This is a genomic window from Variovorax paradoxus B4, from assembly GCF_000463015.1.
GTDB lineage: Bacteria > Pseudomonadota > Gammaproteobacteria > Burkholderiales > Burkholderiaceae_C > Variovorax > Variovorax paradoxus_E.
This window is the reverse complement of sequence record NC_022234.1, coordinates 671168-726852: the sequence shown is the minus strand read 5'-3', so window position 1 is coordinate 726852 and position 55685 is coordinate 671168. Positions and strand designations below refer to the sequence as shown.

General features: G+C 67.1%; 53 protein-coding genes and 3 pseudogenes (2 of these 56 running past the window's edge). 33 read left to right on the top strand and 23 right to left on the bottom strand.

The genetic code is table 11. The features are described from left to right. The 9 genes in view from VAPA_RS30525 to VAPA_RS30485 are tightly spaced (at most 57 nt apart) and all read left to right on the top strand, a layout consistent with a single transcriptional unit that may run on beyond the window. A protein-coding gene (locus tag VAPA_RS30525) for an FAD-dependent oxidoreductase (RefSeq protein WP_080666903.1) crosses the window boundary here: on the top strand, nucleotides 1-273 show its end. Its footprint begins 1539 nt before the window's first position; only the last 273 of its 1812 coding nucleotides appear in the window; its start codon lies beyond the left edge, outside the window; the stop codon is at nucleotides 271-273. Between the two features lie 29 nt (nucleotides 274-302). After that, entirely contained in the window at nucleotides 303-1079 is a 777-nt protein-coding gene (locus VAPA_RS30520) for an SDR family NAD(P)-dependent oxidoreductase (RefSeq protein ID WP_021004089.1), read from the top strand. 36 nt (nucleotides 1080-1115) lie between these two features. After that, nucleotides 1116-2315, top strand: a complete 1200-nt coding sequence (locus VAPA_RS30515; protein ID WP_021004088.1) for an ABC transporter substrate-binding protein — start codon at nucleotides 1116-1118, stop codon at nucleotides 2313-2315. Nucleotides 2316-2372: 57 nt separating this feature from the next. Then, complete coding sequence (locus VAPA_RS30510; protein ID WP_021004087.1) at nucleotides 2373-3296, top strand: branched-chain amino acid ABC transporter permease; 924 nt, start codon at nucleotides 2373-2375, stop codon at nucleotides 3294-3296. Then, the gene (locus tag VAPA_RS30505; protein WP_021004086.1) at nucleotides 3293-5086 is read left to right on the top strand and encodes a branched-chain amino acid ABC transporter ATP-binding protein/permease; all 1794 of its coding nucleotides are present in this window, start codon (nucleotides 3293-3295) and stop codon (nucleotides 5084-5086) included. Before VAPA_RS30510 ends, VAPA_RS30505 begins: the two co-directional genes overlap by 4 nt. Then, entirely contained in the window at nucleotides 5080-5790 is a 711-nt protein-coding gene (locus VAPA_RS30500; protein ID WP_021004085.1) for an ABC transporter ATP-binding protein, read from the top strand. Before VAPA_RS30505 ends, VAPA_RS30500 begins: the two co-directional genes overlap by 7 nt. 32 nt (nucleotides 5791-5822) lie before the next feature. Further along, a complete protein-coding gene (locus VAPA_RS30495; protein WP_021004084.1) occupies nucleotides 5823-6782 on the top strand; it encodes an MBL fold metallo-hydrolase in 960 nt (319 codons plus the stop codon). Between the two features lie 49 nt (nucleotides 6783-6831). After that, complete coding sequence (locus VAPA_RS30490; protein ID WP_021004083.1) at nucleotides 6832-8016, top strand: NADH:flavin oxidoreductase/NADH oxidase; 1185 nt, start codon at nucleotides 6832-6834, stop codon at nucleotides 8014-8016. 5 nt (nucleotides 8017-8021) lie between these two features. Beyond that, nucleotides 8022-8717 carry an EthD domain-containing protein gene (locus VAPA_RS30485; protein WP_021004082.1) on the top strand — a complete coding sequence of 232 codons (696 nt, stop codon included), beginning with the start codon at nucleotides 8022-8024 and terminating at the stop codon, nucleotides 8715-8717. Between the two features lie 72 nt (nucleotides 8718-8789). Here VAPA_RS30485 and VAPA_RS30480 read toward each other — a convergent pair whose 3' ends face one another. From VAPA_RS30480 to deoC, 9 genes are all read right to left on the bottom strand, one after another. Continuing rightward, nucleotides 8790-9080: a DUF1330 domain-containing protein gene (locus VAPA_RS30480; RefSeq protein ID WP_021004081.1), complete on the bottom strand. Its 291-nt coding sequence runs from the start codon at nucleotides 9078-9080 to the stop codon at nucleotides 8790-8792. An 84-nt stretch (nucleotides 9081-9164) separates the two neighbouring features. Beyond that, the gene (locus tag VAPA_RS30475; RefSeq protein ID WP_021004080.1) at nucleotides 9165-10208 is read right to left on the bottom strand and encodes an ABC transporter permease; all 1044 of its coding nucleotides are present in this window, start codon (nucleotides 10206-10208) and stop codon (nucleotides 9165-9167) included. Continuing rightward, nucleotides 10205-11791, bottom strand: a complete 1587-nt coding sequence (locus tag VAPA_RS30470) for a sugar ABC transporter ATP-binding protein (protein ID WP_021004079.1) — start codon at nucleotides 11789-11791, stop codon at nucleotides 10205-10207. Before VAPA_RS30470 ends, VAPA_RS30475 begins: the two co-directional genes overlap by 4 nt. An 11-nt stretch (nucleotides 11792-11802) precedes the next feature. Further along, the gene (locus tag VAPA_RS30465; RefSeq protein WP_021004078.1) at nucleotides 11803-12807 is read right to left on the bottom strand and encodes a substrate-binding domain-containing protein; all 1005 of its coding nucleotides are present in this window, start codon (nucleotides 12805-12807) and stop codon (nucleotides 11803-11805) included. Nucleotides 12808-12819: 12 nt separating this feature from the next. Then, nucleotides 12820-13872, bottom strand: a complete 1053-nt coding sequence (locus VAPA_RS30460; protein ID WP_021004077.1) for an ABC transporter permease — start codon at nucleotides 13870-13872, stop codon at nucleotides 12820-12822. 14 nt (nucleotides 13873-13886) lie between these two features. Further along, entirely contained in the window at nucleotides 13887-14831 is a 945-nt protein-coding gene (locus tag VAPA_RS30455) for a ribokinase (RefSeq protein WP_021004076.1), read from the bottom strand. Between the two features lie 4 nt (nucleotides 14832-14835). Beyond that, nucleotides 14836-15288 carry an RbsD/FucU family protein gene (locus VAPA_RS30450; RefSeq protein ID WP_021004075.1) on the bottom strand — a complete coding sequence of 151 codons (453 nt, stop codon included), beginning with the start codon at nucleotides 15286-15288 and terminating at the stop codon, nucleotides 14836-14838. A 123-nt stretch (nucleotides 15289-15411) separates the two neighbouring features. Next, the gene (locus VAPA_RS30445) at nucleotides 15412-17826 is read right to left on the bottom strand and encodes an aldehyde dehydrogenase family protein (protein WP_021004074.1); all 2415 of its coding nucleotides are present in this window, start codon (nucleotides 17824-17826) and stop codon (nucleotides 15412-15414) included. A gap of 4 nt (nucleotides 17827-17830) precedes the next feature. Beyond that, entirely contained in the window at nucleotides 17831-18928 is a 1098-nt protein-coding gene (gene deoC, locus VAPA_RS30440; protein ID WP_041946695.1) for a deoxyribose-phosphate aldolase, read from the bottom strand. Between the two features lie 213 nt (nucleotides 18929-19141). On the opposite strand from deoC, the gene VAPA_RS30435 reads away from it, so the two are divergent. Further along, entirely contained in the window at nucleotides 19142-19930 is a 789-nt protein-coding gene (locus tag VAPA_RS30435; protein WP_021004072.1) for a DeoR/GlpR family DNA-binding transcription regulator, read from the top strand. Between the two features lie 64 nt (nucleotides 19931-19994). Here VAPA_RS30435 and VAPA_RS30430 read toward each other — a convergent pair whose 3' ends face one another. Then, nucleotides 19995-20888 (bottom strand): LysR family transcriptional regulator, encoded by an 894-nt coding sequence (locus tag VAPA_RS30430; RefSeq protein WP_051255438.1) that lies wholly within the window; start codon nucleotides 20886-20888, stop codon nucleotides 19995-19997. Nucleotides 20889-20997: 109 nt separating this feature from the next. Between VAPA_RS30430 and VAPA_RS30425 the strand changes: the two genes are divergently transcribed. Both VAPA_RS30425 and VAPA_RS30420 read left to right on the top strand, forming a co-directional pair. After that, nucleotides 20998-21996 carry a Bug family tripartite tricarboxylate transporter substrate binding protein gene (locus VAPA_RS30425; RefSeq protein ID WP_051255468.1) on the top strand — a complete coding sequence of 333 codons (999 nt, stop codon included), beginning with the start codon at nucleotides 20998-21000 and terminating at the stop codon, nucleotides 21994-21996. Beyond that, on the top strand, nucleotides 21996-23309 hold the full coding sequence (locus tag VAPA_RS30420; RefSeq protein WP_041946694.1) for an FAD-dependent oxidoreductase: 1314 nt from the start codon (nucleotides 21996-21998) through the stop codon (nucleotides 23307-23309). The genes VAPA_RS30425 and VAPA_RS30420 overlap by 1 nt, the downstream gene beginning before the upstream one ends. Before the next feature lie 11 nt (nucleotides 23310-23320). Here VAPA_RS30420 and VAPA_RS30415 read toward each other — a convergent pair whose 3' ends face one another. From VAPA_RS30415 to VAPA_RS30395, 5 genes are all read right to left on the bottom strand, one after another. Continuing rightward, entirely contained in the window at nucleotides 23321-24115 is a 795-nt protein-coding gene (locus tag VAPA_RS30415) for an enoyl-CoA hydratase/isomerase family protein (RefSeq protein WP_021004068.1), read from the bottom strand. A 27-nt stretch (nucleotides 24116-24142) separates the two neighbouring features. After that, complete coding sequence (locus VAPA_RS30410; RefSeq protein WP_196232590.1) at nucleotides 24143-25084, bottom strand: Bug family tripartite tricarboxylate transporter substrate binding protein; 942 nt, start codon at nucleotides 25082-25084, stop codon at nucleotides 24143-24145. A gap of 103 nt (nucleotides 25085-25187) precedes the next feature. Then, nucleotides 25188-26729 (bottom strand): AMP-binding protein, encoded by a 1542-nt coding sequence (locus tag VAPA_RS30405; RefSeq protein ID WP_041946693.1) that lies wholly within the window; start codon nucleotides 26727-26729, stop codon nucleotides 25188-25190. A gap of 258 nt (nucleotides 26730-26987) precedes the next feature. After that, nucleotides 26988-27809, bottom strand: a complete 822-nt coding sequence (locus VAPA_RS33680) for an IclR family transcriptional regulator (protein ID WP_021004065.1) — start codon at nucleotides 27807-27809, stop codon at nucleotides 26988-26990. 128 nt (nucleotides 27810-27937) lie between these two features. Beyond that, complete coding sequence (locus VAPA_RS30395; protein ID WP_021004064.1) at nucleotides 27938-28753, bottom strand: IclR family transcriptional regulator; 816 nt, start codon at nucleotides 28751-28753, stop codon at nucleotides 27938-27940. 189 nt (nucleotides 28754-28942) lie between these two features. Here VAPA_RS30395 and VAPA_RS30390 point away from each other — a divergent pair, with 189 nt between their 5' ends. The 4 genes from VAPA_RS30390 to VAPA_RS30375 are packed head-to-tail and all read left to right on the top strand — an operon-like array spanning nucleotide 28943 to nucleotide 32811. Continuing rightward, nucleotides 28943-29902, top strand: a complete 960-nt coding sequence (locus VAPA_RS30390; RefSeq protein WP_021004063.1) for an MBL fold metallo-hydrolase — start codon at nucleotides 28943-28945, stop codon at nucleotides 29900-29902. 28 nt (nucleotides 29903-29930) lie between these two features. Continuing rightward, nucleotides 29931-31604 (top strand): FAD-dependent oxidoreductase, encoded by a 1674-nt coding sequence (locus VAPA_RS30385; protein WP_021004062.1) that lies wholly within the window; start codon nucleotides 29931-29933, stop codon nucleotides 31602-31604. Nucleotides 31605-31615: 11 nt separating this feature from the next. Next, nucleotides 31616-31822, top strand: coding sequence for a DUF2783 domain-containing protein (locus tag VAPA_RS30380; protein WP_021004061.1), 207 nt, complete (start codon nucleotides 31616-31618; stop codon nucleotides 31820-31822). 32 nt (nucleotides 31823-31854) lie between these two features. Then, nucleotides 31855-32811 (top strand): Bug family tripartite tricarboxylate transporter substrate binding protein, encoded by a 957-nt coding sequence (locus VAPA_RS30375; protein ID WP_021004060.1) that lies wholly within the window; start codon nucleotides 31855-31857, stop codon nucleotides 32809-32811. 2 nt (nucleotides 32812-32813) lie between these two features. On the opposite strand, the gene VAPA_RS30370 is transcribed toward VAPA_RS30375, so the two are convergent. Then, a complete protein-coding gene (locus VAPA_RS30370; RefSeq protein WP_021004059.1) occupies nucleotides 32814-33317 on the bottom strand; it encodes a FadR/GntR family transcriptional regulator in 504 nt (167 codons plus the stop codon). 99 nt (nucleotides 33318-33416) lie between these two features. Continuing rightward, nucleotides 33417-35030, bottom strand: coding sequence for a winged helix-turn-helix domain-containing tetratricopeptide repeat protein (locus VAPA_RS30365; protein WP_021004058.1), 1614 nt, complete (start codon nucleotides 35028-35030; stop codon nucleotides 33417-33419). 122 nt (nucleotides 35031-35152) lie between these two features. On the opposite strand from VAPA_RS30365, the gene VAPA_RS30360 reads away from it, so the two are divergent. Beyond that, nucleotides 35153-35572, top strand: a complete 420-nt coding sequence (locus VAPA_RS30360; RefSeq protein ID WP_021004057.1) for a cupin domain-containing protein — start codon at nucleotides 35153-35155, stop codon at nucleotides 35570-35572. Between the two features lie 19 nt (nucleotides 35573-35591). Beyond that, nucleotides 35592-36077, top strand: coding sequence for a RidA family protein (locus VAPA_RS30355; RefSeq protein WP_021004056.1), 486 nt, complete (start codon nucleotides 35592-35594; stop codon nucleotides 36075-36077). A gap of 14 nt (nucleotides 36078-36091) precedes the next feature. On the opposite strand, the gene VAPA_RS30350 is transcribed toward VAPA_RS30355, so the two are convergent. Next, on the bottom strand, nucleotides 36092-37372 hold the full coding sequence (locus tag VAPA_RS30350) for a DUF3422 family protein (RefSeq protein WP_021004055.1): 1281 nt from the start codon (nucleotides 37370-37372) through the stop codon (nucleotides 36092-36094). 169 nt (nucleotides 37373-37541) lie between these two features. Then, the gene (locus VAPA_RS30345) at nucleotides 37542-38255 is read right to left on the bottom strand and encodes a FadR/GntR family transcriptional regulator (RefSeq protein ID WP_021004054.1); all 714 of its coding nucleotides are present in this window, start codon (nucleotides 38253-38255) and stop codon (nucleotides 37542-37544) included. Between the two features lie 211 nt (nucleotides 38256-38466). Between VAPA_RS30345 and VAPA_RS30340 the strand changes: the two genes are divergently transcribed. Genes VAPA_RS30340 through VAPA_RS30330 form a run of 3 tightly spaced genes read left to right on the top strand, consistent with a single transcriptional unit; the run spans nucleotide 38467 to nucleotide 41921 of the window. Next, nucleotides 38467-39342 (top strand): amidohydrolase family protein, encoded by an 876-nt coding sequence (locus VAPA_RS30340; RefSeq protein ID WP_021004053.1) that lies wholly within the window; start codon nucleotides 38467-38469, stop codon nucleotides 39340-39342. 6 nt (nucleotides 39343-39348) lie between these two features. Then, the gene (locus VAPA_RS30335) at nucleotides 39349-40875 is read left to right on the top strand and encodes a sugar ABC transporter ATP-binding protein (protein ID WP_021004052.1); all 1527 of its coding nucleotides are present in this window, start codon (nucleotides 39349-39351) and stop codon (nucleotides 40873-40875) included. Between the two features lie 17 nt (nucleotides 40876-40892). Continuing rightward, the gene (locus tag VAPA_RS30330) at nucleotides 40893-41921 is read left to right on the top strand and encodes an ABC transporter permease (protein WP_021004051.1); all 1029 of its coding nucleotides are present in this window, start codon (nucleotides 40893-40895) and stop codon (nucleotides 41919-41921) included. A 75-nt stretch (nucleotides 41922-41996) separates the two neighbouring features. On the opposite strand, the gene ltrA is transcribed toward VAPA_RS30330, so the two are convergent. After that, nucleotides 41997-43505 (bottom strand): group II intron reverse transcriptase/maturase, encoded by a 1509-nt coding sequence (gene ltrA / locus VAPA_RS30325; protein WP_051255411.1) that lies wholly within the window; start codon nucleotides 43503-43505, stop codon nucleotides 41997-41999. Nucleotides 43506-43908: 403 nt separating this feature from the next. On the opposite strand from ltrA, the gene VAPA_RS30320 reads away from it, so the two are divergent. The 6 genes and pseudogenes from VAPA_RS30320 to VAPA_RS35315 form a co-directional block, all read left to right on the top strand. Next, a complete protein-coding gene (locus VAPA_RS30320; protein WP_021004050.1) occupies nucleotides 43909-44862 on the top strand; it encodes an ABC transporter substrate-binding protein in 954 nt (317 codons plus the stop codon). Nucleotides 44863-44884: 22 nt separating this feature from the next. After that, nucleotides 44885-46165, top strand: coding sequence for an L-fuconate dehydratase (locus tag VAPA_RS30315; protein WP_021004049.1), 1281 nt, complete (start codon nucleotides 44885-44887; stop codon nucleotides 46163-46165). 29 nt (nucleotides 46166-46194) lie between these two features. Beyond that, a complete protein-coding gene (locus tag VAPA_RS30310) occupies nucleotides 46195-46971 on the top strand; it encodes an SDR family oxidoreductase (RefSeq protein ID WP_021004048.1) in 777 nt (258 codons plus the stop codon). Nucleotides 46972-47013: 42 nt separating this feature from the next. Beyond that, complete coding sequence (locus tag VAPA_RS30305) at nucleotides 47014-47343, top strand: L-rhamnose mutarotase (protein ID WP_021004047.1); 330 nt, start codon at nucleotides 47014-47016, stop codon at nucleotides 47341-47343. Between the two features lie 322 nt (nucleotides 47344-47665). Further along, the gene (locus VAPA_RS35475; protein ID WP_021004046.1) at nucleotides 47666-47791 is read left to right on the top strand and encodes a hypothetical protein; all 126 of its coding nucleotides are present in this window, start codon (nucleotides 47666-47668) and stop codon (nucleotides 47789-47791) included. A 9-nt stretch (nucleotides 47792-47800) separates the two neighbouring features. Beyond that, a pseudogene (locus VAPA_RS35315) lies at nucleotides 47801-48259 on the top strand (alpha/beta fold hydrolase); the annotation flags it as partial. Between the two features lie 41 nt (nucleotides 48260-48300). On the opposite strand, the pseudogene VAPA_RS35310 reads toward VAPA_RS35315, so the two are convergent. Next, nucleotides 48301-48414: pseudogene (locus VAPA_RS35310) on the bottom strand (hypothetical protein); the annotation flags it as partial. A gap of 70 nt (nucleotides 48415-48484) precedes the next feature. Here VAPA_RS35310 and VAPA_RS30295 point away from each other — a divergent pair. The 6 genes and pseudogenes from VAPA_RS30295 (at nucleotide 48485) to VAPA_RS30275 (ending at nucleotide 54448) form a co-directional block, all read left to right on the top strand. Then, nucleotides 48485-49867, top strand: coding sequence for a dicarboxylate/amino acid:cation symporter (locus VAPA_RS30295; RefSeq protein ID WP_041946692.1), 1383 nt, complete (start codon nucleotides 48485-48487; stop codon nucleotides 49865-49867). A gap of 77 nt (nucleotides 49868-49944) precedes the next feature. Next, nucleotides 49945-50073: pseudogene (locus tag VAPA_RS34230) on the top strand (acetyl-CoA C-acetyltransferase); the annotation flags it as partial. A gap of 39 nt (nucleotides 50074-50112) precedes the next feature. Then, nucleotides 50113-50868 carry an acetoacetyl-CoA reductase gene (gene phbB, locus VAPA_RS30290; protein WP_021004042.1) on the top strand — a complete coding sequence of 252 codons (756 nt, stop codon included), beginning with the start codon at nucleotides 50113-50115 and terminating at the stop codon, nucleotides 50866-50868. A gap of 10 nt (nucleotides 50869-50878) precedes the next feature. Beyond that, nucleotides 50879-51076 carry a DUF6781 family protein gene (locus VAPA_RS30285; protein WP_021004041.1) on the top strand — a complete coding sequence of 66 codons (198 nt, stop codon included), beginning with the start codon at nucleotides 50879-50881 and terminating at the stop codon, nucleotides 51074-51076. 172 nt (nucleotides 51077-51248) lie between these two features. Then, a complete protein-coding gene (locus VAPA_RS30280; RefSeq protein WP_041946691.1) occupies nucleotides 51249-53084 on the top strand; it encodes a sensor histidine kinase in 1836 nt (611 codons plus the stop codon). Continuing rightward, nucleotides 53081-54448, top strand: coding sequence for a sigma-54-dependent transcriptional regulator (locus VAPA_RS30275; RefSeq protein WP_021004039.1), 1368 nt, complete (start codon nucleotides 53081-53083; stop codon nucleotides 54446-54448). Before VAPA_RS30280 ends, VAPA_RS30275 begins: the two co-directional genes overlap by 4 nt. A gap of 70 nt (nucleotides 54449-54518) precedes the next feature. On the opposite strand, the gene VAPA_RS30270 is transcribed toward VAPA_RS30275, so the two are convergent. Then, nucleotides 54519-55487 (bottom strand): FAD:protein FMN transferase, encoded by a 969-nt coding sequence (locus VAPA_RS30270; protein WP_021004038.1) that lies wholly within the window; start codon nucleotides 55485-55487, stop codon nucleotides 54519-54521. After that, nucleotides 55468-55685, bottom strand: partial view of a PepSY domain-containing protein gene (locus tag VAPA_RS30265; RefSeq protein ID WP_021004037.1) — the final stretch only. 1993 nt of this gene lie beyond the right edge of the window; only the last 218 of its 2211 coding nucleotides appear in the window; the start codon falls outside the window, past its right edge; it ends in the stop codon at nucleotides 55468-55470. The genes VAPA_RS30270 and VAPA_RS30265 overlap by 20 nt, the downstream gene beginning before the upstream one ends.

The window sequence follows — 55685 nt, the reverse complement described above, 5'->3', positions numbered from 1 at the left end:
GTCGGCGATATCGGCACCTTTGCCGGCCTGGCGACGGACGAGCACACCCGCGTGCTCGACGCCGCAGGAAAACCGATCAAGGGCCTGTATGCGGTCGGCAATGATGCAGCGAGCGTGATGGGTGGCAACTACCCAGGCGCGGGCATCACGCTCGGGCCGGCATTGACCTTCGGCTACGTGGCGGCCATGCAGCTGGCGAAGGCCGAAGCCCCGGCGAAGCGAACGCAGCAGGCCGACCGCCGCAAGCCCGTGGCGATCGGCCGCGCGGCCTGATCCAACGACCCAACCAAGGAGACACCACCATGAAATACCCGGAGACTGTCGCCCCCCGACTGCTCGAAGGCCGGCTGGCCCTGATCACCGGCGCGGGGCAGGGCAATGGCCGCACGCTGGCGCTCGGCCTTGCCCAGGCCGGCGCGCGCGTGATCGTGACCGACATGAACGAAGGCACGGTCGGGGAAACGGCCAGGTCGGTGCGCCTCGAAGGCGGCGAGGCCTGGGCCTTCGTGCTCGACGTCACTTCTTCCGATGACTGCCGTGCCCTGGCGCAGCGCGTCGAGAAGGAGATCGGGCAGGTCGACCTGCTCGTCAACAACGCCGGGGTCATCATTCGCGAGTCGATGTCCAGCGACAAGGCCGAGGCGAACTGGAAGAAGACCATCGACGTCAACGTGCATGGCACCTTCAACGTGACGCTGGCGTGGCTGCCTGCCATCAAGGCCCGCAAGGGTTCCATCATCAACATCGCCTCGATCGCCGCATACGCGGGCCAGGGCGCGAGCCTGGGCTACTCGCCGTCGAAAGGCGCGATCAAGATGTTCACCCAGTCGCTCGCACAAGAGCTCGCACCTGCGGGCGTGCGCGTGAATGCGCTGGCACCCGGCGTCATCGAAACGCCGATGACCGCGGCGACGAGAGACGACCCCGAGCGGCTGGCGTCGTTCATGACGCGCATTCCGATGGGCCGCGTCGGCCAGACCGAAGACCTCGTGGGGCCCGTGATCTTCCTGGCCTCCGACATGTCGCGCTACGTGACGGGCATCACGCTGCCGGTGGACGGCGGATTCCTGGCGGTCTGACGACCCATTGCATTCACCACTGAAGGAGACAACACCATGAGACTCACACGCCTGTACGCCGGATTTCTGGCCGCCACTGCATTCACCGCCTTCTGTGCGGGCGCCTCCGCCCAGGACATCAAGCTGGGCTACAACGGAGACCTCTCCGCATCGCCATCTGCCCAGAGCGGCCAGGCAGCGGTGCTCGGCATGGAGGCCGCCATCGTCGACATCAACGCGGCGGGCGGCATTCTCGGCCGCAAGCTCGCACTGGTCACGCGAGACGACACCTCCGCGCCACCCAAGTCGATCCAGAACATGAGCGACCTGGTCGACAACGAGAAGGTCGCCGCCGTGTTCGGCCCCACGAACTCGGGTAACGCCATGGCATGGAAACACATCGCCAATCAAAAGAAAATTCCGGTGCTGGGCAACGTGGGTTCGGGCACGGACATCACCAAGCCGATGAGCCCGGGCGCGGACAACTACATGTTCCGCGTGTCGATGGTGGACCGCGAACAGATCGCTGCGCTGATGGCCTACGTCAAGAAGAACTCCGCCAAGTCGAAGGTGATCGGCTTCATGGCGGAAACCACCGGGTACGGGCAGGGCGGGCTGAAGGACATGCAGGAAATCGCCGAGCTGCAGGGCATCAAGCCGGCGGCGACCGAGCGCTTCGGCGTGGGCGACACCGACATGACGTCGCAACTCAGCAAGATGAAGGCCGCGGGCGTGGACACCGTGGTGGTCTGGGCCCAGGGCACGCCGATTGCGCAGCTGGTTCGCAGCATGGAGAAGATCAACTACTTCCCGCTGACCTTGACCTCCTGGGCCGCCGACAACATCACCTTCTATGACGCGGCCGGCAAGGCGCTGGCCGAGAAGCCGATCTTCATGCGCACGGTCGGCGAAACGCGCACGCCCGCCCAGCAAAAGCTGTTCGATCGCATCGGATCCAAGCTGAAGGCGCCGGGCTCCTTCTCGTTTGCGCTGCATGGCTACGACTCGGTCCTGATCTATGCGGAAGCCGTCAAGCAAGCCAAGACGATCGAGGGATCCGCAGTTCGCCTGGCGCTCGAGGACCTGAAGACGCCGGTGCAAGGCCTGCTCAAGACCTACGACAAGCCGTTCAGCAAGACCAACCACGAAGCGCTCACCGCCAAGGACCTGGTCTGGATCCGCTGGAAGGAGGGCAAGCTGATGCCCTACAGCGACGCCATGATCGGTTCGTTCGCGCCGGCCGACTTCAAGCAGTAACCGTTCGACAAGGTCCCCCAGGGCTGGTGACGCCTCGGGTGCGACAGGAGACACACAATGGCAGAAGCGCTCTTGCAGGCGATCATCAGCGGACTGGCCGTGGGCGGGGCCTATGCGCTCGTGGCGCTGGGATTCAGCATCACGTTCACGACCACCAAGACCCTCAACTTCTCTCACGGAGAGTTCGTGTCGGCAGGTGCCTTCATCGGGATGAGCGCGCTCTTCCTGGTGCTGGGACTGCCGGTCACGTCGACCACGTTCGGCCAGGCGATGCCCGGCGCCGGCGCGCAACTGGTGGCGCTTCTCGCAGCGCTCGGCGTCATGGGCCTGCTCGGCTGGATGCTCTATGCGATCGGCGTTCGGCCGTTCGCGGGACGGCCCGGCATGGCCTGGGTCATGAGCACGCTGGGGTTCGGCGTCATCCTGCAGAGCATCGGCCTTGCGATCTGGGGGCCCAAGCCGGTCGTGGTGCCGGGGCCGCTGGGTGATACGGTGATCCGGCTTCTTGGCGTCGGCATCCGCCCGCAGGAGATCCTGACGCTGAGCGTGGCCGTGGTCATCATGATCGGCTTCGACTGGGTCATGAACCGCACCATGGTGGGCAAGGCCATGCGCGCCGTCGCAGCCAACGGCAACGTGGCCAGCCTGATGGGCATCAACACCAACGCCGTGATGATCGGCGCGTTCGTCGTGAGCTCCGCCCTGGCGGGACTCTCGGGGTTCCTGCTCGCGCCGATCGCGCAGGCTTCGCTGTTCATGGGCCTGACGGTGGGCCTCAAGGGCTTCTCGGGCGCCATGATCGGCGGCCTGAGCAACCCCCGGGGCTGCGTCATCGGCGGCTTCGTACTGGGAGTGTTCGAGTCGCTGGTGAACCTTTGGCAGGCGCAGTGGCGCGAAGTGGCGGTGTTCGCTCTCGTGATCCTGGTCCTCGCGTTCCGCCCGACCGGCCTGTTCGGCAAGAAGCTGGTGGAGAAGGTATGAAGCACGGTCGGCATCCCCTGGCCGTCCTGCTCGCGGCGGCCGCGCTGATAGGCATCACGTCGCTGTTCGGCAACGACTACTACCTGCGCATCGTCTTCATGATGTGCGTCTATTACCTCTGCGCGGCCGGCATGAACGTGCTGGTGGGCTACGCCGGGCAGAAATCGCTCGGCCAGGCCGGGCTCTTCGCGGCGGGTGCGTACGCCGTCGCATTGCTGACCACGCGCACGGAGATGAATCCCTGGCTGGCCCTGGTGGCGGCGGCCGCGATCTCCGGCGTCTGCGGCGTGCTGATCGCCTTGCCTTCCTTGCGGGTGAAGGGCCCCTACCTCGCGATGGTGACGCTGGCATTCGGCATCGTCGTTGAGAAACTCGTCGGCGAGTGGACGGACGTGTTCGGCGGCGCCCAAGGCATCTACGGCATCAAGGCCCTGACCTGGAACGGCCAGCCGTTGACTTCGGAACAGTGGGTCTGGCTGGGCATCGCGCTTTGCGCCGTCACCCATCTCCTGCTTCGCAACCTGGTGCAGGGGCGCTTCGGCCGCGCACTGCTCTCGCTGCAGGCGGACGAGATCGCGTCGGCCTCGGTCGGTGTGCGCGTCTACCGCGCCAAGGTGATCGCGTTCGTCGTGGCGGCGGTCACCTGCGGCATTGCCGGAGCGCTGGTCGCGCAGCAGAACCAGTACATCAACTCCGACTTCATCACCTTCCACCTGTCGATCTTCATCCTGCTGCTGGTGCTGTTCGGCGGCGCCGGCTCGATGTACGGGCCGCTGGTGGGCACGGTGATTCTCACGGTCGTCGATGCGGCGTTGGCGCGCTGGCCTTCGGCGCAGCATTTCCTGTACGGCTTCCTGCTGCTCTTCGCGCTCTATGTGATGCCGGGCGGGGTGGTGGGACTGTTCTCGAAGTGGTTTCGCCGGTCCGGCGATGCGCCCGAGACTCCAGGCGCGGCCACCGGGTCCACGCGCATCGGCCCCGGCGGCAGTGGAGAGCTGCTGGTGGTCCAGGGGGTGACGAAGAACTTCGGTGGCGTCAAGCCGGCACAGGACGTCTCGTTCCGGCTCCAGCGCGGGCACATCCATGCATTGATCGGGCCGAACGGCGCCGGCAAGAGCACCATGATCAACATGCTGACCGGCCTCATCGATCCGACTGAAGGTTCGATCCGGTTCCTGGACCAGGAGGTTTCAGGCCGCGCGGTGCACTCGATCTGCTGCATGGGCATGGGGCGCACCTTCCAGAACCTGCGCCTGTTCACTGACCTGTCGGTGCTGGACAACGTGATGCTGGGCCGCCACAGCCGGATGACGAACGGTTTCTTCGCTTCGCTGGTCTCGCTGCCCAGTGCACGGAAGCAGGAGGCAGCGACGCGCGCCCGTGCACTCCAGTTGCTCGAGCTGGTGGGCCTGTTGCACCTGGCGCACCAGCCGGCCGGCAGCTTGCCCTATGGACTGCAGCGCCGCGTCGAACTCGCGCGCGCACTCGCGACCGAGCCGCAGCTGCTCCTGCTCGACGAGCCGGCCGCAGGCCTCAACCCGCAGGAGACCACGGAGCTCGGTCAGCTGCTGATCCGGATCGGCAAATGCGGCGTCACCATCCTGATGGTGGAGCACCACATGGACCTCGTGATGTCCGTCTCGGACCACGTGATCGTGCTGGATTACGGCATCAAGATCGCCGAAGGCAGGCCTGCCGAAGTGCAGGCCAACCCTCGCGTCGTCGAGGCGTACCTCGGCGTCGATGAACCCGAAGCGCTCCTGACCGAACCGGAAGGCCAGCCATGCTGAAACTCGAATCGGTCAAGGTCGCCTACGGGGCGATCCAGGCGGTCAAGGGCGTGAGCCTCGAAGTCCGCAAGGGCGAGGTGGTCACCATCATCGGCGCCAACGGCGCAGGCAAGAGCACCTTGCTCAAGAGCATCTGCGGCCTGGAGCCGGTCACGGAAGGGCGCATCCTGATCGACGGCAAGGACGCCACGAACGTCCCGGCGCACCAGCGCGTGGGCCTCGGCGTCGCCATGTCGCCGGAGGGCCGCGGCGTTTTCGCGGACCAGACTGTGCGGGAGAACCTGATGCTGGGCGCCTACTCGCGCAGGAAGGATGCTTCGGCCATCGAGGCCGCCATCGAACGCGAGTTCAGGCGCTTTCCGAGGCTGCGCGAGCGCCAGGACCAGTTGTCCGGAACGCTCTCGGGCGGCGAACAGCAGATGCTCGCGATCGCGCGTGCGCTGATGAGCGAGCCGCGCCTTCTGCTGCTGGACGAACCGTCGCTCGGCCTCGCGCCATTGATCATCAAGGACATCTTCAATGCGATTCGCCAGCTGCGCCAATCCGGATTGACCATCCTGCTGGTCGAACAGATGGCCAAGCAGGCGCTGGGCGTGGCCGACCGCGCCTATGTGCTCGAGACGGGCCACATCACCCTGGAGGGCTCGGGCCGCGAGCTCCTCGACGATCCGAAGGTCAAGGCCGCCTATCTCGGCACGCACTGACCGCCATCCCATCATCCACAGAGGACAACCCCATGAACGCCACCAAGAAATTCGCCAGCCATGCCGACCTTGAAGAAAAGAAGGTCACCTTCAGCCAGATCTCCGAGCACGCCTGGGCCTACACCGCAGAAGGCGATCCCAACACCGGCATCGTCATCGGAGACGATGCCGTGCTGGTGGCCGACACCCAGGCCACGCCCGCGATGGCGGCCGATGTGATCCGCCGCATCCGCGAGGTCACCGACAAGCCCATCAGGTACGTGGTGCTGACCCACTACCACGCGGTGCGCGTGCTGGGCGCCGCGGCCTACGAGCCGGAACACATCCTCGCGAGCCAGGACACCTACGACCTTATCGTGGAGCGCGGCGAGCAGGACAAGGCCAGCGAGATCGGCCGATTCCCGCGCCTGTTCCAGAACGTCGAGACCGTGCCGCCGGGCATGACCTGGCCCACCATGACCTTCACCGGCAAGATGACCTTGTGGCTCGGCAAGCTCGAGGTGCAGCTGCTGCAGCTCGGCCGCGGCCACACCAAGGGCGACACCGTGGTCTGGCTGCCGCAGGAGAGAGCCCTGCTCAGCGGTGACCTCGTCGAGTTCAACGCCACGCCGTACGCGGGCGACGCCTATTTCAAGGACTGGCCGCAGACGCTCGACAACCTCGCGGCGTTGAAGCCGAAGGCGCTGGTGCCCGGCCGGGGTGCCGCGCTCACGACACCGGAAGAAGTGGCAAAGGGCTTGGCGGGCACGCGCGATTTCATCGCCGATGTCTATTCCAGCGTGCAGCGGGGCGTCGCCCAGGGCAGGGACCTCAACGCGGTCTACAAGGACACCTATGCCGCGTTGAAGCCCAAGTACGGCCACTGGGTGATCTTCGACCATTGCATGCCCTTCGATGTCACGCGCTGCTACGACGAGGCGACCCAGTACCCCGACCCGCGCATCTGGACCGCCGAGCGCGACATCGAGATGTGGAAGACGCTCGAAGGCTGAGCCGTCGGTGCCTTCCCACTGCCGCGGGAACCTCTGCCACATCGATCCCATGACACCTGCCGGACCCATTCTTTTCCAGCCCCTCTCACTGCGCGAACTGGTGCTGAAGAACCGCACCGTGATCTCGCCGATGTGCCAGCATGCCGCGGAAGGCGGGCGCGCCACGCCGTGGCACCTTGTGCATCTCGGAAAGTTCGCGCTCGGCGGCGCCGGGCTGATTCTCACGGAGAGCACGGCCGTCGATCCCCGGGGGCGCATAGGCACGGCCGACCTGGGCCTCTGGGCAGACAGCCAGATCGAACCGTTGAAGGCAGTCGTCGATTTCGTTCATGCCAATGACGCAGCCATCGGCGTTCAACTGGCGCATGCCGGGCGCAAGGCCGGAAGCCAGCCGTTGTGGGAAGGCGGTGCCGCGTTGGCCGAATCGCGCCTCGCTGCCGATGCAGAGCCTTGGGGGCGACTCGGCCCCAGCGCGTTGCCGGCAGGTCCAGGCTGGTCCGCGCCGGTGGCGCTGGATCGCGATGGCATCGAGCAAATTGTGCAGAGCTTCGTCGATGCCACCTTGCGCGCCGAGAAAACCGGCTTCGATGTCGTGGAGCTGCATTTCGGCCACGGCTACCTGGTCGCAAGCTTCCTGTCGCCCAACTCGAATCACCGCGACGACGAATGGGGCGGCAGTCTCGAAGGGCGCATGCGGCTGGCCCTCGAGATCGCGCGCAGGGTTCGTGCAGCCTGGCCTGCCGGCAAGCCGCTCTTCTGCCGGCTCTCGGCGGTCGATGGCAGCGTCGACGGCTGGAGCCTCGAGGACTCGATCGTTCTTTCCCGCCAACTCGCACATTGCGGCGTCGACGTCATCGATTGCTCTTCCGGCGGGTTGACCGAGGAGACGCGGGCACTGCCGGTGCCGCGGGGGCTGGGTTTCCAGGTGCCATTCTCGGAACGAATTCGGCACGAGGCTCAGATCAGGACGCAGGCCGTCGGAATGATCGTCGATGCGGGCCAGGCCGAAGCGGTTCTCGCCGAGGGGAAGGCCGACCTGATCGCTCTCGGGCGCGAAGCGCTGTTCGACCCCTATTGGCCGCATCACGCCGCCATCGCCTTGGGCGTCGACTCCGGCTACAGACGCTGGCCCGTGCGGCACGGCGTGTGGCTCGCCAAACGTGCGCCGGGCCTGGCGCGCGCCCGTGCCCAGGCCGCAGCCGAAGCCATCGCACCAACCACCAGCCAGGAGTGACTGCAATGAACGTGAGAATGGGCTTGATCCGCAAGAAGACCGACTGGTCCGCAGAAGACTTCAGGTCCTATTGGCGCGACAGGCACGGCCCGTTGGCGGCATGCGCGCCCGGCTTGCGCGGCTATTGGCAGAACGCCGTCACGGAGCGGCTGCAGCGCGGCATCGACTTTGCGCGCGGGCCTTGGGATTTCGATGGCTTCTCGCAGCTCTGGTTCGACGACGTCGAACATGCGGACCAGGCGTTCAAGGACGGCAAGCTCGCGGCGGACCTTGTCGCGGACGAGCGGCACTTCCTGGGTAGCTTGCACATCGTCACCGCCGAGCAGCGCGTGGTCATCGAAGTGCCGCAGCCGCAGGCGCGTGCCCGCCTCCTGAAGCGCATCTCGACCCTGAAGCGGCGTCCCGAGCTCAGCGAGGACAACTTCCGCCGCGAATGGAAGATCCACGGCGATCTGGTTCGAAAGATGCCCGGTGTCGGTGCCTACAGGCAGAACGTCGTGGTTGCGCGCGAGCTCGTCAAGGGCGAGCCCTGCGGCTACGAGGACCTGCCGATCGACGGCGTCGTGGAGCTGTGGTTCGAGAACGCCGACACCTTGCAGGCCGCTTTCTCGTCGCGCGCCGGGCAGACGACGATGGCGCATGCCAAGACATTCCTGGACGAGATCACGGCGTTTCTCGTCGAGGAACACCGCGTTGCTTGAGTGCGCGGTGGAAGCCGTCGGCAGCGGCTGTTCTGGCGCAGCACCGCTCGCAAGAATCTGATCCAGGGAAGCTCAGACCCCTTCGATGATCCGCAGATCCCTCTCGGCCCCATCGCCCAACGCGGCGAGCGCGGCCTGGTAGTCGGGGCTGTCATGCACGGCGCTGGCCTGCTCGACGCTGTCGAACTCGATCAACACGGTGCGTTCGGGCAAACCGTACTCGTAGACCTTGGCGGGCAGGCCGCGCGCGAGAAAGCGCCCGCCGCCGGCAGCGATTGCCGGGCCGGCCAGTTTCGCGTAGGCCGCGAGTTTGTCGGCGTCGTTGACGGCACGGTACGCGCTGACCCAATAGGCTTTTGCCATGGTGATTTCTTCTTTCTGTTGCTGAGCGAACAATATAGCCGGCGTTTGCCCGCGCTCGCTCGGCCTGGAGCCCGGCCCGAAGCCTCAGGCCTGCTTGCGCATCGCGAAGCAAGCTCCCGCAACCAGGATGAAGGCCCCGATGATGACCTTCTGCCACGTGCTTGGCACGCCCGCCAGGATCAGCACGTTGTTGATCAGCGTCACCAGCACCACGCCGAGCAGCGTGCCGCCCACGGTGCCGCTGCCGCCGGTGATGCGCGCGCCGCCGAGGATCACGGCGGCGATCACGTCCAGCTCGTTGCCCACCAGGTCGAAAGGGTTGGCCAGCCGCGTGCTCGACACATGCACGATGCCCGCGAGGCCCGACAGGAACCCCGCGTAGGCAAAGACGAAGACGTGCACCGTGCGCAGGTTGTAGCCCAGCCGCTCCGCGATCGCCAGGCTGCCGCCGATGGCGTACACCGCGCGGCCGATCAGCGTGCGGTTCAGCAGCCACCAGGTCAGCACCGCCGCACCGGCCAGCACCAGCACGGTGGCCGGCAGCACCGCGTGCAGGCCCTGCGGCGTGTCGAAGCGCCAGAGTGCGAGCTTGCCGAAGGCGTCCATCGGCAGCGGCACGTTCATGAAGAACACGGTGCCGACAAAGGTCAGCAGGATGCCGCGGTACAGGTACTGCGTGCCGATGGTCACGATCAGCGAGGGTGCCTTGAGCCAGTGCACCAGCAGGCCGTTCAGCACGCCCAGCAGGGCGCCGCTTGCCGCGCCCGCCACCAGCAGCAGCGCGATCGGCGCTTCCGGAAAATGGTTCAGCACGAGCTTGGTGATGCTGTACATCGTGAGCGCGGCAATCGCCGCGAACGACACGTCGATGCCGCCCGCGGCCAGCACGATCAGCACGCCGAGCGCGAACAGGCCCAGCACCGTGCAGGCGCGCACGATGTCGAACAGCACCGGCAACTGGAAGAAGCTGGGGTTGATCGCGCCCACCACCAGGCTCACCAGCACGATCAGCGCCAGCGTGAAGACCGAGGGGCGCTGCGCGAGCCAGTGGCGCCAGGACGTGCGGGCCCGGGGCTCGGGCGCCGCGGGCACGGCGGTGGTGTGCGCTTGCATGGTGGAAGCCGTCATGAGAATGCGGGAGAAGGGGTGTCGGAAACCAGCGCGCGGTACAGATCGCTTTCGGCCAGTTCTTGCGCGTCGAAGTCGTGGGCAATGCGGCCCTTTCGCATCAAGAGGATGCGGTCGCAGTTCTGCAGCAGTTCCTGCAGGTCGTCGCTGACCAGGATCACGCCCAGTCCCTGCTCGGCCAGCCGCTGCACGATGCGGTAGATGGTGTCTTTCGAGCCGACGTCCACGCCCACGGTCGGGCCGTGCAGGATCAGCACCCGCGGATCGATGGCGAGCCAGCGCCCGATCAGCACGCGCTGCTGGTTGCCGCCCGAAAGCGACTGCACCGGCCGGTCCACGTCGGGCGTGGCGATCTGCAGCTCGGTCACTGTGCGTTCGGCCAGCGCCTGGCACTGGCGCGCATCGAGCGCGCCGAAGCGGCCGCGCAGGCGGCTCAGCACGGCCGTGACGATGTTGTCGCGGATCGGCTTGTCGAGAAAGAGGCCTTCACTGAGCCGGTCTTCGGGCACATAGCCGATGCCCTGGCGGATCCCGTCGGCCGGTGTCTTCAGCACGATCTCCTTCGCTGCGAGCGAGATGCGGCCGCGGTCGGCGGCCTGCACGCCCGCGAGCGCCAGCGCCAGCTCGTTGCGCCCCGAATCGAGCAGTCCGGTGATGCCCAGGATCTCGCCCTTGTGCAGCGTGAAGCCCACGTCGCTGAACTGGGTGCCGCGGCCCAGCGCCTCGACCTGCAGCAGCACGTCACCATCGTGCGAGCGGTGACGGTAGCGTGCACCGTCGAGCTGCTTGCCGGTCATCCAGTGCGAGAGCTCGGCCTTGGTGAAGTCCTTGATCGGCCCCTGCGCGACCTTGGTGCCGTCGCGGAACACGATGGCCTGGCCGCCCATGGCCATGCACTCGTCGAGCTTGTGGCTCACGAACAGCACCGCCACGCCCTGTGCGCGCAGGGCCTCGACCACGTGCACGAGGTTGTCCACCTCCTTCTGCGTGAGCGAGGTGGTGGGCTCGTCCATGATGACCATGCGCGCGCGCGTGGCCACGGCACGCGCGATGGCCACCAGCTGGCGCGTGGCAATCGGCAGTTCGTCGACGCGGCGCGCGAGGAAGGCGGCATCGGTCGGCAGCTTGACCGTTGCCAGCGCGCGCACGGCCGTGGCCGCCACCGCCTTGCGGTCGAAACGGCACGCCAGCTTGCCGCCGGTGTTCACCAGCTGCTCGCTGAGCGCGACGTTTTCCGCCACGCTCATGTTCGGCAACAGGGACAGGTCCTGGTAGACCGTCTCGATGCCGAGCGTGAGCGCCTGCAGCGGCGACAGCGCATCGTGCGGCCTGCCGTCGACCACGATGCGGCCCTGGCTCGGCGGCTGCGCGCCGGAGATGATCTTGATCAACGTGCTCTTGCCGCAGCCGTTCTCGCCGAGCAGGTGGTAGATCTCGCCGGCCTCGATCGTCAGGTCGATGCCGCGCAGCGCGTGCACGCCCGCGAAGCGCTTGTGCACGTCCTGCACTTCGAGAAAGACGCGGCGCCCCGCCGGCGCGGCCGGGAAGTGCGGGACGGGCGTGGAGAGCGCTGCAAGGGTCATGGTTCGCAGGCTCAGAAGGCGTACTTCTTGTAGTTCTGCTTGTCGACTTCGACCCAGGCCTGGCCCGTGACGATGACGCCGGCGCCCGGTCCCTTCTTGACCGAGACCTTGTTGTAGCCCGGCACGCCCATGTCGGCGCCGTCGGCGATGGTCTTGCCGTCGATCAGCATCTTGGCCGCCTTGTTCATGACGAGGCCGGCGTCCTTCGGATCCCAGAAGGCGATGCCGCCGACCGCGCCCGATTCGAGGAACTTGGCCGCCTCGCTCGGCAGGCCCGTGCCGAACACGCAGACCTTGCCTTGCAGGCCGGCTTCTTCCACGGCGCGCCCGATGCCCAGCACGTCGAGCGACGACGAGCCCTGGAAGCCCTTCAGATCGGGGTGCTTGCGCAGCATTTCCTTGGCCTTGCCGTAGGCCTTCTCGGCATCGTTGAGCGATTCGTTCTTGGCATCGACGAGCTGCATCTTGGGGTACTTCTTCGCGTTCGAGGCGCCGCCGTCGGCCCACTGCACCTGCGACTGGCTGCCCAGCGAGCCGACCAGCGATGTCCACTTGCCCTGCTGGCCCATGCAGGCCGAGAGGCGCTCGTTGATGCGCGCGCCGTAGGCCGTGTTGTCGAAGGCCTCGATGTCGACCATGGTGTTCTTCTGGTTGTCGGCCTCGTGCGTCACGACCTTGATGCCGCGCTCCATCGCGCGCTTGAGCACCGGCTCCAGCGTGGGCGGGTCCATCGAGACCACGGCGATGGCGTCGACCTTCCTGGCCACCAGGTCTTCCACCAGGCGTTGCTGCTGCGCGGCGTCCGACTGGGCCGGGCCGATCTGGCGCGTGGTCACGCCCGGCGTGCTCGCGCCGAATTCCTTCACGCCCACTTCCATGCGGTTGAACCAGCTGATGCCCGTGATCTTGACCACGGTGACGATGTCCTGCGGCTTGCCCTGTGCATGCAGTGCCGAGGCGAAAGCCACGGTGGTGAGTGCGAGCACGGTGCAGGCGATCTTGGTTTTCTTCAGCATTTGTGTTGTCTCCTAGCCCTCGGGATTTCTTTGCGTCGTGCCAGGAGGGAGCTGGTGCGGCGGTGCGCTGGAGCGCGTGGTGGAAAGAAAGACGCGCAGGTCCTGCAGGCCGAAGCGCCCGTACGCCAGGAAGAACAGCAGCAGCAGGCCCCAGGCGCAGTCGCGGAAGAAATTGGAAATGCCCAGCAGGTTGAAGGTGCTCGACAGCAGCTGCAGCGCCACTGCCGAAAAGAACAGGCACACCATGCGTCCGTAGCCGCCCTGCGGCCGCACGCCCGCCATCACCGTGATGAGGATGGCGATCAGCAGGTAGGAGTTGCCGTAGTCCGACTTCACGCTCGCGGTGCGCGCGGCGATGATCACGCCGGCCACGGCAGCGAGGAATCCGCACAGCGCATAGGTCGCGATCAGCATGCGGGCCTGCGAGATGCCGGCGTAGCGCGCCGCCTTGGCGTTGGTGCCGAGCAGGAACAGGCGGATGCCGAACGGGCTCTGCCGCAGCAGCCAGCCGACGGCCAGCAGCATGGCGAGGAAGATCACGAACGGAATCGGCACGCCCAGCACCATCTCGTTGCCGATGGCGGAGAGCGCCTCGGCCTCGCCCACGCGCAGGCTGGAGCCGCCCGTGAGCACCACGGCCAGGCCGGTGTAGAGCAGCTGCGTGCCCAGCGTGCAGAGGATCGGCGTGAGGCCTGCCTTCGCGATCAGCACGCCGTTGAGCAGCCCGCCGGCCAGGCCCACCGCCAGCGCAATGGCGGCGAACCAGCCGGTGTAGAGCCAGGGCGACGCATCGGGCGCGGCCAGCTGCGGTGCGAGCGTGGCGGCCACCACGCCGGCCAGGTTGGCCAGCGCCACGCCCGACAGGTCGATGCCGCCGTTGCCCGAGATCATCGACAGCGCCACGCCCATGGCCAGCAGGCCGAGCTCGGGCAGCTGGCCGCCCATGGACTGGAAGTTGTAGACGTCGAGGAAGTCGCCCCTGGAGAGCACCGTCGCCACCACGAGGATGAGGACGTTGATGCCGACCAGGAAGTTGAGTTCGCGGTCCGAGAACTTGAGCTTCATGAGAGAGAGTCCTGTCAGGCGGCGCGGCCCAGCAGCGCATCGACCTCGGCGCGCATGGGCATCGAGGGCGCCGTGCCGGCACGCGTCACCGAGATGGCGGCGACCGCCGCGCCGAAGCGCGCCGCCTCGCGGGCGGTGGCGCCTTCGGCCAGCGCGGCCGCAAAGCCGCCGTTGAAGGCGTCGCCCGCGCCGGCGGTTTCCTTCACCGCGCCGGCGCGGAACACCGGAATGTGCTCGGAGCCGCTGGCGCTGTGCAGCAGGGCGCCCTTGTCGCCGAGCGTGATGAGCGCGCAGCCCACGCCCTTGGCGAGGAAGAAGTCGCCCGCGCGTCGCGCATCCTCGATGGTTTCGACGGGCATGCCGCTCAGGGCCGCGGCCTCGTGCTCGTTGGGCGTGATGTAGTCGCACAGCGCGTAGAGCGCGTCGTCGAAGGGCAGGGCGGGCGCGGGGTTGAACACCGTGACCGTGCCGGCTTCGCGCGCAATCTCCAGCCCGCGTCGCGCGGCGGCGGCCGGCTGCTCGAGCTGGGTGACGAACACGCGCGCGCCGCGGATCGCATCGGCGGCCGCATCCACGTCGGCCGCATCGATCAGCGCGGCCGCGCCCGGCACCACGATGATGGCGTTGTCGCCGGTGACCTCGTGCACGTAGATGAACGCCGCGCCGGTCGGCTGTGCCGCCACCTGCGGCGCGCGCGGCGTGATGCCTTCGCGCGACCAGAGGGCGAGCGCGTCGTTGCCGAAGGCGTCCTGCCCCAGCCTGGAGATGAACGTCACCCCGGCACCCGCGCGCGCGGCCGCCACGGCCTGGTTCGATCCCTTGCCGCCCGGACCCATCGCGAAGCCCGAGCCGGCGATGGTCTGGCCCACGCCCGGGAGGCTGGACGCGCGAAACGCGAGGTCGGCGACGAAGATGCCGAGCACGGCCACACCGTGCTGCCTGGAAGTGACGACGGTCATGGGGTCAGTCCTGCGGCGCGAGCACGCCCTTTTTGAAGATGAAGCAGCCGTAGAAGCGGCGCTCGCCGGTGGCGATCACGCAGTAGGCGCGGCGCGCGGCTTCGTAGAAGGCGAAGCGTTCGATCGAGCCCAGCGGGCGCGAACGTCCTTCGGCCGCGTCGATCTCGCGCTGCATCTCCTGCTGCACCGGCGGGATCTCGTGCGGCTGGCCCATGATTTCCATGCGGCGCGCCGGATCGTCCACCGCCTCGTCGAGCGGCAGCACCGACAGGATGGCGCGCGCCGCCTCGGTGGTGCCCGCGCCGTCGATGCGCAGCAGCCGTCCCAGCGTGGTCTGGCGCGCGACCGAATCGGCCGGGAAATTGGCATCGCACAGCACCAGTTCGTCGCCGTGGCCCATGGCGCGCAAGGCGTACAGCACGTCGGCATTGAGCAGCGGATGGATGGACTTCAGCATGCGTACTCCTGGGGTGGGAACAGTTCGGTTGGCCGCGATCTTAGAGAAAGAAAACGTTTGCGCAAACGTTTGCTATTGGGGGATTTCCCTCGGTTTACAGGGTTTCGGCGGTATGGCCCGCGGTCATTCGCCATAGGGAATCCAGATGTTCTTGACCTGCGTGGCATGCCGCAGGAACAGCGGACCTTCGGCGGCTGCGCCGTCGTGCCAGTCGGTGGCCAGGCCGTGATCGACCAGCGTGCGCTTGAGGTTGCCGACCGAGAGTCGCTCGGCCGTGCGCGACAGCGCCTTCGCGCCGAAGACCCACAGCGCATCGACGTCGTCGTGCTCGGCCAGCGTCTGCGCGAGGGCGGCGGCGGGGCCGGTCACGAGGTTGACCGCACCGGCGGGCAGGTCGGAGGTTTCGAGCACCTGGTAGAAGTCGGTCGCGATCAGCGGATGCTTCCCGCTCGGCACGACCACCGTGCGGTTGCCCATGGCGAGCAGCGGGGCGAGCAGGCTCACGAAGGACAGCAGCGGCGCCTCGTCGGGACACACCACCCCCACCACGCCGATGGGCTCGATGGTGGCGAGCGCCACGCCGCGCAGCGGCGGCACGTGCACCGTGCCCTCGTACTTGTCGGCCCATGCACCGTAGGCAAAGAGGCGGCTCACGGCCGCGTCGACCTCGGCCTGCGCGGCGCGCGCGGCCGCGCCGGTCAGGCTCGTGAGACGCGCGGCGAATTCGCCGGCGCGTGCCGAAAGGTTTTCGGCCAGGTAGTAGAGCGCCTGGGCGCGGCGGTGCGGCGTGGCGCTCGACCAGCCGGCGGCGGCGCGCGCGGCGGCCACGGCGTTGCGGATGTCCTTGCGGTTGCCGGCGCCCACCTCGCCGATCCGGTGGCCGGCGGCGGAGAACACCGGCTGCGACTGCTCGCCATCGGGGCGCACCTGCTTGCCGCCGATGAACAGCTTGGCCGTGCGGTCGATGGCCGGAAGCCCCGCGGCAGCCGGCGGCGCCTTGTCCGCTTCGTTCGCGGCCTGGGCAGGCGCTGTGGCCGAACGCGGCTTGCGTCCGGCCCACGCGCGCGGCTTCAGGTATTCGTAGCAGCCTTCGCGCCCGCCTTCGCGGCCGTAGCCCGATTCGCGGTAGCCGCCGAAGCCCACGCCCGCGTCGAACAGGTTGGTCGCGTTGACCCACACCACGCCGGCCTGCAGCTGCGGCGCGATGCCCAGCGCAAGGCCGATGGTCTCGCTCCATACGCTGGCCGCGAGCCCGTAGCGCGTGTTGTTGGCCAGCGCCACGGCCTCGTCGGGCGTGCGGAAGGTCATGGCCACCAGCACCGGTCCGAAGATCTCCTCGGTCGCAACGGTGGAAGCAGGATGCACGCCCGTCAGCAGCGTGGGCGGAAAGAAGCTGCCGCCCGCCGGCAGCGCGCCCGGCGGCTGGTAGCAGGCCGCGCCTTCGCGCACGCCCGTGGCCACCAGCGAACGCACGCGCTCGAGCTGCGAGGGGTCGATCAGGCTGCCGATGTCGATCGCCTTGTCCAGCGGCAGGCCCACGCGCAGGCTCTGCATGCGGCGCTTGAGGCGTTCGATGAAGTCGGCCGCGATGCCTTCCTGCAGCAGCAGCCGCGAGCCGGCACAGCACACCTGGCCCTGGTTGAACCAGATGGCGTCGACCACGCCTTCCACCGCGGCATCGATGTCGGCGTCGTCGAACACGATGAAGGGCGACTTGCCGCCCAGCTCCAGCGTGAGCGACTTGCCCGAGCCCGCGGTGGCCTCGCGGATCAGGCGGCCCACGTCGGTCGAGCCGGTGAAGGCGATCTTGTCGACGCCTTCGTGCGCCACCAGCGCCGCGCCCGTGGTGCCGTCGCCGGTCACCACGTTCAGCACGCCCGCGGGCAGGCCGGCCTCTGCGGCAAGTTCGGCGAACAGCAGGGCGCTGAGCGGCGTGAACTCCGCCGGCTTGAGCACCACCGTGTTGCCCAGCGCAAGCGCGGGGGCGATCTTCCAGGCCAGCATCAGCAGCGGGAAATTCCACGGAATGATCTGGCCGATCACGCCCAGCGGCACCTGGTCGGCGAACTCGCGCTCCTGCAGCTGGGCCCAGCCGGCATGGTGATAGAAGTGGCGCACCACCAGCGGCACGTCGAGGTCGCGGGTCTCGCGGATCGGCTTGCCGTTGTCCAGCGCCTCGACCACCGCGAGCAGCCGCGCATGGCGCTGCACCATGCGCGCCAGGGCGTACAGGTGCCGTGCACGGCCGTGGCCGCCGAGCGTCAGCCAGCCGGCCTGCGCGGCGCGCGCTGCAGCAACGGCGGCGTCCACGTCCTGTGCGGACCCTTGCGCGATGCGGGCGAGCTGCTGGCCGGTGGCCGGTTCGGCGGTGTCGAAATGCGCGCCGGCCGAAGCGGCGGTGAAACGGCCGCCGATGAAGTGGCCGAAGCCCTCGGCATGGCGCGAGAGCCATTGGCGGGCGTCGGTGTCGCTCTCGGGCGCGGGGCCGTAGTCCATGGTGTCGAAATAGCGTGCGACGCTGCTGTTGCTGCTGCTCATCGGGTCATCCGATCGGGTGGCGGTGGAAGGCCGAGTAGCGGCCTGTGACGTGGTGTTCCAGCTGGCGTTCGATGTCGGCCAGCAGGGTGGAGGCACCGATGCGGAACAGCTCGGGCTCGAGCCAGGCGCGGCCCAGTTCTTCCTTCATGAGCACCTGGTAGTCGAGCGCGGTCTTGGCGGTGGAGACACCGCCGGCCGGCTTGTAGCCCACGCGAAAACCCGTGCGGGCCTCGTACTGGCGGATCATGCGCAGCATCACCAGCGTGACCAGTGGCGTGGCGTTCACGCCCTCCTTGCCGGTGGAGGTCTTGATGAAATCGGCGCCGGCCATCATGCAGACCATCGAGGCCTTGGCCACGTTGCGCAGCGTCTTGAGCTCGCCCGTCGCGAGGATGGCCTTCACATGCGCGTCGCCCGCGGCGAGGCGGAAGTCGCGCATCTCGTCGTAGAGCTTGCGCCACTGGCCGGTGAGCACGTGTTCGCGCGTGATGACGATGTCGATCTCGGCCGCGCCGTCGTGCACCGAGGCCTCGATCTCCTTGAGCTTGAGCTCGTGCGGAATCAGCCCGGCGGGAAAGCCCGTGGAGACCGCCGCCACCGGAATGCCGGTGCCCGCGAGCGCATCCACGGCCGTGGCCACGAAGCGGTGATAGACGCAGACCGCGCCGGTGTGCAGCGTGCGGTCCGCAAAGCCGAGAGCGGCCAGCAGGTCGGGGCGCACGGGGGTCACGGCCTTGGCGCACAGCCTGCGCACGCGCTCGGCCGTGTCGTCGCCGTTGAGCGTGGTCAGGTCGATGCAGGTGATGGCCTTGAGCAGCCAGCCGGCCTGCGCATCCTTCTTGACCGAGCGGCGGCCGGGCAGCGTGGCCACGCGGCGCTCGGCCGCCGAGAGGTTGACGCGGATGTTGTCGAACCAGCCGGCCTCGAAGGGTTGCGCGGTGTTGCGTGCGATGGCGTGCGGCTGGTTGTCGGGCGCCGCGGCGGCGTTGGCGGCAGCGGCCGCGGGTGATGCGGCAGCGGCCGCGGGTGATGCGGTCGCGACCGTCGCAACGGGGCGTGCGCGCACCGCGCCGCTGGCACGAACGAGGGAAGTGGAATTCATGGCGTGAAGGGCACCGAGGCGCGCAGGCGCCACATGAGTGGAAGGCAGGCAATGGGCATGTCTTTGTCTCTGATCGGTTGTGCATGCCGTCGTGCAGGGCCGGCGGCGTATCGGCGTGAATGTTATTTCAATAACATTTAATCGCGCAAGATGTTTTTCAAATAACATTTTCGATGCCCGATACTCGGGCTTGTGGACCAGAGGAACCAGAACATGCGAAAGACCGCCGGCGCCGAGGCCCGGGCCTTGCGCCTTGCCAAGATGCAGGAGCTCGTCGAGGCCGGCGGACCGTTGCCGATCAAGCAGGCCGCCCAGCGGCTGGATGTGACCGAAATGACGATCCGCCGCGACCTGTCGGCGGCCGTTTCACCGCTCACCGCCCTCGGCGGCTACGTGCTCGCGGCCGCGCTGCCGGGCGGCGACAGGTACTCGCTCGACGAGGCCAGCGACCAGCATGCGGCGCACAAGCGCGTGGCCTGCCAGCGCGCCGCCGAATGGGTGCAGGCGCACGACAGCCTGTTCATCGACTGCGGCACCACCATGGTCCATTTCGCGGAAGCCTTGCCGCCCGACATGCCGCTGAGCGTGGTGTGTTACTCCACGAACATCGCGTCCATCCTGAGCCGCCGCCCGAACACGCAGCTGATGCTGATGGGCGGGCTGTACCACGCGTCGTCGGCTACTTTCTTTTCCGACGAGGGGCTGCAATATCTCAATCGACTGGGCGTGAACAAGGCCTTCATTTCAGCCGGCGGACTGGACCTGGAGCGGGGCGCGAGCTGCTCCAATTTCCACGAGGTGCCGGTGAAGCAGGCAGCGATCCGCAGCGCGTCGGAGAGCTTCCTGATCGTGGATGAAAGCAAGCTCAATCGCCTGCGCCCCGCCTTCTTCAGTCCGCTCGATGCGTTTGCGCGCATCGTGGTGGGCGGGGCGCCCGCGCCGGGTTTGCGCAAGCAGTTCAAGGATCTGCCGATCGAGTTTGCGCGACCCCCGGCTGTTTGAATCAAGTGCTTGCATGCGCGCAGGGGCGGCACGCCGGCCGCGTTCTCCCCGACACGCAAATGGTTCAGCCGCGCCCGGCCTGTTTCAACGAGGCCGCCGCCAGTTCGACCATCCGCTTGCCAAGCACCGAAGGTGCGAAGCCCTCGTGCGTGAGCGCGAAGATGCCCAGCAATGGACTGCCGACGATGGGCCGGAAGTCCAGTTCGTCGCTGCGATAGGCGCGCGCCGTCAGGTCATCCACGATCGCGACGCCGGCGCCGCAGGCCGCCAGTGCGCAGGCCATCTGTCCGGAGCGCACCTCGACGGTGGAAGCCGCCTCCACCTTGCTGCTCGCGCACCAGTCGGCAATGATGCGGCCCTGCGGCGTGTCCCGGCTGAACGAGATCAAACGCTCTTTCAGCACGTCGCCGGCGCGCAGCAAGCGCTTCGACGACAGTGCGTGGCCCCTGGGAAACACGCAGACGAGGCGCCACTGTCCGACCGGCTTCGATGCCAGCAGCGCGTGGTCGGTGGGGATGGTCGAGATCGCGATGTCTGCCTCGCGGCTGGTCAGGCGGCTCAGCATCTCGCGGGTCGGCAGCGTCTCGAGATAGATCCTGGCCGCCGGGTATTCGTTTGCCAACCACGCGACGGCGCGTGGCACGGCGACCAGTGCGGTGCTCGGGCTGGCCAGCACGCGCAGCGACAGTCGCGCCCCCGACTTGAGTTCCTCGGCGCGCTCAGTCACCCGACGGATGCCGCCATACACCTCGGACACGTCTTCGTAGAGGGCCTGCGCTTCCGGGGTCGGCAGCAGCCGGCCCTTCTTGCGATCGAACAGCCGCAGGCCCAGTTGCAGTTCGATGTGCGCCAGCATGCGGCTGATCCCGGGCTGGGAGACGTGGAGCAGGCGCGCGGCATCCGTGACGGAACCGGCCAGCATCACGGCGCGAAATACCTCGATCTGTCTCAGGTTCATATCCATGGCACCTCCAATAACATGATGTTATGGGAGGAGCAGATCTTGGTATTGGCTTCTCGATGCCGCGCTTTCTACGATCGAAGTCCTGACATTGGAGACATTCGAAATGAACCACACCTTGCGGACCGTGAGCCGGCGCACGGCGCTATCCTCCATCGCGCTCGCCCTGGCTGCCACACATGCAGGAACTGGCTGGACCGCGGATGCGTGGCCGAACAAGACGGTGCGCATCATTGTTCCGTTTGCACCAGGCGGTGGCGCCGACAGTTCGGCGCGCGTGCTGGCCGAAGTGCTGGCGCCGAAGCTCGGCCAGAGCGTCATCGTGGAGAACCGGCCGGGCGCCGGCAGTGCCATCGGCGTGATGGCCGCCGCGCAGAGCAAGGACGGCCACACGCTGCTCATGGGCAGCAACAGCATGGTGATCAATCCGGTGCTGAATCCATCGATCAGCTACGACGTGGCCCGCGACTTCGATGCGGTCGGCATGGTGTCGGCGCAGCCTCTGGTCCTGGTCGTCCCTGCGGCATCGAAGCTGACCAGCTTTGCCGAGCTGGTTGCCGAAGCGAAGGCGCGGCCCGGCACGTTGACTGCCGGCAACAGCGGCAACGGCACGCTGGCGCACCTGACGGCCGAGCTGTTCGCGATCCAGACGCAAACCGCCATCACCAGTGTTCCCTACAAGGGCGAGAGCGCGCTGGTGCCCGACCTGATCGGGGGGCTGGTGTCTTGCGGATTCCTGAACCTGCCCAGCGTGATCGCGCACATCCGCTCGGGCCGACTGCGCGCGCTGGCCGTGTCTTCGCCCGCGCCCGTGGCCGCACTGCCGGGCGTGCCGACGCTGCGGTCGCTGGGCCAGCCCAGCCTCGAGGTGCAAGGCTGGGCCGCGCTGGTCGCGCCGAAGGGCACGATTCCAAAGGAAGGCCTTGCCCGCCTGGAAACGCTGCTGACGCAAGCCCTGGCAACCGATGCCGTGAAGACGCGTTTCGCTTCCCTGAGCGTCGAGCCCGTCGCCAGCGGCCGGGATGCCACGGCGCAGTACCTCAAAGACGAGGGCACGCGCTGGCAACAGGTGATCAAGGCACGCGGCATCAAGGCCGACTCGTGATGCAAGACAAGACCTTCGGCTATCGCATCGCGAAGACGATCGACGCGGATGTGGCCGTCTGCGGTGGCGGCGTTGCAGGCGCCATGGCGGCGGTTGCGGCCGCGCGTGCCGGTGCTTCGGTGGTGCTGGTCGAACGCTACGGCTTTCTCGGCGGCAATGCCACGGCCGGCGCCGTCGCGCAGTTCAACAGCTGGCAAACCGCCAACGGACGCCGGGTGGTCGCGGGGCTGGCCGACGAGGTCGTGGCGCGGCTCGGCCGCTACGGCGGCGCCGGCGAGCACGCCACCTTCGTGATGTCGACGGGCCACAGGATGGACCGCGTCGAATACGCGCCGGAAGTGCTCAAGCTGGTACTGGACGACATGGTCCAGGAGGCCGGTGTGCGCCCGCTGCTGCATGCCAGCGTGCTCGACGTCCGGGTGACGGGTCGGCACATCGATTCCGTGCACGTGCTGACCAAGAGCGGCGTGGTCGAGCTGCGCGCGCAAGTGCTGATCGACGCCTCGGGCGATATCGATGCGCTCCAACGCGCAGGCGCCACCTTCCTCGAACTCGACGATGGCGAGGCGCTGCAGCCGGCCACGATGATGTTTCGCTTCGGACCGATCGACTTCGCGCGTTTCGAAGCACTGTCGAAGACCGAGATTGCCGCCCTGGCGCGGCGCGGCTACGACGACGGGCAGTTGGCGCGCGCCGCCTTGCATTCGAGCCGTGATCCGTTCAGCGCCGACGGCTGGTTCAACATCGGCCGCCTCGGCATCGATGCCACGGACGCCATGGCGCTGGGTGCCGCCGAGATCGAAGGCCGGCGCCAGGCCTGGAAAGCGGCCCAGTACCTGCGGCGATGCGTGCCGGGCTGTGAAGAAGGCCAGTTGCGTGCGTTCGGCACCCAGGTCGGCGTGCGCGAAACGCGGCGCATCGTCGGCGACCATGTCCTGACCAGCGAGGAACTGCTGCGCCCGGAACAGTTCCCCGATGCGATTGCCGCCGGCGCGTATCCGATCGACATCCATCCGGCCGCTGGCGGCGAACTGCGCTACGAAGGGCTCGGCGGCGATCACGCCTATCAGATCCCCTACCGCAGCCTGATTCCGGTCGGTTTCGACAATGCGCTGGCGGTCGGGCGCGGCGTCTCGGCGACGCACAGCGCACATGCGGCGATCCGCGTGATGACCATCTCGATGGCCGTGGGCCAGGCAGCCGGCGTGGCGGCGGCAATGGCGGCGCAGCCGAAGCAGTACGGGAAGGTTCGTGCCGTGCCGATGTCGGCGCTGCGCGAACGGCTGCTCGCAGACGGGGCGCAGCTGGCTTGACCGGATCCGATCTAGATCCCGGCGGGCTTCGCCTGCTTGCGTTCGGTGAATTTCCTTGCGCCGAGCGAGTAGGCGCCGGACGCGAAATTGATGGCATGGCCACGGCGGGCCGCGGCCGCGGCCTTGGCGAACATCTCGTCGCCCATCTCCTTCCACCACGATTTGGTGATGGCCACGGAGGTTGGCGACCACTGCGACATCTGCGCGCAGATTTCCGCCACCCGTTCGTCCAGGCGAGCGTCGTCCACGACTTCATGGACCAGCCCGAGCGCGAGGGACTGCGCGGCCGGCACGATCTCGGCGAGCAGCACGAGCCGCTTCATCGCGGCCTCGCCGATGATCGAGTTGAGCAACGTGCTGCCGAAGATTGCCGCAGAGCCCACCTTGAATTCCGTCATGCCGAAGCGCGCCTGGGTGGAAGCGATGCGAAGGTCGGCCATGAGCGCGATCTGCAGTCCTGCGCCGGCCGCCACGCCGTTGATCCGTGCGATGACCGGTTTGCCGAGCGCACGGAGCACTTCATAGAGGGCCATGTAGCTGTCGATCCGCGCGGCCGAGCCCGCCGCGTCCATGGCGGCGCTCTCGTGCTGGTCTTGTCCCGCGCAGAAAGCCTTGCCCGCGCCGGTGATCACGATCGCGCGCACCTGCGCGTCGGCATCGGCCGACAACAGGGCGGACTGGAAGAGTTCGCGCTGCGTGCGGTCGAACGCGTTCATGGCGTGCGGGCGATCCATCGTGATCAGCGCGACGCCGTTGTCGATGGCAAGAGTGAGGCAAGGTTGCGTGGAGGAGGGTGTTTCAGTCATTGGTCGCTTCCAGGATGTCCATGGGGCCTAGCGGGCAACCTTGATTCGCTGCACCACCTGCTCCCACTTGTTCGATTCGTTCTGCAGCCGTTCGCGCGCCTGGGCGGGCGTGCTGTGAACGGCCTCGACGCCGAGCTGGGCGAAGCGGCGCTTGACCGCCTCGTCTTCCAGCGCCTCGTTGAGCACCGCATTCAGCGTGGCGACCACGTCGTCGGGCGTCCCCTTGGGCGCCAGCACCGCATACACCGAGGCGGCGACGAACTGCGGCAGGCCCTGCTCCGCAAAGGTGGGCAGCCCCGGGAAAATGGCCAAGCGCTGCGGGCTCGCCACGCCCACGGCCACCACCTTTCCCGAGGCCAGGTTGGTGAGCGCCGTCGGCGAGGTGGTCACCATGAACTGGATCTCGCCCGCAAACAGGTCGGCCATCGCCGGCGCAGAACCCCGGTAGGGCACGTGCAGCAGTTCAATGGCCGCCTGCTGCCGGAACCACTCGGTGACGATGTGTTCGGTCGAGCCGTTGCCCGACGAGCCGTAGGCGAGCTTGCCCGGCTGCTGCCTGGCCTTGGCGGACAGTTCCGCATACGAGGTGATTCCGCTCGCCTTCGACGCGAGCATGACCAGGGGCAGCTCGCCGACCGTGGCCACCGGCCTGAAGTCCTTGGCGATTTCGTAGCCGACGGCCTCGGCGCTGGACATCTTTTCGGACATGACATACGAGGTGGTCGGTGCCATGAGAAGCGTGTGGCCGTCCGGCGCCGCGCGCTTGACGAACTGCGCGCCGATCGCACCGGAGGCGCCCGCCTTGTTGTCCACCACCACGGACAGCTTCAGCTTCTGTGCCATGCCTTGGGCAAGGATGCGCCCGACCACATCGACGCCGCCGCCGGCCGGGAAGGCCACGACCAAGGTGATGGGCTTGTCGGCGAGGCCGGCCTGGGCCCATGCGCAGAAGGCGAGGCTGGAAGCCATCACCATCGCCTGGCGCCAGCGATTCAAGTGAGCTCGGACCATGACTTTTCCTTTCAGTTGAGCAATCGGGGAATCGGTGAGCGCCCTTGAGGCGGGTGCGTAGTCAGTGCCTGACCGCGCGAAAGCCGGCGGCGTCGGCGTCCCACACACCCGTGACGCTGCGAGACAGCTCCTTCTTCTGGATCCGCTGCGTCGGTGTCTTGGGGAAGGCATCGATGAACTCGACGTAGCGTGGCATCTGGAAGTACGGCAGCTTGCCGCTGCACCAGCGGATCAGCTCGAGCGGCGTGATGCTGGCCCCCTCGCGCAGGCGCACGAACAGCTTGAGTTCGTCTTCGCCAAGCTCGCTGGGCACGCCGACCAGTGCCACTTCGGCCACCGCATCGTGCTGCGCGAAGACGCTCTCCACGTCCCAGGCCGCAATGTTGATCCCGCGGCGCCGCAGCATGTCCTTCTTGCGCCCCGCGTAGAAGAGATGGCCGTTCGCATCGCGGTGCGCGAGATCGCCGCTCAAGAACAGATCGCCGCGGCGCGCGGCGGCGTCGGCCTGCGGGTTCCTGAAGTAGCCCAGGAAGCCCAGGCGCGGGTCGAGCGCGCGAATGGCGATTTCGCCCTTGGCACCCGGCGCGACCGGCGACCCGTCGTCGGCGAGCAGCGAGATCTCGTAGTACGACAGCGGCTTGCCGATGGAGCCCGGTGGTCCGTCGATGTTGGCCGTGACGAAGGTGATGAGTTCGGAGAGTCCGTAGCCCTCCCGCATCGACACGCCGAAACGCTCGGCGAATGCGTGCCACACATCGGCGGGACAGCCGCCTCCCCAGGCGATGCGCACGCCGTGCTCACGGTCGTTCGGGCGCTCCGGCTGTTTCAGCAGCATCGGCAGCACGCTGCCCAGGTAGTGGATGTGCGTGGCCTGGTGGCGGCGAACGTCGTCCCAAAATCCCGAGGCGCTGAAGCGCTCCAGCATGGCCAGCTGGAAACCGCCCATCAGTGCGGCAATCGCGACGGCCACGCCGGAGCCGTGGTGCAGCGCCTCCCAGAACAGGAAGACGTCACCCGGTGCGGCCTCCGTCAGGCGAAGGATGGCCATCGGTCCGGCGCGCAGGTGGCGGTCGGACTTCAGCACGCCCTTGGGTGCGCCGGTGGTGCCCGAACTCGGGCTGAGCGCGATGATCTCGTCGGTCTTCACGGCTGGCGCGGCATCGTCTTCGTAGCAGGCCGCGAAGCGGTCGAACTCCCCGTCGATGCCGTTGCGCCAGATCACCTGGGGCAGGTCGCTTGCGAGTTCCTCGAGCGCAACGCGGTAGGCACCGTCGGCGACGATGGCCTGCGGCGCGAGCTCGCCGAGCAGGTGGGCCAGCGGCGCGCCCAGCAGGTGCGCGTTGATCGGTACGCGAACCATGCCCAGCCGCGCCAGCGCAAAGATCAGGTAGAGGTGATCGGGATGGCTGGGCAGCATGACGCCGACCCGGTCGCCTTTTCGCAGGCCTTGCGACTTCAGCAGGGTGGCCACCTGATTCACACGCCGGTCGAGCATCCCGAGGCTGATGCGCTCGCCCCTGAAGGTGCAGTAGACGTCTCCCGGATTGGAGCGGGCGCGGCGAGCGAGCAGCTCGCCGATGGTTTCCTCGCTGAGCGAAGCCATGGCGACCGATCCGGGCAAAAGGTTTCCTTGCGACATCTCGTTCCCTGTTGGAGAAGACAAAAATCGGAAGACTTAAATAATTGAAATGCAATTATCAAGTTTGCAATTCAATTTAATCTTCGGCGGTATGCCTCACCGCGTCAAGTACGTGGATACGCGCACCACCCGAATGCGGCGGTCGAGCCGGCCGTCGGCACATCCGGCAGTCAGAAAAGAAGAGAGGGAATGGGGCAGCGGGGCGCGGGGCGAGCCCTGCGCTCAGATGGAAGCTTCGCGTGCCGCCCGTTCGAGCCGGGGGAGTATCAGTTCGCGCGCCTGCGCGATGCTGTAGCGCGACCGTACGGTCGATATGTTGAGCGCGGCGATCGGGCGCCCCGAGAAATCCGTCACCGGTACGGACACGGACACGCCGTCATCGCCGAAATTCTTCTCGGTGAATGAATGCCCGTCTTCCGCTGCCTTGCGGAAAATGGAGAGCACCTCGGAGCGGCTGCGGCTGCCGAAGCGGGCCCGCATCTCGGGAGGCAGGGCGTCAAGCATCTTCAACAGCTGTGCCTGCGGAGCCTGCGAGAGAAGCACCTGGCCGGAGGAAGAGGTGAGCGCAGGAAAGCGGCTTCCGGCCGGAAGATTGATGGCCGTGATGTGCGACCCGGGGATGTTCAGCAGCACGACCACCTCGTCTCCGTCCAGTTCCACCCACGACACCGTCTCGCGCGTCTCCCTGGCGAGCTTCTCGAGCAACGGGTACGCCAGTTCCCGTTGCGGATGATGGCGATGGATGCCGCGCACCAGGCCCAGCAGCTTCAGGGAGGGCAGGTACTTTTTCGACTCGCTGTCCTTGCTGAGGTAGCCAAGCCGGTGGAGCGTGTAGACGAAGCGCTGCGCCGCGCTGCGGCCCATGCCTGTGTGCTGCGCAATGTCGCCGATCGAAAGGGTGGAGGGGTGTTCGTTGAACAGCTCGAGGACGCGCATCCCCTTTTCCATCGAACCGACGAACAGGCGTCCATCGACATCGCCTTGATCTTCGGGCGAATCGGCCTGGGCGGAGGAGCGCTTCGAGCGCTTTTGAGACGTGTCCACGAGGAGCGTGACGGTCGATGGTGTGAATACGTATCGAGGCGCGCCGCGCTTTCAAGGCGCGGGCCGGGCAAGGAGCGAAAAATAGTGTAGCCCAGGGGGCGGTTGCCGTGCTCGCTCGCACGCGCGGCTCAGACGTTTCGCCATCCAAGACGGCTGGATGCTTCCGCTGCCGCATGGCGAACGGCTGTCGCGGCACTGGAATTCCAGTCCGCCGAAAAACTGTCCCGATGCCCCAGCGCCGTAATCACGACAACAGGTTCGCCGTCGTGATCAAGGACGGGGGCACTGAAAGCGTTGATGCCGGGGATCGGCTTTCCTTCGGCGCGTGTGACGCCATGGTCACGAAACTCAGCTACAGCCTCCAGGAGTTCCCTGGCCTTCGGCTTCAGCAACGGCGCCCTCCGGTCTTCCGGGTCACCGAGCGCTACTGCCATGGCCTTCTCGATGCGTTCGGCGGGCAGCACGGCCGCAAAGGCGCGGCCGGTGGCCGTGCCGAGTATGGACATCACGGTTCCAGCGCGCATGGACACGTGCAGCGGTTCGCGCGCCTCGATCATGCGAATGATCGTCGGCCCGAAGTTGCCCCAGATGGCTACCGCGACCGCATGCCCGGTCGACGCTGCAAGCTGCCGGGCGATGGGCAATGCAACCCGGACCGGGTCCAGCTGGTGCAGGCATGTCAGTCCCAACTGCAATGCGGCCGGGCCGAGCGCATAGCGGCCGGTTTCGGATTCCTGTTCGATCAACCCGAGCTTGCCGAAGCTCACCAGGTATGGGTGCGCGCGTGAAGCGGGCAGTCCGGATCGGCTCGAGAGGTCCCTGAGCGTCAAGGGCGTCTGGCTGCCGGCCAAGGCAAGCAGCAGTCGCCCCCCCACCTCGATCGCCTGAACGGCACGCTGCCCCTTGTCTTCCTTCGCGGCTTCTCCGGGATGGCTGTCTCGCATATCGCCTTTCAAGTTCTCGCAAGTCTAGTTTGGCCAGGACGAAGAGATTTGCCATGTGCAAACCAGCGGGCGTGGCAGCCTGGGGAAAACACCTAATTCTTCCTATGCAAATTAGTTTGCTATAAACAAATTCACATTGCATACTGCAAACGCGTTTGTTTTAGACAAATTCCGATCCAGGAGCCCCGCATGAACACCCCCAAGAAATTCGCCTCCCAGGCCGACCTCGAAGAGAAGACGGTCAGCTTCACAAAGCTCTCGGAACACGCCTGGGCCTACACGGCCGAGGGCGACCCGAACACCGGCATCATCGTGGGGGACGACGCCGTGCTCGTGGCGGACACCCAGGCCACGCCAGCGATGGCGCAAGACGTGGTCAGGCGCATCCGCGAGGTGACGGACAAGCCGATCAAGTACGTCGTCCTGACCCACTATCACGCGGTGCGCGTGCTGGGCGCGAGTGGCTTCAATCCGCAGCAGATCATTTCGAGCCAGGACACCCGTGACCTGATCGTTGAACGCGGAGAACAGGACAAGGCGAGCGAGATCGGGCGCTTCCCGCGCCTGTTCCAGAACGTCGAGACCGTGCCACCGGGGCTGACATGGCCCACCCTGACCTTCACCGGCAAGATGACGCTGTGGCTGGGCAAGCTCGAGGTGCAACTGCTGCAGCTCGGACGCGGCCACACCAAGGGCGACACCGTGGTCTGGCTGCCGCAGGACCGGGTGCTGCTCAGCGGCGACCTGGTCGAGTTCGACGCCACGCCCTACGCGGGCGATGCCTATTTCAAGGATTGGCCACAGACGCTCGAGAACATTGCAGCGCTGAAGCCTGCCGCGCTGGTTCCAGGCCGCGGCCCCGCTCTGCTGGGCGAGGAGCAGGTGGCCGCCGGCCTCAAAGCCACCGGCGGTTTCATTGCCGACGTGCGCGCCTGCGTCGAGGCCGGCGTGGCCGCCGGCAAGGACCTCCATGCGGTCTACCAGGACACCTTCGCCACCCTCAAGCCCAAGTACGGCCACTGGGTCATCTTCGACCACTGCATGCCGTTCGACGTGACGCGCTGCTACGACGAGGCCACCCGGTACCCCGACCCGCGCATCTGGACGGCCGAGCGCGACATCGAGATGTGGAAGACGCTGGAGGGCTGAACCGCCTCGCGCCGCAGGAGACAGAACCATGCAACTGAATGAACTTGCGTTCCGCAAGGGGGAAGCCGTCGACTACCAGAAGCTGGCGTTCGACTACGCCCGCCATCCCGACCAGGACGCCGCGACGCCGGTGCGCCGCCCGGTGGTCGTCGTCGGCGCAGGCCCGGTCGGGTTGGCGCTGGCCATCGATCTGGCGCAGCGCGAGATTCCGGTGATCCTTCTGGACAACGACAACACGCTGTCCGCCGGCTCCCGCGCCATCTGCTTCGCGAAGCGCACGCTCGAGATCTTCGATCGGCTCGGTTGCGGCGACCGCATGGTCGACAAGGGCGTGTCGTGGAACGTCGGCCGCGTGTTCTTCAGGAACGAGGAGATCTACAGCTTCGACCTGCTGCCGGAAACGGGACATGCGCGCCCAGCCTTCATCAACCTGCAGCAGTACTACGTGGAAGGTTTCCTGGCGGAGCGCGCGGCCGAGCTGCCGCTGATCGACCTGCGCTGGAAGAACAAGGTCACGGGCGTCGCGCAGCATGCGGATCACGTCACGTTGACGGTCGAGACCCCCGACGGACCGTACCAGCTCGATGCCGACTATGCTGCGGCCTGCGATGGGAGCCGCTCGAGCATGCGCGGGCTGCTTGGGCTGGAAAGCAAGGGCCGCCAGTTCAAGGACCGCTTCCTGATCGCCGACGTGAAGATGAAGCTCGACCGGCCCGCCGAACGCTGGTTCTGGTTCGATCCCGAATTCCATCGCAACCAGAGCGTGCTGCTGCACATGCAGCCCGACAACGTCTGGCGCATCGACTTCCAGCTCGGCTGGGACGCCGATCCCGAAGAAGAAAAGAAGCCCGAGAACATCATTCCGCGCGTCAAGGCCCTGCTGGGCGAGGACGCGCAGTTCGATCTCGAATGGGCGAGCGTCTACACCTTCTCCTGCCTGCGGATGGATCGGTTCCGGCAGGGCCGCGTGTTCTTCGCCGGGGATTCGGCGCACGGCGTCTCCCCGTTCGGCGCCCGCGGCGCCAACTCGGGCGTGCAGGACGCGGAGAACCTGGCGTGGAAGCTTGCCGCGGTCCTGCAGCACCGGGCGCCCGACGCGCTGCTCGACAGCTATGGCCACGAACGCGAATACGCGGCCGACGAAAACATCCTCAACTCGACGCGCGCCACCGACTTCATCACGCCCAAGAGCGAGATCAGCAGGCTGTTCCGGGATGCGGTGCTCGAACTCGCAAAGTCCCACGCCTTTGCGCGCACCCTGGTGAACAGCGGCCGGCTGTCCGTGCCGGCCACGCTGCGCACCTCCGCCCTGAACACGCCGGACGCCGACGCCTTCGAAGGGGGCATGGTGCCGGGCGCCGTGGCGGCGGACGCGCCGGTGATCCGCGCCGATGGCAAGGCGGGCTGGCTGCTGCAGGAAGCAGGCAAGGGCACGTTCACGGCGCTGGTGTTCGGCGACGGCGAGACAGCGGACCGCGCGGCACGCGCTGCGGCCGAAGCGGGCGCCGCTGCAGGCGTGCCCGTCGCGACGGTGCGTATCCCGATCGATGAAGCGCATGCGCTGGCGGCCCGGCGCTACGGCGCGAGGCCCGGCACGGTCTACCTGCTACGCCCCGACCAGCATGTGTGCGGACGCTGGCGCCAGGCCGACACCGGCCTCGTGCGTGCCGCGCTTGATCGCGCGCTTTGCTGCAACGCCTGAAGGATCCCGCCATGCCGCAAGCCACCACCGCGCACCTGACGACCGCACCCAACATCGATGCCCCGGATGATTTCTACGAGGCCCTGATCGACGCCCACCAAGGCCTCTCCACGGACGAAAGCCACGCCTTCAATGCGCGGCTGGTGCTCGTCCTGGCCAATCACATCGGATGGCTGCCCGTGCTGCACGATGCGCTCGCCGCTGCAAGACGCAGCTGAAATCACCAGTCATAACCACCGGAGACAAACCCATGATTCGCCTTTTTCTGACCGGCCTGGCATTGGCCGCAAGCACCCATCTCGCCATCGCGCAGGACAGCAAGCCCATTGAATGGGTGGTGGGCTACGCCGCAGGCGGCGGCTCCGACTCCGTCGCACGCGCCACAGCCGAGGCGATGACAAGGAGCCTGGGCCGGCCCATCGTCATCAACAACAAGCCTGGCGCGGCGACCAACATCGCCGCGGACTACACCGCCCGCTCGAAGGACTACGGCAACGTCATGCTGACGGCCGACTTCGCCACCCTCGCAGCCAACCCGTTCCTGTTTTCCAAGCTCAGCTACAACGCCGAGAAAGATCTCGCGCCGGTCGGCATGCTGGCGCGCTTTCCGCTCGTGCTGGTGGTCGGTCCCCAGGTGCCGGCGAAGAACTTCAAGGAGTTCATCGCCTGGGCCAAGGCGCAACCCGGCGGCGTGAACTACGCTTCGGCTGGTGCCGGCAGTCCGCACCATCTGGCGACCGAGCTGCTGCGTGAAAAGACCGGCGTCACGATGACGCACGTCGCCTACCGCGGCGCGGCGCCGGCGATGCAGGACATCCTCGGCGGCCAGGTGCCCTTCATGATGGTCGACACCGCCAGCGGCAACCAGTTCGTGCTGGCCGGCAAGGTCAAGGCCATCGGTGTTGCGAGCGCCAAGCGCATTGCAACGCTGCCCGACGTGCCGACGCTCGCAGAGCAAGGGCTCGCCGACTACGAGGCGTATGCGTGGCAGGGACTTGCGGTGCCCAGCGCCACGCCCGCAGAGATGGTCGAGAAACTCAACAAGGCACTGGTCGATGCACTGAACTCGGCCCCTGTGAAAGCCCGATTCCTGGCGCTCGGCGTCGAAGGATTGCCGGGCACACCGAACGACATGGCCGTGTATGTGAAGGGCGAGCGCGAACGGTGGGGCCGCCTCATCAAGGCGAACGGCATCAAGATCGATTGATATCAGTCAGCCGCAGGCAACGCAGATTCCTGCGTCCGCCGCGCATGCGAGACGCTCAGGTGATGCAGCATCGCCGCCACGGCGACCTGCGGATCCCGCGCTTCCAGCGCGCGGTAGATGGCCTCATGCTCGGCGAACGCCGCCTTCCACGCCTGCGAATCCTCGGTGCGCTCGCTCATGCGCGACGAGATCGGGCTGTGCCGTCCATCGAAGAGTTCCCCGACCAGCCGCACGAGCACCGAGTTGCCCGTCATCTCGGCGATGGCCATGTGAAAGCGCCGGTCGTTCTCGATCTGCGTGCGGCCGCTCCGGCCATCCTGGCGCATGCTTTCGAGCGCGGCCCTCACGCGCTCCAGGTGCTGCGGCGTGACGCGGGCCGAGGCCAGCATGACGACCGAGCCTTCGAGCATCGCGCGCGCCTGGATCATTTCCGACGGACTTTCGCCCACCGCCGGCGTGGCGCGCTCCGCCGCGTCCTGCGACGCGCGCTCGCAGCGCGCTCGCAAAAATCCGCCAGCGGGAAGGACAGGATTCTCTCGAGCACGAATTCATCCCCGAACGCCATGGCAAATCGTTGCCGGGTGGATGCCGCTGACCCGGTCCGGTCAGGACGTGCGCTTGCCCTGCGCCCGTTCGCATTCCGCGTGTCCATTCGCAGCAAGGACCTCGGCATGCGCCTCGCGAAGCGTTGTATCCAGCAGCGCCTGCAACTCGCCGGCCCAGCGGGGATTGGATCGCCACAAAGGCTGCAGGGCGTCCCCGGAGGCCAGTGGCAACTTCGTCATCTGGTCCAGCCATTGACGCGCCGCAGGAGTGCGGCCCAAGGCTGTGCAGCAGGCGGCGGCCGTCTCCATGGCGGAACGCCATGTGGGCCGCACTTTCAGCGAGGCTGTTGCGCATTGCAGTGCCTCGCTTGCATCGCCACTGAACAGGTAGGCCAGGGACAGGACGTTGTACCAGATGAAGTTCTGCGGGTCGTATCGGTTCAGATGCAGCCCGCATTCCAGCGACTCGACCGCCTTGCCGGCATCTCCTGAAAACAGGCGCGCCATGCCGAGCACCAGGTGGCCGAGCGCGAAGCCCGGGCTGAGCTCGGCCGCCTTCTCCGCGGCCCGGATCGCCAGCGCGAAGGACTCCATGTATACGCTGACGATCGCAAGTGCATAGTGCGCATACGGACTCTTCTCGTCCATCTGCACCGCCTGCAAGGCCGCTTCCAGGCCTTCGGCGAGGTCGGCGTCCGGATCCTCGCTCCAGCCATAGGCGATCAGCCCGGCATTCACACGGCCGAGCCACATCCTCGCCTCCGGCAATCCGGCATCGAGCTGGCGGGCTTGGCGGAACAAGGCGCGCGCCTGCAGGTGCGTCGGCCGCGTCACTTGATGAAAGAACCAAGAGCCCCGCGCGACGAGATCCCAGCCTGTGACGCTGCCTGAGCCCCGCCTTTGCGCGGCCAGGCCGGCCTCGCTCTTGAGCAGCTCGGGCTCGATCGAGCCTGCGACCTGCTGCGCGATCGTGTCCTGCACTTCGAACATGTCCAGCAGGGCGAAATCGTGGTGCCCGGCCCAGATGTAACGGCCGTCGCACGCATCGACGAGCTCTGCCGAGATGCGGATCCTGTCGCCGGATCTGCGCACGGCGCCTGTCAGCAGATATCGCACGCCCAGTTCGAGCGCGGCCGTCTTCGGCTCGACAGCCCTGGACTTGTACACGAAGCTGGAGTTGCGGCCCCTGACGGAGAACCATCGGAACCGGGTGAGCGCGGCAATGACGTCTTCGGTGACGCCATCGGCGAAGTACTCCTGCGTCGCATCGTCGCTGAGGTTCTTGAATGGCATCACCGCGATGGACGGCCGCCTGCCGCCGTCCGCACTGCCTGCGTCCGCCTGCTCGAGCGCGGTGTCGTCCACGGCAGCCGCTTCCGCGAGGCGATAACCTACCCGCGGCACGGTAAGGATCCATTGCGCCCCTTCGGAGGTCGTGCCCAGCAGCTTGCGAAGCGCCGCGATCTGGACCGAGAGGTTGCTGTCTTCGACCACCAGGCCCGGCCAGGCCGCCGCCATCAGGGTCGACTTGGCCACCACTTCGCCCTGCGCCTCGAGCAAGGTTCGCAGGATCAGCAGACCGCGCTGGCCGACGGCGAGGACGCGACCGTCGCGCGACAGCGTGCCCATCCTGGCGTCAAGGAGCAGGGGGCCGAAAGCGAATCGCTTTCCCATGGATCGAGGCCTGCGGCCGGTTCGGAATAATTCGGGATTTTTCGGACAGGGTTCGGTGACTGTCAAGGCCATTCGCGGCATGGTGGCGAGATAGCGCAGCAGGCCATCACCGGAGAGCTGACATGAACGCAACGACAGGCACGGCGCCGCCACGAGTCGTCAGTGGCTCGCAGCCCTACACGAGTGCACAGGGCACGGTCTACGCACCTGGGATCTGCGCCGAAACAGTGGAATCCGAGGCGCTTTTCCTCGGGCGCGTGACGCTCCCCGCTGGCGAGCGGACGAAGGCGCATGTCCACGCGCGGCATGAATCCGCCTTCTACATGCTGAGCGGTGGGGAAGTGGCGCTGTGGACGGGCGAGCGGCTGCAGGAGCGCGCCGTTGCGCGGCCCGGCGACTACCTCTTCATCCCGGCCGGCGTGCCGCATGTGGCGGTCAACCTGAGCAGTTCGGAGCCCGCGGTGTTCATCGGATCGCGTAACGAGCCGACCGCGCAGGAAAGCGTCGTGATGCGTCCCGAGCTCGATGCGCTGGTCCCATAACGAAACGAAGGAGATCATCATGGCAAGAATCGAAGCACGTCTCGCGCAGATGGGTCTGCTTTTGCCGAAGCCCTTGCAGGCTCCGCCGAATGTCCGCCTGCCTTTCGCCTGGGTCCGCGTGCGGGGGCGGCGGGCCTTCATCTCCGGCCACATCCCTCTCGAGCCGGACGGCAGCATCGCGAAGCCGCTCGGCAAGGTGGGCGCCGAGATCACGCCTGAACAGGGCTATCAAGCGGCCAGGCTCGTGGCGCTGGCGCACCTGGCAAGCCTGAAGCGCGAGCTGGGCGACCTCGATCGCGTGACCGCCTGGCTGAGGGTATTTGCGATGGTCAACGTGGCACCGGAGTTCAACGAGACGCCGCGGGTGACCAATGGCTACTCTGATCTCATTCTTGAGCTCTACGGGCAGGAAGCCGGAACACACGCCCGCTCCTCCATCGGAATGATGATTCCGCTCAATGCGCCGGTGAATTGCGAGGCGGAGGTGGAGATCGACGGGGGATGAAGCTGTGAAGTTGCTCAGCTGTCCGGCGACTGGTGCAGATGCCGGCGCAACCGCCGCATGTTGAGCAGCACGAGCAGTGCGATGGCCGGCACGGCCACCAGTGTCACTGCGGTCTCGTGCCAGCCCATGGCCTTGGCCAAGGGCTTGAGCAGGTAGTTGCTCAAGCCGACGCCGTAGTAGGTCATGGCGATCACCGACAGGCCCTCGACCGTCTCCTGCAGCCGCAGCTGCAGGCCCTGGCGCCGGTCGAGCGAGCTGAGCAGCGCCTGGTTCTGGCGTTCGCGTTCGACTTCGGAGCGGGTCTGCAGCAACTGTGCGGCCCTGGCAATCCGCTCGGACAATTGCGTCTGCCGGGCCGCTGTGGCTGCGCAGCTGTCCATGGCCGGACGAAACCGGCGCGCCATGAACTCCGACAGCGGCTGCAGGCCCGGCACCAGCGTCTCGCGCAGATCGATCAGCCGCTGGTTCACGATGCCGCTGTAGGCGCGGGTGGCCGCAAAGCGCGCACCGTTCTCGGCCATCGCGTGCTCGACCTGGGCGGCCAGCGTGACGAGCTCGTGCAGCAGGACTTCGTCGCCATCGGTCGCATCGTGGAAGCGGGCCATCAGCGACGCCAACTGGGCCTCTTCGGCCGCGAGCTGGCCCATGCGGCGCGTGGCGACCGGCAGACTGAGCAGGGCCATCATGCGGTAGGTGTCGAGCTCTATCAGGCGCTGGACGGTACGGCCCGCGCGCCGCCGGTTCATGGCGTGGTCGAACACCAGGAAGCGCGTCACCCCGGCTTTGGCGCGAAGGTCCGACACCACGGTGGCCGCGCCGTCGGCCACCCGGTTGCCCACCAGCGGATCGCTGCCGAAAAGCGGCGCCACCAGGCGCGCATGGGGTGGATCGCCAGGGCAGGGGAGCACGGCCAGCTGTGTCGCGGAAATCATGCGGCCGGGGAGCGAGGCCAGCCAGTCGTGCGGCAGGGCATCGAGCCATCCGGTGTCGAAAGCCTGCTCCATCGCGAGTTCGCCAAGATCGGTGAACACGGTGAATGTGTGGAACTCCGTGTGGCGCTCCCAGCGCACGCGCAGCGCGCCGCAACGCACCTGGCACTGCGTGGCGGCGCCCGCTGCGGAGGCCTCGCCGCCCAGCCGCGCCAGATGCGCGACGCAAAGCGCGTCGTCGGCCGGGCCTTCGCGCAGCGTGGCAATGGCCAACGCGGCACCCGGCGTCGAGAGTGGCTCGAACGGGCGCGCGTGAATTTCGTCGGCCAGCTGCTGGCGTTCTTCCACTTCTGTCGGTAGTTTCATTTGGGGCTCCGGAAGGGGCATTGTCTCTTCAAGCCCCCGAGGTCGGGCCCGGTTGCGTGGTCGATCCAGCGCATTCGGAAGTCGGAAGGCCCGCGCGAGAGTCGTCCGACAGGCTCGTCACTGGTCGCCGAGCACGGCGGCACTGAAGATTGCCAGGGAACTATCGCAATCAGTCGGCCGCAGGCGGCGCAGATTCCTGCGTCCACCGCGCATGCGAGGCGCTCAGGTGATGCAGCATCGCCGCCACGGCGGCCTGCGGATCCCGCGCTTCCAGCGCGCGGTAGATGGCCTCATGCTCGGCGAACGCCGCCTTCCACGCCTGCGAATCCTCGGTGCGCTCGCTCATGCGCGACGAGATCGGGCTGTGCCGCCCATCGAAGAGTTCCCCGACCAGCCGCACGAGCACCGAGTTGCCCGTCATCTCGGCGATGGCCATGTGAAAGCGCCGGTCGTTCTCGATCTGCGTGCGGCCGCTCCGGCCGTCCTGGCGCATGCTTTCGAGCGTTGTCCTCACGCGCTCCAGGTGCTGCGGCGTCACGCGGGCCGAGGCCAGCGTGACGACCGAGCCTTCGAGCATCGCGCGCGCCTGGATCATTTCCGACGGGCTTTCGCCCACCGCCGGCGTGGCGCGCTCCGCCGCGTCCTGCGACGCGCAGACATACACGCCTGACCCCATCCGTATCTCGATGCGCCCGTCGATCTCCAGGGCGATCAGCGCCTCGCGCAGCGAAGGCCGCGACACACCCAGCTGCAGCGCCAGCTCCCGCTCCGGTGGCAAGCGCGCGCCGGCGGGCAGGTTGCCGTTGCGGATGAAAGCCCGGATCTGGTCGGCGATCTGCTGGTAGAGCCGGCGGGTGTCGGCGGGTTTGGTGGGGGGAAACATGAGAAAAGCAGGCCGTCGATCTGGTCATGCCAGTTTGCCATCCTCTATGTAGTGATTGCTACTAATGAGCGGTATTTCGCGGGAAAACCCGCAAAGGGTTTGTTCCGGTAAGGCCATTTTTGACGTTATGGCAAAGTGATCCCGCCAAATTGGTAAGGCCAAATAGAGATGGCAGCGTTCCATTCGACGAGACTGGAGGGTGCCAGACAGCATGAGACAACGCATCGACTCGCATCAGCATTTCTGGCGGCCCGCGCGCGGCGACTACGCGTGGCTGCGCGCCGATGTGCCCGCCCTGGCGCCGCTGGTGCGCGACTTTCTTCCCGAGCACCTCGCGCCTTTGCTGCAGGCGCATGACATCGAGCGGACCGTGCTCGTGCAGGCCGCCGATTCGGAAGCCGAAACCGGCTTCATGCTCGAACTGGCCAGCGCGCACGAGGTGGTGGGCGGCGTGGTCGGCTGGGTCGACCTGGGCCACCCCGATGCCGTGGCCTCGCTCGAGCGCATGGCGCGGCACCCCAAGTTCAAGGGCGTGCGGCCGATGCTGCAGGACCTGCCCGACGACGACTGGATCGCGCGCATCCCGCGCCCCGACGCCATTCAGGCGCTCCTGCGCCTGGGCCTGCGCTTCGATGCGCTGGTGAAGCCGCGGCACCTGTCCTCGCTGATCCGCTTCCTGAAGGACTGGCCGGAGTTGCCCGTGGTGATCGACCATGCCGCCAAGCCGCCCGTAGGCGCGCACGACAGTGAGGCCTTCGCGGCCTGGCGCAAGGACATGGCCGAGCTCGCCGCGCTGCCGCAGGTGTGCTGCAAGTTCTCAGGACTCTGGGGCGAAGCGCCGCCATCGACGCATGGCGACGTCGATGCGGCGGTGCGCGCCGTGCGCCCGGTGTGGGAGCCACTGCTCGAAAGTTTCGGCCCCGCCCGCCTCATGTGGGGCAGCGACTGGCCGGTGCTCACGCTGGCCGGTGACTACGCGGGCTGGATCGCGGTCAGCGAGGCCTGCATCGGCCGCCTGTCGGCCAGCGAGCAGTCGCGCATCTGGCGCGGCACCGCGCAACGCTTCTACGGCATCTCGACGGACTGACTACGCATGCAACCCATCGTCACCATCCGCGACCTCTGCAAGTCCTTTGCCGGCGTGCGCGCGCTCGACAAGGCGCAGTTCGACCTGCTGCCCGGCGAGGTGCACGCCCTGATGGGCGAGAACGGCGCGGGCAAGTCCACGCTGATGAAGGTGCTCGCGGGCGTCTACGGCAAGGATTCCGGCGAAGTGCTGATCGACGGCGAGCCCGTGGACATCGCGAGCCCGCGCGCGGCGCAGGCGCTGGGCATCGGGATCATCCATCAGGAGCTCAACCTGATGAACCACCTGAGCGCCGCGCAGAACATCTTCATCGGCCGCGAGCCGCGCGGGCGCTTCGGCCTCTTCATCGACGAAGACGCGATGCGCGCCGAGGCCGAGCGCATCTTCGCGCGCATGAACCTGCGGCTCGACCCGCACACGCCGGTCGGCGAACTCGCGGTGGCGAAGCAGCAGATGGTGGAGATCGCGAAGGCGCTCTCGTTCGACTCGCGCGTGCTCATCATGGACGAGCCCACCGCCGCGCTCAACAACGAGGAGGTGGCCGACCTGTTCCGCATCATCGGCCAGCTGAAATCGCAGGGCGTGGCCATCGTCTACATCTCGCACAAGATGGACGAACTCAAGCGCATCGCCGACCGCGTGACCGTGATGCGCGACGGCCAGTACATCGCCACCGTGTCGATGGCCGACACGCCGATGGACACCTTGATCGCCATGATGGTGGGCCGCCAGCTCACCGAGGTGGAGAACGACTTTCCCGACACCTCGGGCAACGAGATCGTGCTCGAGGCCCGCGGCATCACGCGCGGCGGGATGGTTCGCGACGCGAGCTTCGTGCTGCGCAAGGGCGAGATCCTGGGCTTTGCGGGGCTCATGGGCGCGGGCCGCACCGAGCTGGCGCGCGCGGTGTTCGGCGCCGACCCGATCGACGCGGGCGAGGTCCGCGTGCACGGCAAGAGAGTGTCGATCAGGTCGCCCGAGGATGCCGTGTCGCACGGCATCGGCTACCTCTCCGAAGACCGCAAGCACTTCGGCCTGGCCACCGGCATGGATGTGGAAACCAACATCGCGCTGCCGAGCATGAAGAAGTTCCTGTCGATGGGCGTCTTCATCGACCAGGCCGCCATCGAGGCCGCAGGCGAGCGCTACGTGAAGCAGCTCAGCATCAAGACGCCCTCGGTGCGCCAGCACGTGCGGCTGCTCTCGGGCGGCAACCAGCAGAAGATCGTGATCGCCAAATGGCTGCTGCGCGACTGCAGCGTGCTTTTCTTCGACGAGCCCACGCGCGGCATCGACGTGGGCGCCAAGGCCGAGATCTACCGCCTGCTCAACGAACTGGCCGCCGAGGGCAAGGCCATCGTGATCATCTCTTCGGAGCTGCCCGAGATATTGCGCGTGAGCCACCGCGTGCTGGTGATGTGCGAAGGCCGCATCACCGGCGAACTGGCGGGGCGCGAAGCCTCGCAGGAAAAGATCATGCAGCTCGCCACCCGGCGTGAAACCACCGCTGCTGCTGCCGCCGCCACCGCATGACGACTGGAGACAACGCCTTGACAACCCCCACCGCTACCACTGCCTCCGCCGCACCGGGCTTCTCGCTGAAGGCACGGCTCTTTCGTCCCGCCACGCGGCAGAAGCTGCTGGCCTTTGCCAGCCTCATCGCGCTGATGGTGTTCTTCAGCTTCGCGTCGCCGCAGTTCCTGCAGACCGACAACCTCGTGAGCATCCTGCAGTCGACCGCGGTGAACGGCGTACTGGCCATTGCCTGCACCTTCGTGATCATCACCGCGGGCATCGATCTTTCGGTGGGCACGCTGATGACCTTCTGCGCCGTCATGGCCGGTGTGGTGCTCACCTACATGGGCATGCCGCTCGCGCTGGGCATCGTGGCCGCGATCTTCTTCGGTGCGCTGGCCGGGTTCGTGTCGGGCGTGCTGATCGCCAAGCTCAAGATCCCGCCCTTCATCGCCACGCTGGGCATGATGATGCTGCTCAAGGGCCTGTCGCTCGTGATCTCGGGCACCAAGCCGATCTACTTCAACGACACGCCGGACTTTCCGGCGATCTCGCAGGATTCGCTGATCGGCTACTTCATTCCGTCGCTGCCGATTCCGAATGCGGTGCTGATCCTCTTCCTGGTGGCGGTGGCTGCGAGCATCGTGCTCAACAAGACCATTCTCGGGCGCTACACCTTCGCGCTCGGCAGCAACGAGGAGGCCGTGCGCCTGTCGGGCGTGAACACCGATTTCTGGAAGATCGTGGTCTACACGGTGAGCGGCGGCATCTGCGGCATCGCGGGCCTGCTGATCGCCTCGCGCCTGAACTCCGCGCAGCCGGCGCTGGGACAAGGCTACGAGCTCGACGCGATTGCCGCGGTGGTCATCGGCGGCACCTCGCTCAGCGGCGGCACCGGCACCATCGTGGGCACGATCATCGGCGCCTTCATCATGAGCGTGCTGACCAACGGCCTGCGCATTCTTTCGGTCGCGCAGGAATGGCAGACGGTGGTCACGGGCGTGATCATCATCCTGGCCGTGTACGCGGACATCCTGCGCCGCCGCGGCAGCAACACGCACTGACCCTATTTCCGCAACCCAGTAGGAGTAGGAATGCCAGTCACCCAGCACCCCCTCCACAGATCCGTACGTGCGGAGCTACCGCATACGGCTCCTGCCTTGGGTCATGACGATCAGACGCTGGTTCGGGTACGGGTGGCAGATGTTCGCAACAGGCAGCCAATGCGCCATCAATCGATACATTCGACGCCACGTCAGGCCATGGCTCTGACTGCGGCGGCACAGCGTGCGATGCCACAGCCCGGCGACCTGGAAGCGGAATGTCCTCAGCCGCGCGCCGTTGCACGGCACGCCGAAGTAGCGCGCATGCCCGGCCACCACCGCCCGCAGGTACTGGCCCTGCTCCGGGATGGGTTGGTGCATGCGCCTTCTGAGTTCGAGCTTGACCACCTGCAGTTTGGCTCGCAGGCGTTTGGCACTGGTGAGCCGCAGGACCATGAAGTGGCCCTTCCTCGTCGTCCCGCAGCAATGCGTGAACCCCAGGAAGTCGAAGGTCTGCGGCTTGCCTTGTCCTCGGCGGCGTCGATTCTCCCGGGCGACGCGCCCGAACTCGATCAGCCGCGTCTTCTCGGGGTGCAGCTTCAGCCCGAATTGGCCCAGCCGCTCGGCCACCGCGCGCTGGAAGCGCTCGGCATCGTCGCGGAACTGGAACCCGGCTACCCAATCGTCGGCGTAACGCACGACGATCACGTCGCCTCGGGCATGGCGCCCCCTCCACTGCTTCACCCACAGGTCGAACGCATAGTGCAGGTAGATGTTGGCCAGCAGCGGACTGATGCTCCCACCCTGAACCGTACCCACCTCACTTTGCCTCAGCCTGCCTTCTTCCAGCACGCCCGCGTGCAGCCATTTCTTGATCAGCCGCACCACGCGCGTGTCCGCCACGCGGTGTTCGATGAACTTCACCAGCCAGTCCCTTTCGATTGTGTCGAAGAACTTGGCAATGTCCGCATCGAGAATCCAGCTCACTCGTCTGCTGTGCACACCTACCGCCACGGCATCCAGCGCGTTGTGCGCACTCTTGCCGGGCCTGAAGCCGTAGCTGAACCCGAGGAAGTCCTGCTCATAGATGGCGTTCAACACTTCGACCGTGGCGCGCTGGACGAGCTTGTCCTCCAGCGCCGGCACGCCCAGCGGGCGCTTGCTGCCGTCGGCCTTGTCGATGTACACCCGCTTCACAGGCTGGGGCCGGTAGCCCCCTCGGGCCAACCGTTCGGACAGATCCAGGAGGTTGCCCTCCAGGTCCTGCCCGTACGCCTGCCAGGTCTGGCCGTCCACCCCAGCGGCCGCGTCGCGCTTGAGCGCAAGGTAGGCCGCCTCAAGGCGTTCGACCGCGTAGATGTGGTGCAGCAGTCCAGTGAACCTCGCACCACGACGGCCCTTTGCCGTCTGTCGTATGCCATCGAGCGCGGTTCCCATGTCATAGACCCGCACCGATCTGCGGGACATGCGCGCCGCGATGGCATTTCCCTTGGCCTGCCGCCTTCCCTCCACCGCCTCCGCCGCCGCAGGAGCTTCCCCCGCAGCCTTGTTCGGCAGCTTCTTCGGTACTACGCAGCAGTCCGACTTCCCGCTCCTATCGCTCATCGTCGTACGCCCTTGGGCTTCACGATGCGCTCTGCACTCGACGCTTCCCAGCGCGTTGCAGAAGGACGCGGGATCTCCCGGTTTCCGTGCAAGGTGTTTCCGCGCGTGCGCGGGGTCTCTGACCGCGCGGGGTCCCATGCCACCTCGCCAAAGCGGCAGCATCGGTGTGGCCTTCGGCAATCTCCTACTGCCTCGGCACCCCGGACCACCCGCAGCTCTCGCCGCGGGGCATGTATTACGCGGCTCGATACCCGGCCCGCGCGTACCCCTGTCAACGCTTCGCCCACACCCTCACGAATGTGCACGCATGACTCGGGGCCGCCGTAGCTGGCTAAGCCTTCAACGTATGACTCTTTCATTCACAACACCTCGCCGGCTTTGACCGGCGCACAGGAGACTTTGCATGATTCAAAGAAGAGCAGCCACAACCGCGCTGGTCGCGGCCCTCATCGGCGTGCCGGGTTTTGCCCAGGCACAGCAGGCGCAGGAGATCTACATTCCGCTCGTGTCCAAGGGCTTCCAGCACCAGTTCTGGCAGGCCGTGAAGTCCGGCGCCGAGCAGGCCGCGAAGGACCTGAAGGTGAAGGTCACTTTCGAAGGCCCCGAGACCGAGGCGATGGTCGACAAGCAGATCGACATGCTCTCCGCCGCGCTCGCGAAGAAGCCGCAGGCCATCGGCTTTGCCGCGCTCGACAGCCAGGCCGCCATTCCCCTCCTGAAGAAGGCGCAGGCCGCGAAGATTCCCGTGGTGGCCTTCGACTCGGGCGTGGACAGCGACATCCCCGTGACCACCACCACCACCGACAACAAGGCCGCCGCGGCGCTCGCGGCGGACAAGATGGCCGAGCTGATCGGCAAGTCGGGCGAGGTCGCGCTGGTGGTGCACGACCAGACCAGCCGCACCGGCGTGGACCGGCGCGACGGGTTCGTGAACCGCATCAAGTCGACCTATCCGAACATCAAGATCGTGAGCGTGCAGTACGGCGGCGGCGACCAGCTGAAGTCCACCGAGATCACCAAGTCGATCCTGCAGGCCTCGCCGAACCTGAAGGGCATCTTCGGCGCCAACGAGGGCTCCGCCATCGGCGTGGTCAACGGCGTGAAGGAGATGAAGCGCAACGGCAAGGTCGTGATCATCGGCTACGACTCCGGCAAGCAGCAGAAGAACGCGATCATCGACGGCAGCATGGCCGGCGCCATCACGCAGAACCCGGTGGGCATGGGCTACAAGACGGTGGAGATGGCGGTGAAGGCGATCAAGGGCGAGAAGCTGCCCAAGGTGGTCGATACGGGCTTCTTCTGGTATGACAAGACCAACATCGCAGACCCGAAGATCGCATCGGTTCTTTACGACTGATTTTTTCGCAGAAGACCCGTTCATGACCATCGTCCGATCCATGCGCGTGCTGGACGTGCGCTTTCCCACGTCGCAGCAGCTCGACGGCTCCGACGCGATGAACCCCGACCCGGACTACTCCGCGGCGTACGTCGTGCTGGAGACCGACCAGCCGGGGCTCGAAGGCCACGGCCTGACCTTCACCATCGGCCGCGGCAACGAGATCTGCTGCACGGCCATCGAGGCGATGCGCCACCTGGTCGTCGGGCTCGACCTGCAGTGGGTGGCCGAGGACATGGGCCGCTTCTGGCGGCACGTCACGTCCGACAGCCAGCTGCGCTGGATCGGCCCCGACAAGGGCGCCATTCACCTCGCGACCGGCGCGGTGGTCAATGCGATGTGGGACCTGTGGGCCAAGTCCGAAGGCAAGCCGGTGTGGCAGCTGGTGGCGGACATGAGCCCCGAGGAGCTGGTGCGATGCATCGACTTTCGCTACATCACGGACTGCATCACGCCCGAAGAAGCGCTCACGCTGTTGCGCGACGCGGCCGTCGGCAAGGCCGAGCGCATCGCCACGCTGAAGGCCGAGGGCTACCCCTGCTACACCACCTCGGCCGGCTGGCTCGGCTACTCCGACGAGAAGCTGCGCCGGCTCGCGCAGGAGGCGGTCGATGCGGGCTTCAACCACATCAAGCTCAAGGTGGGGCGCGACCTGCAGGACGACATCCGCCGGCTGACCGTGGCGCGTGAAGTGCTCGGGCCCGACCGCCACCTGATGATCGACGCCAACCAGGTCTGGGAGGTCGACCAGGCCATCGACTGGGTGCGGCAGCTGGCCTTCGCCAAGCCCTGGTTCATCGAGGAGCCGACGAGCCCGGATGACGTCGAAGGCCACCGCAAGATCCGCGAAGGCATCGCTCCGGCGGTGAAGGTGGCCACGGGCGAGATGTGCCAGAACCGCATCATGTTCAAGCAGTTCATCATGCGCAGCGCCATCGACGTGGTGCAGATCGATTCCTGCCGCCTCGGCGGCGTGAACGAGATCCTGGCGGTGATGCTGATGGCCGCGAAGTACAAGCTGCCCGTGTGCCCGCATGCCGGCGGCGTGGGGCTGTGCGAGTACGTGCAGCATCTGTCGATGATCGACTACCTGTGCATCTCGGGAACGCGGGAAGGGCGGGTGATCGAGTATGTGGACCATCTGCATGAACACTTCGCCGAGCCTTGCGCGATTCGCGGTGCGGCGTACATGCCGCCCACGGCCCCCGGGTTCTCGATCACGATGAAGCCCGAGTCGCTCGAGCGCTATCGCTTCCGCGGGTAGATGGATCAACAGAAAGGCATCGTGCGGTCATGGACCTGAATCTGAAAGACAAGGTGGTGCTCGTCACCGGCGGCGGCAGCGGCATCGGTGCAGCCATTTCGCTCACGCTCGCGCGCGAAGGCGCGGTGCCGGTGATCTGCGGGAAGAACCCGCTGGATGCGGCGTTCGAGCAGGAGCTGCGCGGGCTGCAGCCGCGGGCGCGGTTCCTCCAGTTCGAGTTGACGGAAGAGGCGGCTTGCGGCAAGGCCGTCGAAAGCACGGTCGCGGAGTTCGGTCGCATCGATGGGCTGGTCAACAACGCAGGCGTGAATGACAGCGTGGGGCTCGAAGCGGGGCGCGAGGCATTCATCGCATCGCTGGACCGGAACCTCGTTCACTACTACGTGATGGCGCATTTCTGCCTGCCGCACCTGAAGGCCAGCCGCGGAGCCATCGTGAACATCTCGTCGAAGACGGCGCTGACGGGGCAGGGCAACACCAGCGGCTACACCGCGGCCAAGGGCGCGCAGCTGTCGCTGACGCGCGAGTGGGCGGCTTCCTTGCTGGAGGACGGCGTGCGCGTCAACGCGGTGATTCCCGCCGAGGTGATGACGCCGCTGTACCAGCGCTGGATATCGGCCTTCGACGAACCCGACCGCAAGCTCGCGGCCATCACCGACAAGATCCCTCTCGGCCGCCGCATGACCACGCCGCAGGAGATTGCGAACACTGCCGTGTTCCTGCTCTCCGAACGGGCCTCGCACACGACCGGGCAGTGGGTGTTCGTGGACGGCGGCTACACGCACCTGGATCGGGCGCTGACCTGATCTCTCGCTCTTCCCTTCATCGACCATCGGACCCGACGACCCATGCGCCACTGCCTTGCCCTCGATCTGAAAGACGACCCGGCGCTGATCGCCGAGTACGAGGCCTACCACCGCAACATCTGGCCAGAGGTGCGCGCGCATCTGCATGCGCATGGCGTGACGGGCATGGAGATCTACCGGCTCGGGACGCGGATGGTGATGCTGATGGAGACAGACGACGCGCGCTACGACGCCGAGGCGATGGCGGCCGCGACGCGGGACGATCCGAAGATTCACGCGTGGGAAGAACTGATGTGGAAGTTCCAGGCGCCCACGCCCTGGACTCCGAACGGGGAGAAGTGGTTGGAGATGAGCCGGATATTCGAGTTGTAGGTGCCGGCGGGCTTGCTCCGACATTTCCGTTGGGGATCTTGTTCCTGCCGGCGGCATCGCTTCTGCCTGTATCGCCCGGGACATGACATGCCCGGGCGCCTTCGGGTTTTCCCCAATCACCGGTCCGGCGATTCGGACGGCCTCGTCGCTGCGCATCCGGATCGTCGGCAGACCATCCGTTTCATTCCTGCCTCGTCCCCCATGAAATCAACGACTTAGCGTGCCTTGCGCGCCACGCGCCGCGTGGCACATCGATTGCTCTGTACCAGGGCCGGCCGCATCGCCCGATGCAGGTCCCGGCCATGACACAGGAGACAAACCGATGAGCACCATGGGTGACCTTGACCCCACGGAAACCGGCCATCCGACGTTCGGCGAATCCATCGGCATGGCGGCCGAAGTCCTCGAGGGGCATTGCACCGGCCTGCCCCCGGTGAAGAAGAGGTAGGCCGCCGCCATGCCGCTCGCACTGGCTTTCGAAGCGCTGGGATCGGGGCCTCCGGTGGTGATCCTGCACGGCCTGTTCGGCGCGGGGCGCAACTGGACGCAGTTTGCGCAGGCGCTGGCCGAGGACCACCGCGTCTACCTGCCCGATGCCCGCAACCACGGGGCCTCGCCGTGGGCCGAATCGATGTCGTACATGGAGATGGCGGACGACGTGCGCGCGCTGATCGAGCGCGACCAATTGCAGCGTCCCTTCGTGATCGGCCACAGCATGGGCGGCAAGACGGCGATGGCCCTGGCGCTCTCGCACCCGCAGACCATCGGCGGCATCGCCGTGATCGACATCGCGCCCGAGAGCTATGCCGACCAGTTCTCGCCGTACGTGTCGGCCATGCGCAGCCTCGACATGGCCAGCGCCGCCAGCCGCCGCGAGATCCGTGAGGCGCTGGCCGGCAGCCTCAGCGCCGAGGCCCCGGTCGACTTCCTGATGCAGAACCTGCGCCGGCAGAACGCGAACGCGTCGATGCCGGCGAACTTCTTGAAGAGGCAGGCCTTGCCTTCCATGACCGGCTTGCCGGCCAGGGCACCGATGTTGCCCAGGCTCAGCACCGCCGTCCCGTTGGCGACATCGAGCTCGACGAGAACGACCCCGACGCGCTGATCGACAACACCTTGACGCATCACGACCGGCGGGCGCATGCCGCCGGCATCTGAAATTTTCCAGGAGATTCCCGTGGACCAACCATCCGTCACACCCAAGCCCTTTTACAAATCGCTCTACTTCCAGGTCATCACCGCCATCGTGCTCGGGGTGCTGCTGGGGCACTTCCATCCCGACACCGGCGCATCGATGAAGCCGCTGGGCGACGGCTTCATCAAGCTCATCAAGATGATCATCGCGCCGATCATCTTCTGCACGGTGGTGGTGGGCATCGCCGGCATGGAAGACATGAAGAAGGTCGGCAAGACCGGCGGCCTGGCGCTCCTGTACTTCGAGATCGTGAGCAGCGTCGCGCTGGTGGTGGGCCTCGTGATCATCAACATCGTGCGGCCCGGCGCCGGCATGAACGTCGACGTGAGCCAGCTCGACACCAAGAGCATCGCGGCCTACACCGGTCCCGGAAAGATGCAGAGCACCACCGACCTCCTGCTCAACGTGATCCCGAACACGGTGGTCGATGCCTTCGCCAAGGGCGAAATCCTTCAGGTGCTGCTGATCGCCGTGATGTTCGGCTTTGCGCTGCACAAGTTCGGCGGGCGCGGCACGCTGGTGTTCGACGTGATCGAGAAGGGCTCGCACGTGCTCTTCGTGATCGTGGGCTACATCATGAAGGCCGCACCCATCGGCGCCTTCGGCGCGATGGCCTTCACCATCGGCAAGTACGGCGTGAGCTCGCTGCTGCAACTGGGCCAGCTGATGGCCACGTTCTACCTGACCTGCCTGCTGTTCATCTTCGTGGTGCTGGGGGCGATCGCGCGCTTCCACGGCTTCAGCATCTGGAAGTTCATCAAGTACATCAAGGAAGAACTGCTGATCGTGCTGGGCACCTCGTCCTCCGAGTCGGTGCTGCCGCGCATGATGGCCAAGCTGGAGAACCTGGGCGCGAAGAAGTCGGTGGTCGGCCTGGTGGTGCCCACGGGCTATTCGTTCAACCTGGACGGCACCTCGATCTACCTCACGATGGCGGCCGTGTTCATCGCGCAGGCGACCAACACCGACATGACGCTCACGCAGCAGCTCACGCTGCTGGCCGTGCTGCTGCTCACCTCCAAGGGCGCGGCAGGCGTCACGGGCAGCGGCTTCATCGTGCTGGCGGCGACGCTCTCGGCTGTGGGGCATGTGCCGGTGGCAGGCCTGGCGCTGATCCTGGGCATCGACCGCTTCATGTCGGAAGCCCGTGCGCTGACCAACCTGATCGGCAACGGCGTCGCCACGGTCGTGGTCGCCAGGTGGACCAACGACCTGGACACCGTCCGAATGAAGCGCATCCTGGACAACGAGACGCCGGCCGAGGCCGATGCGCCCGAGGCGGTGCTGGACCACGTCGAGACCCACATGCCCGCGGCCCAGCCGCGCTGAAGCGCTCGCATGCCTGTACGGAGCAGCCAGCCTTGAGCATCCCCGTGCAGAAGCACCGCGTCGTCATCGTGGACGGCGGGGCCTCGGGCTGCCGCGTGCTGGTGACGCTGCTGCACGAGATGCGTCGCCGTAGCGCCGACAAGGGCCTGGCCTCGCTGTGCATCGGCGGCGGCATGGGCGTGGCGCTCGCGGTCGAACGCGCTTGAACGGATTCTTTGTCACACAACGCACCAAGGAGAAAGCAGATGAGCGAAAGCAAGCAGCAACACGTGGTCCTGGTCACCGGCGGCATGGGCGGCCTGGGCGAGACGATCTCCACCAAGATGGTCGATGCGGGCTACAAGCTCGCGGTGACCTATTCGCCAGGCAACAAGTCGCACGCCGAGTGGGGGGCGCAGATGGCGTCGCGCGGCTACGAGATCCTGGCCGTGCCCTGTGACGTGGCGGACTACGACTCCTGCGCGCAGGCCGTGCGCCAGGTGCAGGAGGCCCTGGGTCCGGTCGATGTGCTGGTCAACAACGCCGGCATCACGCGCGACATGACCTTCAAGAAGATGGACCAGATCAACTGGAACGCCGTGCTGCGCACCAACCTCGACAGCCTGTTCAACATGAGCAAGCAGGTGGCCGACGGCATGGTGGACCGGGGCTGGGGCCGCATCATCAACGTGTCGTCGGTGAACGGATCGAAGGGCGCGTTCGGCCAGACCAACTACTCGGCCGCCAAGGCCGGCGTGCACGGCTTCACCAAGGCGCTGGCGCTGGAGGTGGCGAGGAAGGGCGTCACCGTGAACACCATCTCGCCCGGCTACATCGGCACGAAGATGGTCACGGCCATCCCGAAGGAAGTGCTCGACAGCAAGATCCTGCCGCACATTCCCGTGGGCCGCCTGGGCAAGCCCGAGGAAGTGGCAGGCCTGATCATCTACCTGGCCTCGGAAGAGGCGGCGTTCGTGACGGGCGCCAACATCGCCATCAACGGCGGCCAGCACATGCAATGAGCGCACGACCATGATCCTCAAGAACGGCATCGATCAAGCCGCGCTGATCAACAAGCTCACCGACGCCTCAGGCAAGCAGGGCGAAGCCATCCGCCAGGTGCTGGGCACAGTCACCAAGGCGATGCTCGACAGCTATGCAACGCTGGCAAGCGGCGTGCTGATCGGCATGTCCGAGGCCCTGAGGCAGGGCGGGGCGGCGAAGCGATGACCCTCGCCGGCCATCATGGCCTGCACCGTGTTCTCCTGCCGGGTCTTCCGCGGCAGGGCCGGCGAACTGCGCCATGCCTGACCGCACGCCTACCCTGAACGAAATGTTAATGGACGCACGCCACCGGGCAGCCACTGATGCGGCGTTCACGGCCTTGTGCAATAACGGGTTCATGATTTCACGGGAGCCGGCCCGGCGCTTCGACTTGCCTTCCCACAGCCCCAGGCGATGGCGCGGCTTGCCGCGCTGGTGCGGCGCACTGGCGATGGTGGCCGCGGCCGCCTTCGCCGGCCATCACTTCGCCATGCAGAACGGCCTCGCGCGGCTGCGCGAGGCGGCCGACCACCGGCTCGACATGCTCGCCACGGGGCTCGATGCCGACCTGGCCCGTTTCGAGTATCTGCCCGCGCTGATGGAAATGACGCCCATCGTCCCCGCGCTGCTCGGCACGCCCTCGGACGGGTCGCTGCGCGACGCGGTCAACCGCTACCTCGACGGCGTCAACGCCGCCGCGGGCGCAGAGATGCTCTATGTGCTGGACGCCGGCGGCACCTCGCTGGCGGCTTCCGACTGGAACCGTCCCGGCACCACCGTCGGCCAGGACCTGTCGTTCCGGCCCTACGTGATCGATGCGCTGGGGCAGGGCAGGGGCCGCTTCTACGGCGTCGGCATCACCAGCCGCAAGCCCGGCTACTACCTCTCGTACGCCTTGCGCCGCGACCAGCCCACGCGCGGCGTGGTGGCCGTCAAGGTCAACCTGGAGGAGACCGAACGCGCCTGGCGCAAGCTGCCGGGCGACGTGGCGCTGATCGACCAGCGCGGGGTGGTGATCCTCGCCACCCGCGAAGACCTCAAGTTCCGGCCGATGCTGCCGCTCGACGCCTTGCAGCGGGCCGAGGTGCAGCGCTCGCGCCCCTACGGCGAAGCCGGCCTGCAACCGCTGCAATGGACTCTGAAGGAGGTGCTGGCGCGCGATGTGAAGGTCATCGCGCTCGACGGCGTCGACCAGCTGGCCTCGACGCGTTCGCTGCGCGGTGCGCCGTGGCAGTTGATGGCGCTCGACGACCTGGCGCCGGTGCGCGTGGGCGCGCGCTATGCCGCCATCACCGCGAGCCTCGCGATGGCGGTTCTGCTGCTGATCGCCGTCACGCTGTGGCAACGCCGCCGCGCCGTGCGGCAGAAGCTGGCCAACCAGGCTGCGCTGCAGGCTGCGCACGACACGCTCGAGTCCACCGTGGTGGCGCGCACCGCGCAGCTGCGCGCCGCCCAGGGCGAACTGGTGCATGCCGGCAAGATGGCGGCACTGGGCCAGATGTCGGCCGGCGTGGTGCACGAACTGAACCAGCCGCTCACCGCGATGCGCACGCTCTCGGAGAGCGCCGCCATCCTGCTCGACAAGAACCGCTTCGACGACGTGCGCGGCAACCTGCAGCGCATCCGGGGCATGGTCGACCGCCTGGCGCGCCTGACCTCGCAACTCAAGACCTTCGCGCACAAGAGCGAACTTCCGCTCGCGGCGGTGCCGATGGCGCGAGCCGTGGCCGACGCGCAGGCCATCGTGGCCGAGGCCACGAAGAAGAACGGCGTCGCCATCGAAGTCGACGTGCAGCCCGCGGCCCTGAGCGTCATGGCCGAAGAGGCCGCGCTGGGCAGCGTACTGGTCAACCTGATGCGCAACGCCATCGACGCCATGCAGGCCTCGCCCCGGCGCACGCTGCGGCTCGAGGTGCGGCCGCAAGAGGGCCGGGTGATCCTGCGCGTGAGCGACACCGGACCGGGCATTCCACCCGACATCCTGCCGCGCCTGTTCGAGCCCTTCGTCACCAGCAAGCCGGCGGGCACGGGCCTGGGGCTCGGGCTCGCGATCTCGGCACAATTGGTGCGGGCCATGGATGGCACGCTGCGTGCGGCCAACCTGCCGGAAGGCGGCGCCTCATTCGTCGTCGACCTCCCGGCCGCCGTCCAGGCCATTCTTATCTCCACCCCTACAGGAGTGATCAACAAGTGAGCGAAGCCCCTGCCATCCGGGTGCTGCTGGTCGAGGACGACGAAGACGTCCGCATCAGCACGACCCAGGTGCTGACCCTGGCCGGTTTCGAGGTCGAATCCTTTGCGAACGTCGAACGCGCACGCGGCCACATCAGCTTCGGCGTGCCGGCCATCGTGGTCTGCGACGTGCGCCTGCCGGGCCTGAGCGGCACCGAATGGCTGCGCGAGCTGCACAGCGCCGATGCCGAGCTGCCCGTGATCCTGGTCACCGGCCACGGCCACATCGCGATGGCGGTGCAGTCCATGCGCGAGGGCGCCTACGACTTCATCGAGAAACCCTTCAGCTCCGAGCGGCTGGTGGCCATCGTGCGCCACGCCGTCGAGCGCCGGCAGCTTTCGCTGCAGGTGCGCGCGCTGCGCGATGCGCTGGAGAACTGGAACGGCATCCAGTCGGTGCTGATCGGCCGATCAGCTCAGATGCAGCTGGTGCGCCGCACCGTGATGACACTGGCAGAAACCTCGGCCGACGTGCTGATCTATGGCGAGACCGGCACCGGCAAGGAACTCGTCGCGCGCTGCCTGCACGACCACAGCGAACGCCGCCGCCAGCATTTCGTTCCGCTCAACTGCGGCGGCTTGCCCGAGGCGCTGGCCGAGAGCGAGCTGTTCGGCCATGAGGCCGGCGCCTTCACCAGCGCCAACCGCGTGCGCGTGGGCAAATTCGAATATGCCAATGGCGGCACACTCTTCCTCGACGAGATCGAGAGCATGCCGGTGGCAGTGCAGATCAAGCTGCTGCGCGCCCTGCAGGAGCGCAGCATCGAGCGCATCGGCTCCAACAAGGCCATTCCCTTCGACTGCCGCGTGGTGGCCGCGAGCAAGGAGGACTTGAAGGAAATGAGCGACCGCCAGAAGTTCAGGGCCGACCTGTACTACCGGCTCGGCGTCGCCTTCATCGAGCTGCCGCCGCTGCGCGAGCGGCGCGAAGACATACCCCTGCTGTTCGAGCACTTCACGCTGCTGGCCGCGAGCCGCTACGGGCGTTCGGCGCCGCTGCTCACCAACGCCCAGCTGGCCGACCTGATGGCTTACGCGTGGCCGGGCAACGTGCGCGAGCTGCGCAACGTGGCCGACCGCTTCGTGCTGGGCCTGCTCAGCGAGCGCCTGACGCAAACCCGCGGCACCGGCGAGGGCTTGCCAGCCCTGCCGCGCGCGCTGCCGCAGCAGGTCGAATCGTTCGAGCGTGCGGTGATCGTCGAGGCGCTGCGCAAGCACCAGGGCGACCAGCCCGCCACGGCCGCCGCGCTCGCCATCGCGCGGCAGACGCTGCACGACAAGCTGCGCAAGCTCGGCATTGCGGCGGAAGAGTTCAAGTCCCAGTGACCCGCGGGTCGGCCGCCATTTGTCACATCGACATGGCGACCTTCCGCGAAGGAGATCCGGTTCGAAGTTCCTATGCGCCATCGAAGAAGCCGGTGCCAACCGTGCGAAGCCCATTGCCCTCGCGCGTGACGAAGAGTGCATCGAGCCCCCGCCGCCTTGCATGGTCGCGCCCGGCCTCGACACCGAGCACCATCAGCGCCGTGGCATAGGCATCGGCATCGGTACAGGTCGGTGCGATGACCGTGACCGACGCGACCGCCCCGCGCAGCGGTGCGCCGGTGCGCGGGTCCATCGTGTGCGAGACGCGCTCACCGTCGATCACGCTCCAGTGCCGATAGTCGCCCGAGGTCGCGATCGCGGCGTCGCCGAGTTCGATCACGCCCATCGCCGTGCGCCGGTCGTCCGCGGGCGCTTCCAAAGCGATGGCCCATGGCGAGCCGTCGGGCTTGCAGCCGCGCGAGCGCATTTCGCCATCGATGCCGACCAGCCAGGAGCCGATGCCGTGCCGGTCCAGCACGCGCGCGAGTTCATCGACGCCGAAGCCCTTGGCGATGCCGCACAGGTCCAGCGCGACGCACGCATGCTTGCGCACCCGGCGCCCCGGCAGGTCGACCTCCAGCAGTTCGTCGAGCGGCCGGCAGGCACGGAAGCCGGTCGACATGACTCGCGGGCAATCCCGGCCCGCCGGGCCGAAGCCCCATGCGTCGACGAGTGCGCCGACGCCGATATTGAACGCATTGCCGGTCTCGCGCCCGACCTCGGCCGCCCGCACGAGCACCGACGCCAGGTTCACGGAAACGGGAACCCAGCCGTCCGGCGCCGCGCGATTGAGCCGCGACAGGTCGGAGTCGGCCTTCCAGTTCGACATCTGCGCGTCGACGGCAGTGACGGCTGCCTCCAGGCCGGCGACGATCGCCTGCACGTCGGTCTCTTCGGGCACCACGAAGCGCGCGGTGTAGCGCGTGCCCATCGTCGCGCCGCTGGTGCGGCAGTCCTTCAGCCGTGCGCCGCGCAGCCATTCAATAGACGTCCTCGACATAGCGTCTCTGTGTCCTCAGTTGTGCGACCGAAAGGCCGGAGCCTTCCAGGATGCGGTCCCAGGCGTGCGCCACGCCCTCCGCCATCTGGCGGCCGCCGCACACCATGACCTGGGCGCCCTGCACGATCGACGCGCGCAGGCGCCCGGCGTCCGCGAGCAACCGGTCCTGCACGTAGGCTCGATCAGCGGAGCGCGAGA

Excerpts from the sequence above, each read along its gene's own strand:
- VAPA_RS30365 (WP_021004058.1), bottom strand. The coding sequence starts at position 35,030 with ATGGGAAAGCGATTCGCTTTCGGCCCCCTGCTCCTTGACGCCAGGATG.
- VAPA_RS30505 (WP_021004086.1), top strand. The coding sequence starts at position 3,293 with ATGAAGCACGGTCGGCATCCCCTGGCCGTCCTGCTCGCGGCGGCCGCG.
- VAPA_RS30385 (WP_021004062.1), top strand. The coding sequence starts at position 29,931 with ATGCAACTGAATGAACTTGCGTTCCGCAAGGGGGAAGCCGTCGACTAC.
- VAPA_RS30375 (WP_021004060.1), top strand. The coding sequence starts at position 31,855 with ATGATTCGCCTTTTTCTGACCGGCCTGGCATTGGCCGCAAGCACCCAT.
- VAPA_RS30490 (WP_021004083.1), top strand. The coding sequence starts at position 6,832 with ATGACACCTGCCGGACCCATTCTTTTCCAGCCCCTCTCACTGCGCGAA.
- VAPA_RS30435 (WP_021004072.1), top strand. The coding sequence starts at position 19,142 with ATGCGAAAGACCGCCGGCGCCGAGGCCCGGGCCTTGCGCCTTGCCAAG.
- deoC (WP_041946695.1), bottom strand. The coding sequence starts at position 18,928 with ATGAATTCCACTTCCCTCGTTCGTGCCAGCGGCGCGGTGCGCGCACGC.
- VAPA_RS30415 (WP_021004068.1), bottom strand. The coding sequence starts at position 24,115 with ATGACTGAAACACCCTCCTCCACGCAACCTTGCCTCACTCTTGCCATC.
- VAPA_RS30320 (WP_021004050.1), top strand. The coding sequence starts at position 43,909 with ATGATTCAAAGAAGAGCAGCCACAACCGCGCTGGTCGCGGCCCTCATC.
- phbB (WP_021004042.1), top strand. The coding sequence starts at position 50,113 with ATGAGCGAAAGCAAGCAGCAACACGTGGTCCTGGTCACCGGCGGCATG.
- VAPA_RS30445 (WP_021004074.1), bottom strand. The coding sequence starts at position 17,826 with ATGAGCAGCAGCAACAGCAGCGTCGCACGCTATTTCGACACCATGGAC.
- VAPA_RS30380 (WP_021004061.1), top strand. The coding sequence starts at position 31,616 with ATGCCGCAAGCCACCACCGCGCACCTGACGACCGCACCCAACATCGAT.
- VAPA_RS30430 (WP_051255438.1), bottom strand. The coding sequence starts at position 20,888 with ATGAACCTGAGACAGATCGAGGTATTTCGCGCCGTGATGCTGGCCGGT.
- VAPA_RS30510 (WP_021004087.1), top strand. The coding sequence starts at position 2,373 with ATGGCAGAAGCGCTCTTGCAGGCGATCATCAGCGGACTGGCCGTGGGC.
- VAPA_RS30295 (WP_041946692.1), top strand. The coding sequence starts at position 48,485 with ATGCCGCCGGCATCTGAAATTTTCCAGGAGATTCCCGTGGACCAACCA.
- VAPA_RS30410 (WP_196232590.1), bottom strand. The coding sequence starts at position 25,084 with ATGGCTTCCAGCCTCGCCTTCTGCGCATGGGCCCAGGCCGGCCTCGCC.
- VAPA_RS30420 (WP_041946694.1), top strand. The coding sequence starts at position 21,996 with ATGCAAGACAAGACCTTCGGCTATCGCATCGCGAAGACGATCGACGCG.
- VAPA_RS30455 (WP_021004076.1), bottom strand. The coding sequence starts at position 14,831 with ATGACCGTCGTCACTTCCAGGCAGCACGGTGTGGCCGTGCTCGGCATC.
- ltrA (WP_051255411.1), bottom strand. The coding sequence starts at position 43,505 with ATGAGCGATAGGAGCGGGAAGTCGGACTGCTGCGTAGTACCGAAGAAG.
- VAPA_RS30360 (WP_021004057.1), top strand. The coding sequence starts at position 35,153 with ATGAACGCAACGACAGGCACGGCGCCGCCACGAGTCGTCAGTGGCTCG.
- VAPA_RS30470 (WP_021004079.1), bottom strand. The coding sequence starts at position 11,791 with ATGACCCTTGCAGCGCTCTCCACGCCCGTCCCGCACTTCCCGGCCGCG.
- VAPA_RS30285 (WP_021004041.1), top strand. The coding sequence starts at position 50,879 with ATGATCCTCAAGAACGGCATCGATCAAGCCGCGCTGATCAACAAGCTC.
- VAPA_RS30480 (WP_021004081.1), bottom strand. The coding sequence starts at position 9,080 with ATGGCAAAAGCCTATTGGGTCAGCGCGTACCGTGCCGTCAACGACGCC.
- VAPA_RS30355 (WP_021004056.1), top strand. The coding sequence starts at position 35,592 with ATGGCAAGAATCGAAGCACGTCTCGCGCAGATGGGTCTGCTTTTGCCG.
- VAPA_RS30460 (WP_021004077.1), bottom strand. The coding sequence starts at position 13,872 with ATGAAGCTCAAGTTCTCGGACCGCGAACTCAACTTCCTGGTCGGCATC.
- VAPA_RS30340 (WP_021004053.1), top strand. The coding sequence starts at position 38,467 with ATGAGACAACGCATCGACTCGCATCAGCATTTCTGGCGGCCCGCGCGC.
- VAPA_RS30500 (WP_021004085.1), top strand. The coding sequence starts at position 5,080 with ATGCTGAAACTCGAATCGGTCAAGGTCGCCTACGGGGCGATCCAGGCG.
- VAPA_RS30310 (WP_021004048.1), top strand. The coding sequence starts at position 46,195 with ATGGACCTGAATCTGAAAGACAAGGTGGTGCTCGTCACCGGCGGCGGC.
- VAPA_RS30280 (WP_041946691.1), top strand. The coding sequence starts at position 51,249 with ATGATTTCACGGGAGCCGGCCCGGCGCTTCGACTTGCCTTCCCACAGC.
- VAPA_RS30335 (WP_021004052.1), top strand. The coding sequence starts at position 39,349 with ATGCAACCCATCGTCACCATCCGCGACCTCTGCAAGTCCTTTGCCGGC.
- VAPA_RS30485 (WP_021004082.1), top strand. The coding sequence starts at position 8,022 with ATGAACGTGAGAATGGGCTTGATCCGCAAGAAGACCGACTGGTCCGCA.
- VAPA_RS30450 (WP_021004075.1), bottom strand. The coding sequence starts at position 15,288 with ATGCTGAAGTCCATCCATCCGCTGCTCAATGCCGACGTGCTGTACGCC.
- VAPA_RS35475 (WP_021004046.1), top strand. The coding sequence starts at position 47,666 with ATGAGCACCATGGGTGACCTTGACCCCACGGAAACCGGCCATCCGACG.
- VAPA_RS30270 (WP_021004038.1), bottom strand. The coding sequence starts at position 55,487 with ATGTCGAGGACGTCTATTGAATGGCTGCGCGGCGCACGGCTGAAGGAC.
- VAPA_RS30345 (WP_021004054.1), bottom strand. The coding sequence starts at position 38,255 with ATGTTTCCCCCCACCAAACCCGCCGACACCCGCCGGCTCTACCAGCAG.
- VAPA_RS30520 (WP_021004089.1), top strand. The coding sequence starts at position 303 with ATGAAATACCCGGAGACTGTCGCCCCCCGACTGCTCGAAGGCCGGCTG.
- VAPA_RS30390 (WP_021004063.1), top strand. The coding sequence starts at position 28,943 with ATGAACACCCCCAAGAAATTCGCCTCCCAGGCCGACCTCGAAGAGAAG.
- VAPA_RS30305 (WP_021004047.1), top strand. The coding sequence starts at position 47,014 with ATGCGCCACTGCCTTGCCCTCGATCTGAAAGACGACCCGGCGCTGATC.
- VAPA_RS30495 (WP_021004084.1), top strand. The coding sequence starts at position 5,823 with ATGAACGCCACCAAGAAATTCGCCAGCCATGCCGACCTTGAAGAAAAG.
- VAPA_RS30465 (WP_021004078.1), bottom strand. The coding sequence starts at position 12,807 with ATGCTGAAGAAAACCAAGATCGCCTGCACCGTGCTCGCACTCACCACC.
- VAPA_RS30515 (WP_021004088.1), top strand. The coding sequence starts at position 1,116 with ATGAGACTCACACGCCTGTACGCCGGATTTCTGGCCGCCACTGCATTC.
- VAPA_RS30425 (WP_051255468.1), top strand. The coding sequence starts at position 20,998 with ATGAACCACACCTTGCGGACCGTGAGCCGGCGCACGGCGCTATCCTCC.
- VAPA_RS30395 (WP_021004064.1), bottom strand. The coding sequence starts at position 28,753 with ATGCGAGACAGCCATCCCGGAGAAGCCGCGAAGGAAGACAAGGGGCAG.
- VAPA_RS30350 (WP_021004055.1), bottom strand. The coding sequence starts at position 37,372 with ATGAAACTACCGACAGAAGTGGAAGAACGCCAGCAGCTGGCCGACGAA.
- VAPA_RS30315 (WP_021004049.1), top strand. The coding sequence starts at position 44,885 with ATGACCATCGTCCGATCCATGCGCGTGCTGGACGTGCGCTTTCCCACG.
- VAPA_RS30475 (WP_021004080.1), bottom strand. The coding sequence starts at position 10,208 with ATGACGGCTTCCACCATGCAAGCGCACACCACCGCCGTGCCCGCGGCG.
- VAPA_RS30405 (WP_041946693.1), bottom strand. The coding sequence starts at position 26,729 with ATGGCTTCGCTCAGCGAGGAAACCATCGGCGAGCTGCTCGCTCGCCGC.